The organism is Klebsiella sp. CN_Kp106, assembly GCF_040064575.1.
Taxonomy (GTDB): Bacteria; Pseudomonadota; Gammaproteobacteria; order Enterobacterales; family Enterobacteriaceae; genus Klebsiella; species Klebsiella michiganensis.
In genome coordinates this window covers 1-56,909 of the sequence record NZ_JBEAIG010000068.1, presented here as the reverse complement: position 1 = coordinate 56,909, position 56,909 = coordinate 1, and the positions used below count along the sequence as shown (strand labels likewise).

The window sequence follows — 56,909 nt, the reverse complement described above, 5'->3', positions numbered from 1 at the left end:
AAGAATAATAAAAATTCACAATGTTTGAAGCATTTACAACATTTTTTGAGGAAATAGTTCCTGAATTGTTACCGTCAAAATATTCAAATAAGGCAGCCACTCTTATAAAATTTTCTGACAATTTAGAAAACATGCCTTCAAAAAGAGGGGATTTGTCTTTGTGTTGAATTATAGCGTCTTCAGCCTTTTTCTGGTACTCGGATAAAACAGTCTGAGCTTGTTCTGAAAGTGTATAGTATTCATGTGTAACAGTACCACTGTTACACATTTCTTCAAAACTGGATAGCGCCTCTTCGATTTTTTCATGAAATAACCTAAGGCTATCTCCTCCTGCATTTTGTACTGTCTTGGTGTCCCTACGTCCTTGCATAGAGGTGACTCCGGTAATCATGAATCGAGAGAAAAAACCAGAGCCTACTGCATAATCCCCTTGTTTTTTAACATATTTTTCGAATTCATCTGTCTGGATCATAAGTAAGATGGTGAACATGCAATCATCTACTGTGAAACTGCCTGTTTTGCGTTCTACATCAAATGAAGAGCCATCCCATAGCTGGTTTAAAAAACCTAAATTACTCTTAGCTCTTCCCTTAAAGAATACCCCAGCTTCATCTGACATCAGGCTCGCAGAAGGTATATTGTTGTATAATCCCGACTGTAAAGCTTCAGGGGTAGTATCGTTGTAAATCATCTTAGGCAGAACAGGACTTTTCGGTTTTATTCTGTAATGGAGCTTCAGCCGCTCATTTTCACTTTCAATGCTGACACCTTTCTCCGTTTTCTTGCGGATACTCTTCAATATGGATTGTTCCTGTACCTTCCATGATTGAAGTTCTGCATTGTAATCAACTATTAGCATTTCATGTTTCTTTCGGCAGGCTTTCTCAAATGCAAAGACAGGTTGACCCACCAGGTTATATACAGCAGTTTTCCGCTCTCCTGAGTCTGCAATCACGGTAAGATATAAGGAGATGGGCCTGACTCGCCCGTCAGGATAACGAATTTTTTTTAACCCCTGCAATGCAAGTGATGCAAAACCCAGTATGGCGCTACCCACCAGCTCCGGAGGAGCCTGAACATCCCTTACTATAGATTCAATTGCATTCCGCATTATTTGAGGGAAGTATTCTACTGGGTAAGTAGCCTTTTTGTCTTTTATAACTCCAACACTCATATTCGACCTCTCATATGTTAATTTTTACTGGCAGATATACTGCAGGGCCAAGAATATGATACTCATCTGCTATTTGGAATACTCCGGCAGACCATTGGTCTAAATTGGTTTTATTTGGATTGATATTATTTTAGTCAGGATTGTTTTGCTACCTGATACTGTACAGATATGAGTCATGAACAGCCCTGTGCTGGTCTGTTTTACTCATGGGTAAATAGATGATTTGTGATGCCATTATTTAAAGCTACATCCGAAATTACGTTCACCATCTGTAAAACATTTGCTTTTCTTTTTTGCAAAGTAACTTGTCCGGTAAATCAGCGAGCAATATGACTCACTTTGCTTGCCATCCTTTGCATTCAGGTAATAACAAGGATTCCTGGGTGTGTGGACTAACTCTTTATCGGGGGGATATATGAAACTGACAGCACTCATCCATGACTCACGTATAAGGCGGAGGAGTGTACCTTTTTTACTATCGTACGCTCCCAGTGTATTGAAAGTGTCCCCGTTGAGTAACAGTAATACGTGATAATGTTTTTTATGTGAATCAGGTGCAAACTCTCTGGCCCAGACAACGCGTAATGATGTCTTACGAACTCGCTTTCCCTCTTTCTCCCGCTTGTTAAGATAATGTGAAATTTTTGCTTTCAGAGAATCCGCAAAGCGGGATATTACTGATGAATCTGTCCTTGCGAAATTAGCCTCATCAGGCATGTCATTTAATGGTTTGAGAACAGGAGTATGTAAATCTATTCTTACAGCCAATACTCTTGAGTGTTCACTCAATGCTTTATCAATAGTCTGTTCTATTTTCTTTAAATGGTATTGATTTAATTTTCCGTGAGAGGTGATATATTCGTACATACTATCTGTTTCCTTTTTTATATTTCGAAAGTGTTAGTCGTAGTAGAGCTGATTATTTAATTAAATCACTTGCTCTACGCTTGTATTGTTCATATGCATTATGCATACGGTATATGTTTACTTGCCGAGTTATATGCATGAGCGTTGTTTTATTGGTGATGGAATGTTTGTTGGTTTCAATGTATTGAATTACATGTGTTCTCATGTTTATTAATCTAAAGATGTTAATTTAAATGCATTGATATGTATCAGTAATCTATATACACATCTATATACATACATAGACAAACGCCACTGTTCTTTAGTCTGGGGTTGAAATTGCAATAAAGGAAGGAGTTAACGATATTCATGATTTTTATACCTTTTTAGTCATCGAATTGCTCTGGAGTTATCACATATAATGCTCGGGCTTTTTTTTATTAAGTTATGGATGAATTTGAATCTATATTACTTTGGTGAAAATCCGTTATTCCTCGAAGCATATATCTATTCTTCTGAGGTTAAGCCGTTTGGTGCAAAGAGATAAATTAAGGAACTCATCATGAAACTAGCCAGTCGTTTTGGACGGGTAAATCAGGTACGGCGCGACCGCCCGTTAACCCGTGAAGAATTAATGCAATACGTCCCCAGTGTTTTTAGTGAGAATAAGCACGAATCCCGTTCAGACCGATATACCTGGATACCGACCATCACTATTCTTGAGAATCTGCAGCGGGAAGGTTTTGAACCTTTCTTTGCCTGCCAGACCCGCGTTCGGGACCAGCGCCGACGGGAGCACACCAAACACATGTTACGTCTGCGTCGTGCAGGACAGCTCACCGGCCAGCAGGTGCCCGAAATTATCCTCCTCAACTCACACGATGGCTCATCCAGTTATCAGATGCTGCCGGGATTGTTTCGTGGTGTCTGTACCAACGGACTGGTCTGTGGGCAGTCATTCGGTGAAGTGCGGGTGCCGCATAAAGGGAATGTGGTGGAGAAAGTTATTGAAGGGGCTTATGAGGTACTGGGGATATTCGACCGGGTGGAAGAGAGACGTGATGCCATGCAGTCGGCTCTGTTACCGCCACCAGCGCAGCAGGCGATGGCGAGGGCCGCTCTCCACTATCGTTTTGGTGAAGACCACCAGCCCGTCACTACTGCTCAGATACTGACGCCACGTCGTTACGAAGACCGCAGTGACGACCTCTGGACGGTGTATCAGCGGGTGCAGGAGAACCTGATGAAGGGAGGACTCGCGGGGCGCACCGCACAGGGGCGAAGCAACCGTACCCGTGCTGTGAACGGTATCGATGGCGATGTGAAACTTAATCGTGCGCTGTGGGTGATGGCAGAGAATATGCTTGACCTGCTGGGACAGGCATAACTTCGATGCGGAGGAACATACCCGTGAACACCGAAACCCATCCGCAACTTCCCTCCGGCCCGTTTACCCGTGAGCAGGCTTCAGGCATCGCAGCGCAATATGACAACGTCGCCATTGAAGACGACCAGGGAACGCATTTTCGTCTGGTTATTCGTTGCGAAGGAGTGATGGTCTGGCGGGCATGGAACTTTGAACCTGAAGCCGGGGTTATGCTGAACAGCTACATTGCTCGTTATGGCATCCGCAGGTCCTGACCAACCTTACCAGACTTCAGTCTCAGCCTTTCCCGCCAGCCCTGACCGGCAGGCTTTTTTATTTCCGGAGTCATTAATCATGAACAACGCATTAACGGATAACACCATTCCGACAGACACTCTTTGTGCCACACCTGTTAAAGATGAACAGCGCCTTCGTTTCTGGCCTCAGCATTTTGGTCGTATCCCACAGTGGATAACCCTCGAACCCCGCATCTTTGCCTGGATGGACCGGTTGTGTGCGGATTACAGCGGTGGCGTCTGGACTTTTTACACTCTCAGTAACGGTGGTGCCTTTATGGCTCCGGAAGAGAGTGACGGTCTATGGTATCTGTTTAATGTACTGAATGGTAACAGCGCTGAAATGAGTGCTGAAGCTGCGGGGATTGCGGCCTGTCTGATGGCTTACAGTCACCATGCCTGCCGCACGGAGTGCGATGCCATGACGGAGCATTATTACCGTCTGCGCGACTATGCGCTGAACCATCCTGAACGCAACGCCATTATTTACATCATCGACTGAGGCCCCGCACCATGGAAAAACAGTTACCGTTGTTTGCATATGAACTGACGGCATCAGCACAACAGACCATCCGCGAGGCGCTGGCTCTGCTGGAGCGCCAGTTACGCGAGCCCGGCGCATCGTTTACGTCCAGCAGCTCAGTAAGTGACTGGTTACGGCTCCAGCTGACCATGGAGGAAAGAGAGGCATTTGTTCTGCTGCTTCTGGATAACCAACACCGGCTGATTACGCACGAAACGTTGTTCAAAGGCACCATCAGCCATACCGAAGTCCATCCCCGGGAAGTGGTGAAAGCCTCCCTGAAATACAATGCGGCAGCCGTGATTGTTGCTCACTGCCATCCCTCAGGCCATGCCGAACCCAGCCAGGCTGACAGACGGGTGACAGAGCGACTGAAGAACGCTCTGGACCTTGTGGGTGTGCGTCTCCTGGACCACCTCGTTATCGGCGGAATGGATATCGTCTCGTTTGCTGAACGGGGCTGGTTGTAAGGGAGGAGTATTAATGAAAATTATCAGTAAGCGTCAGGCAATGGCGATATACCGCCAGCATCCACAGTCCCGGTTGTTTCGCTTCTGTACGGGGAAATATAAATGGTCCGGCAGTATCTGCCACTATGCCGGTCGCGAGGTGGACGATATCAGCGGTGTACTGGCCGTATTCGCAGAGCGCCGCCAGGACCGCAATGGCCCGTATGTCGTATTACGCAGCGTAAGCCTGAATTAATTCACGATTAAGGAGGACTACATTTTGTCGAAGAAAACCACGATAGAAACGCATGATATCAGCGAATCCTGGTGGGGGCTCAGACGCAGTGTCTCCGCGTGTTTTGGTGCCCGACTGGTCCAGGAGGGAAACCGCCTGCATTACCTGGCTGACCGCGCGAATTTTAACGGACAGTTCTGCGATGCGGATTTGCGCCATCTTGACCAGTCTTTCCCGGTATTGATGAAACAGCTGGAGTTAATGCTCACCAGCGGTGAACTGAATCCCCGTCATCAGCACTGCGTCACGCTGTATGCAAAAGGTCTGACCTGCGAGGCCGATACGCTCGGTTCGCATGGCTACGTTTATATCGCGATTTATCCCACTCCCGTCACCACAGAATAACACCGTAATACTTCACCCTTCAGCAAACACATCTTCCACTATAGAGATAACGTTTATGCAAACCAAATCACCCCCCTTCATGCGGGCGGCATCGTCACGTCCGTCTCCCGTGGGCGTCTGGCAGACCCTGCTGACCTGCCTGCTGGAACACCACTATGGCCTTACGCTTAACGATACGCCGTTCAGTGATGAACTGGTGATTCAGCAACATATCGAGGCGGGTATCTCGCTGGCCGATGCCCTGAATTTTATTGTTGAAAAGTATGAACTGGTCCGCACTGACCGGCCAGGCTTCAGCATCAGGGAGCAGTCTCCGTTTATTACATCCATTGATATCCTCCGGGCCAGAAAGGCAACGGGGCTGATGAATTGTGGCACGTATAAAGATGTGACGGCCATTACCAGAGGACTGCATAGACAGGTCAGCACCCCCGGTAAACGCTGATATGCCTACAGAATCCCACAAAAATATAAACGCCAGCCCTGACCGGCTGGTGTTTTCTGTTGTATATAAAGGAGAAAGCTAATGAGCAGGAATATCGTGACTGAGCCTGAAGTGTTAACCGGACAAAACGGTATGATTTGCTCCACCAGCATTGAACGTATTGTCACAGGCCGTAATGCTGCGTTGACAAGGATTGAAAGCCTTATTCATGCGCTTGATGATATCTCCATTCTTACTCGTGACATCGGCGGCGGTACAGCACAAGTGTGGGGGATGCGGGAGGGCCATCGCTACGATTGCTGGTTTACGGAAAAACCCGATAAAGCGATGAAAACGATTACCCGCAATATTGATCGCCGTATCTGGCGCGATCTGATGAATAAATCAGGCATGTTGAGCCTGATGGATGCTCAGGCTCGTGACGAGTGGCACAAAAGCCTGGAGAAAGACGATATCCCCGCGATATCTGAAGAAAATATCCTTAGTACCTTTGAGCAACTGAATCACGACAAACAGGCCGTTTTTGAGCGTGGTGTTATCAACGTTTTTAAAGCGTTATCGTGGGATTATAAAACGAACTCACCCTGTAGGTTTGGAAAAAAGATCATCATGGATGGTCTGGTTTCTTACAACCGCTGGGGGTTTAGCTTCACACATGGCTATCGACGCGACCAGATTGTTGATCTGGAACGTATGCTGACACTACTTGATGGTAAGCTGCTTCCGGACAATCGGGCTGACATTGCCTGTCGGCTGAGTGACCATATCGGCCAGAAGCGTACTGCCGCTGTTTATGAGGATGAGCTGTTCAGGATTAATTATTTTCAGAAGGGGAGTGCGCACATTGCGTTCAAGCGCCCTGAGCTGATTGAGCGGCTCAACGATATTATTGCCAGACACTATCCGGGGATGCTAGCTTGATTATGTTGTGGTAATTGGGTTCCCTGTTTGGCAACCAAACTATGTGCAGTTCTGTGAAAATCCAAGCGGAAGAATTACTGTATACGAATGTGTATAGCTATTGATGTAATGGAATAAAAATAATTTAATTACAGTGAGTTAAGTTCTTTGTTCGATTCCCTTCGCCCGCTCCAGATCTCTCCCTTGTGGAGAAGCCTTAAAAGCCTCCTCTATCAGCAACTAAAATCGTTATCTATTTTTTAGCCGCCTGTGGGGTCTACCATTGTGATCCGCCCTTGGTAACTGTCACGCTAAGTTACATGGTGAGATGACAGTATAACTCAGCATTGGCGGCAGTTGCATCCTCACACCGCGACAGTAAAACGTGAAGAAAAAGCCCACCCAGGCATCGTTATGTCATCGACAGACTGATCATACGCATTTTAAGCCCGATGTGCGGCCTTGTGGCTGCGTAAACAGGTGAATAGTGGTAAACGTACCTGCACACGATATGCAGGCTCTGCCAGCGCTTCGCTCACGCTCCTTACGGTACACGAGCACCCTGATAAGGTGTGATCCATCTGACAATCTGATGAAGTCGCTACGCTCCGCTTGTTGCTTGTACCACTAACGGGGCTTTATGGTAGCTATTGTCTTAAATCTGGTTCGCTGTAAAATTGAACATAAAGAACAGGTTAAATAAGAAGAATTTTTATGGCATGGTGGAAAGACCTTAGCAAAGACAGCATATCGGGTGTTATCGTTACACTTGTCACTGGCGGTAGTGGGATTGCCGTTATTGTTTGGCTATGGAACTACATTAAAAAGTTCTTCCATTGGCTGGTAGATATTTTTGTTTACCCTGTAACATTGCCTGTTTGGGCTTTACTTCTCATTTCTATTTCCCTATTAGTTTTATTGCCAACTGTTGGATTCGTATTGCGGCGGAAAGTCACATCAGAAGCGAATAATCATTTAAAGAGTTTTTTGGACTACAAAACCGATACCATTTTTGGGATTTTAGTTTCTTGGCGCTGGGTAAGAAGATTAGGGAGTCAGAATTATTCGTTAGACTCTCTCACAATGAGATGTCCAGTTTGTTCGGGAATGCTGGTTCAGCATGCAAATGATCTCTATAATTTAAATCCGTACCCGCTTATAAAATGTCAAATACATGGTTGTGATTGGAAGATATCGCGTGATTTTGAACGTTTAACTTATGGAGATATGCGTATTAAATTAGAGCAAGAAATTGATCGACGTTGTTTTCAACGGTTTGGTGACTAAAATAGAGAGTATGCAAGAATGAAAGGTATCTGTAAGCTATGCCTTGAAGAGAAAGATTTAATGGAATCGCATAGCATTCCGAGAAGTTATTTCAAGCGGTTGAAGAAAAATGACTCTCAATTGATTATATTTCAAAAAGGAAGCAAACCAAAACGAGAAAATGTAGACCCTAAAGAGCCGCTACTATGTTTCGAATGTGAGCAGTTTATCAGCAATGAGTATGAATCGTATGGAACAAGGTTATTGAGAAACCATCATAATATTCGTAAAAACTCTGACCATATAATCATCAACTCATTTGATTATAAGCGATTCTATCTATTCTTGTTGAGCATACTATGGCGAGCATCCATCTCTAAAAGCGTTAATTATTCAACCGTGAATGGCGTTCCTGAGTTGGATGACTTGATGAGACATTGTATTAAAAACAAGCAAGTTCGTATAAATAAATTAAGTCACTTGAAGGTGGATAATTTCATTCGAATTTGTGTTTTTAGATTGATTGACACCACGAACAACGTTCCTGACCATGTTATTAAATCTATTCTTAGCAATTTTGCATTTATAAGAAAAGATGAAGCAGATAGTGTACTTTGGTATTTTGTAGTAGAAGGGTTTGCTATATTCTATGTGTTCTCCGCTTCAAAAGATTACCATGAAGTTATGAGAATGCGATTAAAATCACAATTGACCTCTGGTAGTCATCAGAAGATCTTTAAAATTGATATTTTTAAAGACGCACTCTTTTCCGAAATTTTTATTGATTTGCTTACTGCTGCTAATGAAAATAAATAATTATTTCATGTTGATCACTCCCAAATGTTTGCAAGGGCAGCGCCCACGCTCTTAACGTCAATCTTCAAATAGTTCATGGTGACTTTAGGATCTGAGTGGTCCAGCGCTTTCATTGCTAAAGCGAGATTTCCGTTAGACTTCTCCCAAACTTGGGTTGCAGAAAATTTTCTGAAAGAATGGCACCCTACAGTTCCTTTGATCCCCACATTCTCAGCAGCCTGTTTGATCTCACGGTTCACCTGTTCACGGCTGACAGGGGCTTTTCCTGATGCACGATTGCTGTGTGACGTGAAAACATATTCGTCTTTCGGGAATGCCTGGCGGCGACGTTCTACAATCTCCCACACCTTCGCAGGGACTATGATTTCCTTCTTCTTGCCCGTCTTACTCTCCAGCACTTCCAGCGTATTTCCCTCCTTGAACTGGCTGAACTTCAAATTCACCGTGTCACTGTAAGCATCCCGGTAAACCGGACCATTCTCTTTTAGAGATCTTCCGACATACTGATTATGTCCCCTGAGGAGATCACCATGCGTAAAGCCCGCGGCAGTTGCATCCTCACTCCCGGATAGGAAACGTTAGGGAAGACTGAATTTCTCCAGCCTTTGGCGGTCTCTGCACTATTCTGACATTCTGATCGTTACTGTCTCCCTATAATTGGTGTTGCCGTAGAGGCATATCAGCGCGTTGTCTCACCTGTCAGGGTTAATATGATACGTCCTGCGTAAGCGAGTAATGTCAGCGATAAGTCTCATGTTATAAACATCCGCATTTATCATTCATTAAGGCGAATTTATCTAAGGGATATCTATGTTACTGATCTTTGGCGGCCTGCCCGGTACCGGGAAATCAACTATCGCTCGCCTGCTGGCCGCCAGGCTGGGGGCCGTCTGGTTACGGATTGATTCAATTGAACAGGCGCTGATTCGCGCCGAAACCGTCACCAGGCACGATATAGGGCCGGCCGGATATCTGGTGGCGTACGCCATTGCTGCGGATAACCTCAGGCAGGGCAACGTGGTGATTGCCGACTCAGTTAACCCTATAGCCATTACCCGCCAGGCCTGGAGAGCGGTCGCGACCGAGAATGCCGCGCCTTATCTGGAGATAGAACTGACCTGCTCCGACCAAATGCAGCATCGGTATCGCGTGGAAAACCGAGTGGCGGATATTCGCGGCCATATTCTGCCGGACTGGCAAAAGGTTATCACCCGTGACTACGAACCCTGGCGCACCGCCAGCCTGACTCTGGATACCTCGGTGCTGACCGCCGAAGAGGCGGTAGAGCGGATCGGTGAGTATATTGCGTCACGCGGCCGCCACGCGCCGGTAGGTTCGTAGAAGCCGCCGGGCCATCGGCGGCAACAATCTACATAAAGAATTTCACGGCCTGCTGGAGGGTGGTGCCGACTCCCCATAACAGCGGCACGCTAACCGCTAACCAGCTTACGGTTAACAGCAGCGTGGACGGGCGGGGCTCCCACGTGAGCTGGGCATCCTTGTTGATGGTGTACAGTCCTTTCGCCTGCTGCTGCTGTTCCGCGGTCATCGCATGCTCTTCCGTCAGCGGACGCACCAGCTGATTACAGATAAAACCCAACACCAGCAGGCCGGTCAGGACCATCAGCGTAATATCGTAGACGCGCTCGGGCGAGACCCCGTGCGTTAGCTGATACTCGCGCAGATAGTTAACCAGAACCGGGCCGCTGATCCCCGCCGCCGACCAGGCGGTTAACAGGCGCCCGTGAATCGCGCCCACCATTTGTGAGCCAAAGACGTCGGCCAGATAGGCGGGAATACTGGCAAAGCCTCCGCCGTACATCGAAATGATAATGCACATTGCGCAGACATACAGCGCGATATAGCCGCCGTGATTCACCAGCGGCAACGTGCCGTACAGCACGGCGCCCAGGCAGAAAATGATCGCAAAGGTCATTTTCCGCCCGCACAGGTCGGATACCGATGCCCAGAAAAAACGTCCCAGGATGTTAAACAGGCTGAGCAGACCGGTAAATCCTGCGGCCATGGTTGCAATGCGTTTCAGCTGCTCGCCGTTCAGCTCATGCCAGCTGAGATCGAGCGACAGCAGTTTGCCGGCAAAGATCTCCTGCAGCATCGGCGAAGCCATACCGAGAATACCGATTCCCGCGGTGACGTTGAGCCACAGCACCATCCACAGCAGCCAGAACTGCGGAGTGCGGCAGGCAACGCGGACGTGCACCTGGATCGTGGGATTATTGCGGATCGTTTTTTGCGCCTTCTCACCCGAAGGATGCCAGCCCATGGGCGGCAGGCGATAGCCAAAGGTACCGGCGAGCATAAACAGCGCATAAATCGCCGCCAGCGCCAGAATGCTTTGCCATACCCCGTTGCCGGCCGGACCAGCGAAGTAATTCATCAGACCGTTTGCCAGCGGCGCGCCCACCAGCGCTCCCCCGCCAAAACCCATAATCGCCATCCCGGCCGCCATTCCGCGCTTGTCAGGAAACCAGCGCAACAGCGTCGAAACCGGTGAAATATAGCCCAGTCCGAGACCGATTCCGCCGATGACCCCGGCCCCCAGCCACAGCAGCCATAGCTGATGGAAATAGATAGCGACGCTGGATAGCAGCAGGCCGCCGCACCAGCACAAGGTGGCAATAAAGCTCACCAGCCGCGGTCCAACCTTCTCAAGCCAGCTGCCCCACAGCGCCGCCGAACAGCCGAGAAAAACAAAAAACAGCGTGTAGGTCCAGCCCAGCATGGAGATTTTCCAGTCGCAATCGCGGGTAAACAGCTGCTGCCAGAACGACATCGTGACGGGGCATTGCAAGGACGCGCTTCCTCCTATGAGCTGCGACATAGGCAGCCAGTAAACGGAAAATCCATAGGCCATACCTATGCAGAGATGAACCGCCAGCGCGGCCGGTGGCACCAGCCAGCGGTTAAAGCCGGGCCTGGCGATGATACGGGGTTTCGCGAAAAAATCGCGGAGGGGAGAGACCGGTGCGGTCGCGATGTTTTCATTCATTTGCGCCATTTTCCTGTCCTTTTTATCGATATTAGCCGACGAATGCTGCGGTCGGGGAACGTAGATAAAAGGCAAGAACGGTGCCATTTGATTAAATTGTGTACAAAAATGGCGACTGAAGCGAGCAAGCTCCGCCGAACGGCTGAGGCGAAAAGCCCGCCACCGGCGACGGAGGCACCGCCTGCGATAAAATCGCCGGGCGCGCTATTATTTTGATAAACGGCGATCTCAGAGTGATACGCGGTGCCGGGTGGCGAGGGCGCGTACCGGCCTGCTAGCCCGCCGCACGTTAGCTTAAGGTATCAATCCATTCGCTCTGGCGCGGGTTCTGCCGACGATAGCAGTGTACCGACACCGCCAGCTGCGTCAGGTCGGTGAAGACCATCGGATCGAGCTGAATATGCTTTTTAATCTGCTGTAGCCGGTAGGTGAGCGTATTGCGATGAATCCCCAACAGTAGCGACGTTTTGCCCGGCTCGGCGTTATTGGCAATAAAGCTGCTGAGGGTATCCAGCAGCACTTCGCCGGAATCATGCTCAAGCAGCTGGCGTACGTTATTGATGAAAAAATTGACCATATAGCTGTCTTCCAGCACCCGGAACAGGCAGAGCATCGCCATTTCGCGAAAGTAGTAGATCTGCCGCTGCGGCTGCACTTTGCTCCCCACCTCAATCACCGACCTGGCGAATCGGATGGCCTCGCGAATATCCGGAGCGCTGTCCGCCTGCACGCCAATACCGATATGGTAATGGCTGATCTGATTGCTGAGGACAAACTCGATGCCCCGCAGCAGCGTTTCCTGGGATTCGCTCAGCGTATTGAGGAGCAATATTTCATTACTGCCCAGCAAAATCACGTCTCTTACCCCGGACAGCTGCGAGAATTCCCGCAGCAGCGTACTCAGTATTTCGCTTAGCTGGTGCTGTTCGACCTGGACGGTTACCACGACCGGCACCAGCGGCGCATCAAAAGCGAAGCCAAGCTCCACCAGGCGATGAAGCGCTTCCTGTCCGGCGGGCGAAGCGCCTTGATCAAGATATTGACCAAACAGGGTATCGCGCAGACGCTGTCGCCAGTTGGTTTCCCGCATCTCTATGGCCTGGCGGACCAGCAGCTCGGCGGTGAGTACCGCCAGTTCAGCATAGCGGCTGATCGCCGCGGGATCGCCGCTGATGCCCACCACCATCACCACGCGATCGTCATAGATAATGGGATGATTAATACCGGGATGCACATTCTGAAAACGCGCGGCTTCCGCAGTGTTATTAATACAAATGCGTTTACCGGTGCGTATCACCTCACGGGCGATCTCATGCTGCTCGCCGATACGATGCCGTTCACCTGAGGCAATGATCTGTCCATGATGGTCAATCACGTTCACGTTATGATGAATTATCGCCATTGCCCGGGCGACAATTTCATTAGCCAGCGCCGTCGTAATAATCATACAGTTATCCGCTTATGTGCCTCTCCGCGCCGCCCGCTCAGAAAGGTTCGTAGAACATTCTCCGCTGCGTCGGCGAGGAGCTGTTCGCATGTGTTCATCGACTCCGCCAGCGGCATAGGGCGCTGGCAGATAGACCACATCGCGTCAATATGGTGTTGATACAATTGCCGACTGCTCTCATCGCGTCCGCCGCAAAGGGCCACAACCGGTACGCCGTGGCGCGCCGCTTTGCCCGCCACGCCCACCGGGGCTTTACCAAAGGCGCTCTGACGATCGAGCCAGCCTTCCCCGACGATGGTCAGTGCGGCATCGCTAAGATGACGGTCGGCGTTAAGCAGTTCGAGCACCAGGTCAATGCCCGGGCGCAGCGTGGCGCCCGCATAGGCGATTAGCGCGGCCCCCATACCGCCCGCGGCCCCGGCGCCGGGCCGTTCGCTGACGTCGTAGCCGAGCGTTTGCGTAAGTTGCCGACTGTAGTGCGCCATACCCGCCTCCAGCTCCCTGAGCTCCGCCTCATCCGCGCCTTTCTGCGCGCCATACACCCAGGTGGCGCCATCTTCCCCAAGCAGAGGATTTGTGACGTCGCAGGAGGCCTGTATTTCGGCCTGTCGTAAGCGCGGATCCATGGCGCTTAAATCGATGCGCTGAATATGCGCTAGATCCTTGCCCGCCGCGGGAACCGGCAGCAGCGTGCCGTCCTCGCGCCAGAAGCGGGCGCCAAGCGCCTGGGCAAAACCGATACCGCCATCGTTGGTCGCGCTGCCCCCCAGCCCGATAATCAAACGCCGACACCCGGCATCCAGCGCCGCTTTTACCTGTTCCCCCAGGCCAAAGCTGCTGGCCAGGCGCACATCCCGCTGCGCTTTCGGCGTGAGCTCCAGCCCACAGCTTTGCGCCATCTCGATAATGGCCCGTTCGCCGGGCAGGATCAGAAACGCGGCCTGTACGGAGAGACCGTAAGGCGAGGCGCAACGCTGCTGCTGCCACCTTGCGCCCTTCAGCTGCGGACTTTCCGCAAGGGCCGAGAGCAGCCCCTCTCCGCCGTCCGACACGGGCATTTCGACCAGCTCCAGCTCCTCGTCAACCCGGCGCAACCCCTGTGCTACCGCTGCGCAAGCGGCCTGCGCGCTACAGCTACCCTTAAACGAATCCAGCGCGATAACAATCTTCATGCGTTCTCCTGCGTTAATGCGCTTTGCGCGGCGTTTTATCGGTGGTCATAAGCTGCAATAACATCCCCAGCAGCGCGCATCCCGCCATGGTAAAGAAGGCGTAGATATAACCCGCCGGATTTTCCCACCCCCCACCGAACTGGATGAGCCAGCCCATAAGCAATGGCGAAATGCCGCCGCCGATAAACATCGCCGTGGTGATAATGCCGTTGGCGGTAGAGGTGGCGCGTTCTTCGGCGGAGTCCGAAGCCATGGCGTAGTAGATAGGCCACACGGCGTTGGCCACCAGGCCAAAAAATAGCTGAATGGCGATAAGGCGCGGCATATTGGTGGCGAAATAGAACAGCGCAATGCCGATACTCATCCACAGACCGCAGACGATCAGAGTACGTTTACGGCCAAAGCTATCGGACAGCCAGGGCCAAATTATCTGGCCCAGGGTACCGGTAAGCGTGAAGATAATACTTAGCCCGGCGGATGCCGCCAGCGACAGGCCGGAGACGTGATAAAGATACGGCGGCAGCACAACGTTAATGCCCATATAGACAATTTGCGTCAGTAGGGTATTGCCCGCCGTTAGCGAAATATTGCGGTTGCGCAGGGTGCGTAAAAAGGTCTTCATCCCTTCGCCTTTGGCAACATGGCTGCTTTCCTGGGTCGCCGGGCGCGTCATCCCCTGGCTATCGATATGCTGATAAAGCGTGTTGATGCGATCGGCGGTGGAATATTTCGCCCAGAAAATCATCAGCGGGATGGCGACGATCAGCGCCAGCAGGAAGCAGTAGCGCCAGCTGCCTTCGCCAAATGCGGAAAGCACCAGACTTGCCACCACGCCGCTCAGCAGCGCGCCAATCGGATAGCCGGTATGATGCACCCCCAGCGCGAAGCCGCGTTTCTCTTTCGGCCACCACTCTGCGGTGTTGCTGACGCCGACGGGCTCGCCCCAGCCGGCCCCGAGGTTGACGCCAACGCGCAGCAGCACAAAGGCCGTCAGCCCGTGGCTGATCGCTTTAATTCCGGAAAGAAAAGAGAGGGCGGTATAGCCCAGCACCAGCGGTACCTGAAAGCGCGCTCGCTTCCAGCCTGAACCGTAGCGATCGCTCCAGATGGAGCCGGGGATATCCAGCACCGCAAGGGCAACCATAATCAGGGCGACGACGTTGCCCCACTGTTCCGGCGAGAGCGAAAACTCTTTAGAGATGACCGGGCCAAGGCGCAGGATCATCTCGCGATCGTAGGCGTTAAGCACCCAGATTAGCCAGCAAACCAGCAGCGAAACCCAGGAGAAACGATGTATCAGCCGCTTTTTTCCACCTTGTTCGCCGGCAGGTGTGTGATTGATTGTTGTCATAGTCGTGTTTACTCCGCGGCGTCGCGACAGCATGATGCGCGCCGCCTGGTGTCAGGGTCAGAGTCAGTTCGCCGGGTATTATTGTTATCGCGGCGAGCCGGAGGTTGGCTTAGCCGGCAAAACGCCGTTCCGCTACGCCGGTCACGCCCAGGTCGTATAGGGCGAACAGGCTGCCGCGCAGCTGATTATCTTCCGGGAAGCGCGGGAGGGGCGGCTGTGCCATTGAGGTGACGTACAGCACGTCGAGGTTTTCGCCGCCGAACATTACGCTGGTCACTTTTTTCACCGGCATCTCAATGATGCGATCGACCTTGCCCTCCGGCGTGTAGCGTACCAGCTTGCCCGCGTAGACCAGCGCGTTCCACAGATAGCCTTCGCTGTCCACGGTGGCGCCATCCGCCGCGCCGCCTTCGCTGCGATCGACACGGCAAAAGACTCGTTCTCCGGAGAGATCGCCGGTCGCGGTGTTGTAGTCCCAGGCGCAGATTTCGCCCGTCCAGGTATCGGCAAAATAGAACGTCTCGCCGGAGGGGCTCCAGCAGGGGGCGTTAGAGACGATGATATTTTTCTTCAGCACGTGCAGTGACAGATCGGCGTCCAGGCGATATAGCGCGCCGCTCGGCTCCTCTTCACGCATATCCATCGATCCGAACAGAAAACGTCCCTGACGATCGACTTTGCCGTCGTTGAGCCGGTTAAAGGGCCGGTCCGCTTCCGGATGGTGCAGTAGCGTCAGCTCGCCGCTGGCGAAGTCGAGCAGATGCACGCCATTCTGTAGCGCCACCACCGCGCCTTCGCCGTTCTGGCGCAGGGCGAAAGAGCCAATTTTCTGCCGCACGTCCCAGCTCTTAATCGCGCCGCCCTGCGCGTTACAGGCGAACAGGCGCCCGTCGAGGCTGTCCACCCACCAAAGACGCTGCTGTTCGACATCCCAGACCGGGCTTTCGCCGAGTCGAGTTTTTAAATCCAGTAAGACTTCGATGCGCATAAGAACCTCCTGATTACGCTTTTTCGCCGTCGGCCTGTTTTGCCGATGCACTGCCGGGGGATGACGAACTTTTGATGAACACAGACACCAGCGCGCCGACGATCAGTAGCGCGACGGCGAACCATAAGCCGGACGTTGCCGCGCCGGTGCGGTCCTCAAACGCGCCGAGAATAAACGGCCCGAGAAAGCCGCCGCACAGCCCGAGGCAGTTAAGCAGGCCGAAGCTGCCCGCCAGCATATGCCCGCTCATGATCGAGGGGAGCCAGTTAAAGATGATGGATTGCATGGCGAAGAACATGAAGGCGGCCAGCGAGAAGCCAAGCAGCGCCACGCCGTGACCGGCAATTGCGCCAATGGCCATGCCGGTCGCCATGACCAGATATCCGGCCATCAGCATGCTGCGCGAACGCTGCTCCGTCCGGGCGAAGCGCGGCAGCAGGATCCCGCCAGCGGCGGCTGCGATCCACGGGATGGCGGTCAGCAGACCGATCTGCAGCGGGGTAAGCTGGCCCCAGCTACCGATGATCCCCGGCAGGAAATAACTCAGGCCGTAAACCGAAAACTGGTGAGTAAAGTAAATCAGCACCAGCAACAAAAATACGCGGGTGGTGAGCGCTGTTTTCAGGGAAAAACGGCTCGGCGTATGGCGCGTCTCCTCGGCTTCTTTCTCCAGTACCGCGTTGATTGCCTGCACGTCGTTGCTGTCCAGCCAGCGGGCGTCAGCCGGTTTATCCGGCAGTCTGCGCCAGACGACGAACGCCAGCGCTATCGCGGGCAGCCCTTCGATAAAGAACATCCACTGCCAGCCGTGCCAGCCGGACATTCCATCAAGGCTTAATAACAATCCGCCCAGCGGCGCGCCGATAATATTGGCCAGGCAGACTCCCAGCAGGAACAGACCGGTGGCTTTAGCGCGCTCTTCGCGGCCAAACCAGAGGGTCAGGTAGTAAATAATGCCCGGATAGAGCCCCGCTTCGGCGGCGCCGAGCAAAAGGCGCATCACGTAAAAGGACGTAGGCCCGGTGACAAACGCCATGCCGCAGGAGATGATCCCCCAGGTGATCATGATGCGGGCGATCCAGCGCCGTGCGCCAATCCGGGTTAAAAACAGGTTGCTGGGGATCTCCAGCACCGCGTAGGTGAGAAAAAACAACCCGGCCCCGAGGCCGAATGCGGTTGCGGAAAGGCCGATATCCACCGACATGGTCGCTTTCGCCATGCCAATATTGGTACGATCAATAAAGCTGATGATGTACGCCACGATAAGCAGCGGCATCAAATGGCGGTAGATCTTTTTATGGGTGCGCTGTAGCTGCGTCCCGTTTACCGCCTTTTCATTTATTGCGGACATGGTTATTATTTCCCCGTATTCGTGGTCAGAAGCCTTGCCGGGATCGCGTCGATCCCGTTCGTCAGCTCACAGGTTGTCGCCGGGTGCTGACCCGAACGACGCCCGGCCCGAAGCCCCACTTCGGGCCGTCTTTTCCTAAGCGCCTTCGCGCTCGAACAGCATAGAAATCCCCTGGCCGCCGCCGATGCACATGGTGACCAGACCGGTGCGCGCGCCGCTGCGCGCCATTTCATACATCAGTTTGACCGGCAGGATCGCACCGCTGGCGCCCACCGGGTGGCCGAGGGCGATCGCGCCGCCGTTGACGTTAACGCGGGCTGGATCGAGACGCAGATCGTTCATCACCGCCAGCGCCTGGGCGGCGAAGGCCTCATTGAGTTCAATTAAATCGATGGCGTGAACATCCATATTGAGACGGTTCATCAGGCGTCGGGTAGCGGGAGAGGGGCCAAACCCCATAATCTCCGCGCCGCAGCCGGCGACCGCCCAGCCGCGAATCCGCATGCGCGGGGTTAAGCCGCGCTGTTCCGCCTGCTGGCGGGTCATCATCACCAGTGCGGCCGCGCCGTCGTTAATGCCGGAGGAGTTGGCCGCCGTCACCACGCCGTCGGCTTTAAATGCCGGACGCAGCGCGGCGAGCTTTTCGCGCGGGGTGTCGCGCGGGTGTTCATCGGTCGCGAACAGGCGGGTCGCTTTTTTGCCGTCTGGCACCTCAAGGGCCAGAATCTGCTCGCGGAAGCGATCCTCAGCGATCGCCTTCAGCGCCTTCTGCTGGCTCGACCAGGCGAAATCGTCCATCGCTTCGCGGGTAATACCGAAGCGTTGCGCGACGTTTTCCGCCGTGATGCCGTTGTGATAAGGCCCTTCTGGCCAGGTAAGGATGGAGATCAGTCCATCTTCCAGCTCGCCGTGGCCCATGCGATAGCCATCGCGCGCTTTGCGCAGGTAGTAGGGCAACTGGGTCATATTTTCCGTTCCGCAGGCGACGACCACCTCGGCCTGGCCGCTTTGCAGCTGCATCATGCCGTCCGCCAGGGCCTGAAGCCCGGAGCCGCACTGGCGGTTAACCGAATACGCGGCGCTCTCCTGCGGGATCCCCGCCCGCAGCTGGCAGATGCGGGCGATAAAACCGCTTTCGGCGATTTGCCCGACGTTGCCGACGATCGTTTCATCGATATCCTGCGGCGCAAGCCCGGCGCGGGCGATCGCTTCGCGAATAACCGCTGCCCCGAGATCGTGCTGGTGGGTATGCTTAAGACTGCCGTTAAACGTGCCAATAGCGGTACGAACGCCGCTGACAACCACAATATCATTAGCCTGTGTCATCGTTTTTCTCCTTACAGCACCATGCCGCCGCCGACGTTAATCACTTCCCCGTTGATATAGCGCGCGCCGTCGGACGCCAGAAACGCCACGCACTCGCCAACGTCTTTCGCCTCCCCCGCGTAGCCCGCAGGGATCTTGTTGATCATGATTTGCCAGACGTTTTCCGGGACGCCGCGCGTCATATCGGTATCGATAAAGCCCGGGCAGATGGCGTTAACCGTGACGCCTTTCTTCGCCAGTTCGCGGCAGGCGGTTTTGGTCATCCCCACCACGCCGGCTTTTGACGCCGAATAGTTGGTTTGCCCGACGTTGCCAAGCCAGCTGGCGGAAGCGATATTGATAATGCGGCCCGCGCCGCGCTCGCGCATGCGGATGGCGGCCTGCTGCATACAGAGAAAAGTGCCCTTCAGATTGACATCGATCACCGTGTCCCAGTCCGCTTCGGAGAGTTTGTGCAGCATGGCGTCGCGGTTGATTCCGGCGTTATTCACCACAATATCCACCGGGCCAAACGCCTCTTCGGCCTGGGAAAACAGCGCTTCGACCTGCGCTTTTTCACCGATATTGCAGCTGATAAACAGCGCCTGTGCGCCCGATTCGCGCAGGGACGCGGCGGCGGCTTCGCCGTGCGTGTCGCGATCGGCGATGATCACTCGCGCGCCTTCCCGCGCAAGCACCTGGGCAATGCCAAAGCCGATACCGCGCGCGGCGCCGGTAACAATGGCGGTTTTACTGGCAAGTTTCATAGCTAATTTCCTTATGAGTCAGAGGATGAATTCCGGGACAGATGTTCCGCGAGGCCGCAGGGCTGCGGGGTGAACAAGCGGCTGTCCATAACCTGAAGATCCGCGGCGATCGCCGGACGAAAATCCATATGCGCCAGGATGTCGCGCTCAAGATCGATACCGGGGGCGATTTCCGTCAGCACCGGCCCCTCCGGGCGCAGTTCGAAAACCGCCCGTTCGGTGACGTAATGCATGGTTTGTCCTTTGGCGCGGGCCAGCTCGCCGTTGTAGGAAACCTGATTCACCCCGGCGACGAATTTGCGTACCTCGCCTTCGCGGCGGATATGCAGGGCCCCTTGTTCACAGGCGATCTCCAGCCCTTTGGCGGTAAAAGAGGAGCAGAACACGACGTGGCGGGCATTCTGGGTGATATCGATAAAACCGCCCGCGCCGGGGCAGGATGCGCCGAGCCGCGTGGCGTTGACGTGGCCGTGCGGGTCCATCTCGCCGGCGCCCATAAAGGTGATATCGACCCCCGCGCCGTTGTAATAGAGCATTTGATCCTGGTGGCTTATCATCGCGCTCAGGTTACGACCGATGCCGAAATCAACGCCGCCCGCCTGCTGCCCGCCGTAGATCCCTGACTCCACGGTGATGGTGACCTGCTCGCCGAGCCGTTCTTCGTGAATGATGGCGCCAATAACATCGTTAGGAATGCCGGTGCCGAGATTGATGACGCAGCCGGGCGTCAGATAGCGGCAGGCAATCCGCCCGATAAGCTTGCGCAGGTCGAGCGGCAGCGGCGCGTTCTGCGCGGCGGGAAGCTGGATATCGCCGCACAGCGCCGGATCGAAGTCCCAGCTGGAGGTCTGGCGGTGATCCGTCTGTGGCTCTTCGCATACCACAATGGCGTCGATTAGGTTGCCGGGAACGGTGATGCTTTTCGGATGCAGCGAGCCTTTCGCCACGCGATATTTCACCTGCGCCAGCACCTTCGCCCCATAGCGTCTGGCGGCGAGAACCGCGTGCAGAACTTCCAGCTTCATCACCTCTTCATCGGTCGTGAGGTTGCCCTCTTCATCAGCATGGGTGCCGCGCACAATGACCACGTCCAGAGGAATGGCCGGGTAGAACAGATATTCGTCGCCGCGAAACGTCACGTGCTCGATCAGATCGGGCCGTTCGCGGGTGCGGGCGTTCATCCGCCCGCCTTCCATGCGCGGATCGACAAAGGTACCGAGCCCGACGGGGGAAAGCCGCCCGGTAAGCCCGGCGGCCATCGCGCTATAGAGATGGACGATCTGCCCCTGCGGCAGGCACCAGGCTTCCACTTCGTTGTTGTTGATCATCGCCATCCAGCGCGGCGCCAGGCCCCAGTGCGAGCCGATAAGCCGCGTTACCATACCCGGGTGGGCGAAGTGCTGGATGCCGCGCTGGCGATCGCTTTGCCCGGCGGCATGCAGCAGCGTCAGGTCGCGCGGTTCGCCCGCGGTCAGAAAGCGCGCTTCGATAGCGCTTAAAATGGACTCCGCCGCGCCGATTAGCGTCATCCCGACGGTGCAGACGGTGTCGCCGCTGGCGACCCGCTGGGCCGCTTGATGGGCGTCGATAAATTTGCTGCTCACTTTTTATCCTCCGTTGATAGCGTGATGATGGATTCCGCGAGGCGCGTTTTGAGCTGTTGTTTGCTCACTTTTCCGTTATGGGTGCGCGGTAAAACGCGGGTGAAAATAATGCGCGCCGGCAGCTTAAAGCGGGCGATTTTGACCTTCAGCCAGCCGAGGATCTCTTCGCTGGTCAGGTGGTGCTGGCCGTCCGGCACGATAAACGCCACCGGCTCTTCGCCATAGATCGGGCTGGGGGTCGGGATGACGGCAACTTCCCGCACTCCCCGATAGGTAGAGAGAATGTTTTCCAGCTCCAGCGAGTAAATCTTCTCTCCGCCGCGATTGATCATGTCCTTGCTGCGGTCTTTTATGTACAACCAGCCTTCATCGTCGAGATAGCCCAGGTCGCCGGTACAAAACCAGCCCTGCGCATCGCAGCTAGGGCGTCGTTCGCTGTGCTGCCAGTACTCGCGGATCACCACGTCGCCTTTTAGCCAGATATGCCCGATTTGCCCGGCGGGGAGGAGCTGCTGGCGATCGTTGCGGATCGTAATGGCGAGGCCGGGGATCGCCTGGCCCGAACTGCCGCATTTATCGCTGCCCCAGACGTCGCCCGGAAAAATCGTCGCGGGTGAGGTCGTTTCGGTGAGCCCGTAGATCGGCTGAATCGCCGTATGCGGGAACAGGGTTTTTAACTCGTTGATCAGTCCATCGCTCAGATGGCCCGCGCCGCAGGCAATCGTGCGTAACGCGGGGAAATCGCCAGGATGACTGGCGCTCTGCTCGCGTGCCGCCTGGCAGAGAAGGATAAAGATGGTTGGCGAGCCGTGCAGAAAGGTAATGTTCTGTTCGCGCAGGGTGCCGATCACCTGCGGGGCGTTGAACCGGTGCTGCAGCCAGATGCTCGCGCCGAGGCTAATAAACAGCGCCAGCAGCGCCGACAGGCCGGTGATGTGATAGATAGGTACCGCCAGAATGGTGCTATCCGCGGCGGTGAGATTCAGTTTTTGCGTATAGGCGTCAATCGCGCAGAGCAGGTTATTGTGCGTGATAATCGCCCCTTTAGGCTCTCCGGTGGTACCGGAGGTGAACATCATCACCGCCGTATCGTCGCGGTTAACCGGGACCGGCTGGCGGGTCAGCGGTTCGGGAAGGGGGAGCGCCTGCCATTCGCTGAGCGAAACCGCGCGCGCGTCGGGGGTGTTTTTCAGCCAGTCCTGCACGGTCGCATCGAACAGCACGACCCGCGGGGCGATATGGCCCACCAGCTCCTCGCTTTCGGCCTGCTTAAGCTTCGTGCTGAAAGGCACCACTTCGATGCCCAGACCAAGCGCGGCAAAAAGGACTTCGCAAAAAGCGGGATGATTCCCCCAGGCCAGCAGGATTCGATCGCCTTTGCGCAGCGACCAGACCTGGTCAAGCTGCGCCATCGCTCGCTGTACCCGCAGGTGAAAATCGCGGTACAGATAGCGCCGATCCTCAAACGCCAGCGCCAGGGCATCCGGGCTGCGGGCGGCGCTGTGGCTCAGGGCCTGGTACAGATTCTGGAAGTCGGCGGAGGTGCTGCTCATTTGTCTCTCCTGATATTACGTATTGACTGGAAGTAGTCTGGGGAAATTCAGGAGAGGAAATTGCCGAATGGCTCACAATAGAAAATCAACAAAACAGAAGCAATTTTGTAACATTGCACAATAGGCAGGAGAGGTCGGGTGGGGGGGCGAAAATCTGGAATCAGGCAGGCTTTTGTAAAGCCTGAGGAAGCCCGCTTTTAGACCCGTGTTAACCGGGCCTAAAAGGGAGAAGGGGATCAGCCCGGCCGTTTAGCGCTTAAAGGCATCGAACTCGAGCCGTTCGCCATCGGGGCCGCGAATAAGCAGGAAGCGCACATTTTCTTCCTCAATCGGCCCTTCATCGAGCGGATAACCGAGCGCCGCCAGCCGCTGCTGCACCGCATCCAGGTCGCTGACTTCCAACGCCAGATGATCGATACCGCAGCGAGGGGCGTCAAAAGGCGTTCCTTCGGGAAGCTGGTACAGCTCGAGGACGGCGCCCGCCATTTCAAGAAACGCGACTTCAATAGCGCCCTGCGGCGACGGTTTGCTAAACCGCTGCTGGCGCTGAAAGCCCAGCGGTTCATAGAAGGCAAGCGAACGCGTTAAGTCGCTGACCTGATAGCCAATATGAGCAATCGTGTTGATCAGTTCGCGCATGTTATACCCCCTTACGCACGCACCAGAAACCGTAGAAAGCGACATACACAAAGCACACAAGTGGGGCGATAAAAGCGATTTGCATATTGCCGCCGTTCATATCCGAGATAATGCCCATTACCAGCGGAATAACGGCCCCGCCGATAATCGACATCACCACGATCGAGCCTGCGGTCTGGGTATCTTTCCCCATCCCTTTGATGACCAGACCAAAGTTTGTCGGCCAGCATGGCGCCATACAGAAGCTGACCAGAATGAGCGCATAGACCGCCAGCATTGAACTGCTGAATACGGCAACCAGTAAAAGGGCGGTGGCGGCCAGGGCAAAGGTACCGAGCAGCAGCGCCGGATTCAGGCGGTTCATCAACCAGGTGGCCACGGTTTTACCCACGGCGTAAATCACCAGAGAAGCCAGCAGCCAGTAAGTCGCGGAGTGCTCGCTGGTGCCCTGCTGCACGAGCTGCACAAAGCGAATCGTGAAGCTCCATACGCCAACCTGGGCGCCGACGTACAAAAACTGCGACAGGATCCCGAGGCGAAAGCGCGGGATGGCAAACAGGCGTTTCAGCGTAGGCCCCATGCTTTCCGTCGGGAGCTGCTGCTGCTGAGAGGGCGTGCCCTTGCACGACGGGAATTTAATAAACACGAACACCAGCGCCAGCACCACCAGCACGGAGCCGATAATCAGATAGGGCCCGACCACCTGGCCGACCATCTGATGGCGCGCGGCGTCCGCGGCGGCGGCGGGCATCGCCAGCAGCTGTTCATGGCTCGGATCGTTTTCGCCGAAGACCATCACCTGGCCAATCAGCACGCCGGAAATCACGCCCAGCGAGTTGAAGATCTGCGAAAAGTTAATGCGCTGGGTGGAGGAGTGGATCGGGCCCAGCAGGCTGGAGTAGGTGTTTGCCGAGGTTTCCAGAAAAGAGAGTCCGCAGGCGATCACCCCCAGGCAGGCGAGGAACGCGCCGTAGGTCATGATCTGCGCGGCCGGGACGAACAGGAAACAGCCGAGGGCGTACAGGCACAGCCCAATAATAATCGCCGCTTTATAGGAATAACGCTTAATCAGCGCCGCCGCAGGCAGGGCGACAAAGAAGTAGCCGAGGAAAAAAATCGACTGCACCAGCGCCGTCTGGGTATCCGTTAAATCGAAGCCCTTTTTAAACTGGGCGATCAAAATATCATTCAGGTTGCCCGCCATCCCCCATAGCGCAAACAGGCAACAGACCAGTAAAAATTGCAGCCAGGGGGTGTGCGGTAAATACGCGCTGGTGTCCAGTTTTTCATTGTGGACCGCCGCTTTATCGACCTTATCCGTGATTAGCGTACTCATTGAGCTATCCTCTTAATGGTTTTTATACAGTAGGGTTTAAGCCATTTCATAATCAGAGGCGGCACGTAAAAGCCGTTCTCGTGCCTCCTGGTAATCCGGTAAAGATGATGCGCCCTGCTTTTCGACGCTGACGGCGGCGTACGCCGCCGCAAATCGGGCCGCGCTATGCAGCGGCTCGCCGCAGGCCAGACGCGCCGCCAGCGCGCCGTTAAAGGCATCGCCCGCGCCGGTGGTATCGCGGGGATGAGAAGGAAAGCACGGAATAGGGAATTTCACGCCCTGCTCGCTCAGCAGGGCGCCCTTTGCGCCTAGGGTGATAATGACGTTGCGCGCGCCCTGAGCATGCAGCGCATCGGCGGCCTCGGCCGCGGCCGCCAGAGAGTCAACCCGGCGCCCGGTCATTAACCCGGCCTCTGTGGCGTTCGGCGTGAGCAAATCCACTTTGCTTAGAAAGGCGTGCTCAACGGGCTGCCAGGGGGCGGGATTGAGCACCACGAAGGCCCCGGCTGCTTTCGCGGCGTCAACGACCTGTTCAATGGCGGAAAGATTATTCTCCAGCTGAACCAGCACCACATCCGCGCAGCCGATAGCGGGAATGCAGCCGGCGATTTCATCATCGGTCACCGTCATATTCGCGCCGGGGTCGACGGCAATCATGTTTTCGGCATCGTTGCCGGCCACATAAATCAGCGCATTGCCAGTGGGGACGTCTTCGGCGACCAGCAGCGTCACGGCGTTAAACCCCACGCCCTTCAGATGACGGCGGGCAAAATGGCCGAAGGTATCATTGCCAATCTTGCCGATATAGTGAACATTCGCCCCCGCTTTTAGCGCGGCGGTGGCCTGGTTCGCCCCTTTTCCGCCGGCGCTGGTCATGCTCCCGCAGGCCACTAACGACTCGCCCGGCACCGGAAAGCGCTCCACTCTGGCCACCATGTCGAAATTGAATGAACCAAAAACACAGACTTTTCCTGACATCATTCGCTCCTTTATACGTGCTCGGGGGAGTGCAGCGCGGCGGACAGATCCCGGGACATTTTTTCCCAGGCCTGCTCGAGCGGCATATCCGGGCGGAATAAACCGCTGCTGCCCATCACCAATACCTGCGCCCCGGCTCCCAGCAGCTCACGGTAGGTGTTGCGGTTACATGAGCCGTCGACTTCCAGCAAGAAGTTGAGGCTGCGGCTCTCTTTTAACTGATGAAGCTGCGCGATTTTGGCGGTCATTTCGGGAATAAACGGCTGACCGGCATAGCCCGGATCGACGGTCATCACCGTGACCTTATCGAGCAGATGCAGATAGTGCTGGATGCTCTCAACCGGCGTGGCGGGATTGAGCACCATCCCCACCTCTTTCCCCGCCTGGCGAAGCATATTGATGACCCGAAAAGCTTCGCGGCAGATGGTTTCCGGATGCAGTGAAATGGCGTCTGCTCCGGCTTCTATCAGCGCCGGGATAAACGGGTCGGGCTCTTCGACCATCAGGTGGACATCAATGGGAAGCGACGTATAGGGCCGAATCTGCGCCACAAAGCTGGCCGATAGCGCCAGGTTTTTCACATAGTGCCCGTCCATCACGTCGACGTGCAGCCTGTCGGCTTTGCCGTTTAAAAAGTGCAGCTGTTCCGCCAGCTTCATCATGTCCATACACATGAGCGAGGGAGAAAGGTAATAACGCATAAGGCCTCTTTTATTCCGGTAGTGGCTGATTTCAGGCAAAGTCTGGCCCTGCCGCGGGAAGCAGCGTTTCGACAATGCGCGTAGTCACCGTCACGTCATGACGGCGTACTCAGGCGATCTGTAGCCCGACGTTATGCCAGGTCATCTCTTTTTCCAGCAGCGGATCGACAAACTTTTCGGTGATTAAACAGTCCAGCTCGCCCAATCCGCCGATCCGCGCGACGCCTGTTCGCCCCAGCTTGCTGCCGTCGACCAATGCCACGGTCTGACGGGCGGCCAGCATCATCTGTTTCAACAGGGCGGCGTGGGCTTCCGTACCCGCATATAAGCCGCTATCGCGCTCCAGCCCCTGGCAGGAGAAAAAGAGCGTATCGACGGCGTACTCCCGCAGCGTTCGTGAGGCGGTTTCACCGAAGAACGCCTCCTCGGTCGGGGAAAAATCGCCCCCCAGTCCCACGAGATGCAACGAGCGTCTGCTCATCAGCGTTTGCAAGATGCGGATAGAGGGCGTGATAACCGTTAGCGCCATCTCCGGCATCTGCCGGGCCAAAAACCAGCTGGTGCTGCTGCCGTCCAGGACAATGGTCTGTCCCGGCTGGAGACATTGCAGCGCTTTGCGGGCAACGCGCATTTTTCCTTCGCTGTGCAGCAGCGTTCTCTGCTGAAAGCTTCCCTGGCTATCTTCGACCGGCAGGGCGGGCGACGCCGCTCGGATCGCCGGCAGCGGGTTCTCCGCCGCCAGCGCTCCGCCATGGCTCCGATTTAAGATCCCTTTCCGTTCCAGCTCGCTCAGATCGCGGCGAATCGTTTCCCTGGAGACCCGAGTCGCTTGCGCAATCTCATTCACCCGCATCACGCCGCGTTGGCCCAGCAGTTCAACAATCAAACGATGACGTTCCAGCGGCAACATAGCTCTCTCCTGAAGTACATAATCAGATTACCTTTCCCTTGCGCAGGGCGTTGAGACCTCCGGAATATCCGGCGAAGGCGACCGTTTTGTCGCCGGTCAATGTGACAGCGTACGCATTTTGGCGTCATATCCGGCAGCGGTTTCGCTCTCTCGCCCGTTATTCAGGCATAAACAAAAACAAACAAAAATAAATGCAATATTGCCTTTGCGCCCGTTTATGCCCGTTTACGCCCGTTCATCAAGGGCATCGCTCATTTTCTGTCTGCTAATTAAAAGCAAATGAAAATAAAAAAATGCTAATTTGATCACGTTATTTTCATTTGATGCGTTTTTAAATGGATTTAAGCCGATTAAGAGCATTAAATGAAAGCAACTAAAAACAAAGAGCAGGATAAAACCATGAATGAAACAACCCGTCGTTTTGCACGTTTAGTCGACCTGAGCGCAGTCCAGGCCACCAGTACCGAAGCGGACGTTCGCGCCTGCGCCGAGCTGGCAGCCCGATACAACATTATTTCCGTCCACGTTCTGCCCTGCTGGACGCGTTTTCTCAGTACGTTGCTGCCGCAGCAGGGGACGGGAGAGGTGATGATTGGCGGGCCGGTCGGCTTTCCCGGCGGCGGGCATGCGACTGACACCAAGGTTCAGGAAGTGCGGCAGCTGATTGCCGATGGCGCCCGCGAAGTGGATATGGTGGTGAATATCGGCAAAGTGTTATCCGGCGATTATGACTATGTGCGCGAAGATTTGCGCCGCGTGGTGGAGGCCGCCGCGCCGGTACCGGCGAAGGTGATCCTCGAAACGCACTATCTCAATGAGGAGCAGATTCGCCGCGTGTGCGATATCGCCGTAGAGGTGGGGATGAAGTGGGTCAAAACCTCCACCGGCTGGGCGCCGACCGGCGCGACGGTGGAAAAAGTCAGCATTATTGCCGACCAGCTTAAAGGACGAATCGATATCAAAGGTGCCGGGGGGATTCGCGATCTGGCAACGGTGCGCGCCCTGTACCAGCTTGGCGTCCGCCGCTTTGGCATGAGCCATGGCGCGGTCACAAAGGTGCTGGCTGAACTGGAGCAGCACCCGGAACGCTTTCCCGAGCTGAACGCCGATTAAACTGAGAGACCGCGGGCCTGATGGCCCGCCTTAAGACGTCACCGGAGTCAGTGATGAAAGATAAAATACTCACGATTGATGTTGGCACTGGCAGTACCCGCGCCGCTCTTTTGCGCGTTGACGGCACGATGGTCGGCTTTGCGCAAAGAGAGTATGAACAGACCACGCCGCGTGCGGGTTGGTCAGAACAGGCCCCGTCTTTATGGTGGCAGGCCGCCTGCGACTGTATACGCGAGGTGCTTTACCGCTATCCTGAAACGGCTGCGCAGATTGCGGTTATTGGCGCCTGCGGGCAGATGCACGGCACCGTCCTGCTGGACGATCGCGGCGAGCTGGTGGAGGACAGGGCGCTGCTGTGGAATGACAAGCGCAGCCAGCCGCAGGTGGAAGCTTTTACCGCGCGCGAAGGGCGGGAAAAGTGGCTGGCGCATTTAAATAATCCACCCGCGGCGGCGTGGCCCGCTTTCAAATTAGCCTGGTGGCGTGAACATCATCCGGAGCGCTGGTCAAAGCTCGCCAAGGTGTTAATGCCGAAGGACTATATTAATTTCATGCTGACCGGCGCCCTGGCGACCGACTATAGCGAGGCGTCCTGCTATTTCCTGATGGACAGCGAAACCCGCGCCTGGTCTTCGCAAGCCTGCGAAACGTTTGGCCTGCGGGTCGATCAGCTACCGGACCTCAAACTTTCCAGCGACATTATCGGCCAGGTAACCCCACGCGCCGCCGGCCTGACGGGCCTGCCTCCAGGGATCCCGGTGGTTGCCGGTACGTCGGACATGGCGGCCTCTCTGCTGGGCTCGGGAGTATATGAGCCGGGGATGGCGTCCGACTCCACCGGCACGTCGACGCTGATCACCGTAGTGTCGCCGCGGCCGTTACGCCACCCGCTGGTCAATAACCTTCATCTGGCTAACGCGGCCTGGGGCGGATTTACGATTCTCGACGCCGGCGGCGATGCCGTCCGCTGGGCGCGGCTGGCGCTTGCCGATAACCAGATTACCCACCCGCAGCTTTTGCAGGAAGCGGCGGCGGTGCCGGCCGGTGCGGAAGGGCTGCTCTTTCTTCCCTATCTGACGGGAGAGCGTCTGGCCGAACACACGAACTCGCGGGCGCAGTTCTTCGGCCTGCAGCGCAAGCATCGCCGCGGTCATTTATTCCGCGCGGTCCTGGAAGGGGTGGCCTTTGCGTCCTGGCGCAATCTGCGCCAGCTGCAGGCGTGCGGGCAATATCCGCAACAAATGATCGCTTCCGGCGGCGGCGCGCGCAGCCCGCTGTGGCTTGAAATCAAAGCCGCGGCGTACAATCTTCCGATATTATCTACGCGCAATCAGGAGAATGGCGTCACCGGATGCGGTATTATCGCCGGGGTTGGCGCGGGGCTGTACGCGGATTTTGCCAGCGGCGTGAGGCAGACGGTGCAGTTCGATAAGCTGATTTCGCCGGATCCCCGTCTGCGGGATTATTACCACGCCTGCAGCGAGCTTTTTGATACGCTCTACCGGCAATCCGCCGCCTTATACGACAGGCTGGATGCCCTGAGCGCAGGACCCGACTGATAAGCAACGGTAAGCCAGCGCCGCGTCGCGCGTAACGTGCCGTAAATAAGAGAGAGGCAGAATGTTTGCAGAAGAAAGACAGGAGAAGTTGCTCAGTATTCTCAGGGAAAAACGCAAAGTGGCTGTTTCTGAGATGTGTGACGTCTTTAATGTATCTGGCGCCACCATTCGTGCCGATCTCCGCCAGCTGGAAGAGGAGGGACTGCTGACCCGTACCCACGGCGGCGCCGTCCTTCGCACGCGGGCGAGCTTTGAACAGGCGTCGGACGCGCGTGAAATTGTCAACCTCAGCGCGAAAGAGCGGATCGGCCAGCGCGCAGCGGCGCTGGTTGAGGATGGCGACATTATCGTGCTGGATACCGGCACGACGACCCTGCATATCGCGCGCAATATTCGCGACCGACAAAACGTCACGGTGGTCACCAACGATTACCAAATCGCCCGCGAGCTGGAAGCCAGCCCCTCGATTCAAACCATTCTGCTGGGCGGGATCGTGAAGAAGGGGTACCACTGCGTGGTGGCGATCAACGGACGCTCCATTCTTGATACCCTGAACGTCGATAAAGCGTTTATGGGCGCCAATTCGCTGTCGCTGAAACACGGCGCCTGCGTGGCCGATATCATGCTGGCAGAAACGAAACGCGGCATGGTTGAACACGCCAGCCAGGTGATTATCGTCTGCGACTATAGCAAGCTGAATAATACCTCGCTTGCCCAGTTTACCGCCGCGGATCGGATTGATACCGTGGTGGTCGATCGTCTGCCCGATGACGTTCAGGCGTATCGTAATGCCGGCATTCAGGTGATCTCCCTGGATGAAGAGGCGCACCTCTAGCGTTCTGTTCCGGCAGAGGCGCACCGATCCGGAGTACTACGGTAAAGGGCTCGGTATTGCGCCGCGTATCAATCCGGCGCTGGAGAAAGTGACGGCTTCTCCCGAATATAGCGCAATTAAAGCGCGCTGGATTAAAGCGTCGTTGATAGTGGCGTACAGGAAAGATACCCCCTGAAGGGTATAGCCCCTCAAACGTTCCTGTATGCCATCGGGAGCATCGGCTTATCCGTCAACGAACAAACGGTTACTGGTTCTCTCCCTTTTTAAAAGTTTTCAATACATTATGCGCGTAGCTAATATAATTCTTAGCGCGCGGACATTTAAAATGTAACGCGAAACTTCTGAAAAACATGTCCAATGAAATAAAAAGTGGATTTTATTTCAATCTTTATGTCAGAATCGCGTTATGGCAGTAAAAACCATATTTTATATATTGTCATTATGCAAGCCATAATGAGCGGATACTAACGAACGCTACAGAAATAACATTCTGAGGCGTTGTCTGATTATTCGCATGGAGAATTATCGTGATGCTATCCTGTCTTAAAAACCTCGCTGGTGATTATATAGGATATAAATCATATGGCAGGAAGAATAAATGAGTTCGATGACAAATAGCCTGGAAAGATTAAGGAAGGAAAAGGAGGAGATAAAGCGACAGCGGCGTGAGTTTAAAATAAAATTCGTGTGCTTATATGTCTCAATATTGTCACATCTAAAAGCAAATCCTGATAATAAAGTTACCAAGGGTTCTTTTGGTGATGCTAAAAAAATCACCGTGGCAAACGATGGTTTCTTTTTTGATATTAGTTTCAAATATGACTACGCAAGAAATAAAGTGCGGATTATTGTATCTGAAGAAAGCCTGTCGCTGAAAGTCAGGCTCACCCTGCGGCTGACGGCATCAAAAGCGAAATGGCGCATTGTAAAAATATCCCATAAAAAGTTTAAGAATATTTTTAGAGTCATGAAGCCACAGCTGATTGAGGAGCTTATCGTCTTTTTGATCCGCTATCTGTAGATATTTCCTCTCCGCCAATGGGCCAATGAGCCGGGATGCTCGCTTCGATCGTTCTTCCGGCTGCAGGTTGGATATTTCCTGCCGCGAGTTCCTCCTGGTTTGAGTCGATGAGAATGTCATTAAACGGCATTACTCAATAAAGCCCCCATTAATGCTGTTTTTTCCCGCTTTTACCCCTTTTATCGCCCGGGTTTTCTGGCGGGATGAAGTTGCCAGGGTGATTTCTTAAATCCTTGTAAGTAAATGAAAAAGTATCATTTTTGTCATGAATGCCTCTGTCAATCACATTTCCTCTGTCGCCAACTTTAAATCTGTAAAAGTAGACGTTTGTCGACTTTTCATCTAAAAAGTTGGGGGAAGGGACTAGACAGGACCATTATTAGGTTATCAAATGGTTAAATTACGTCACATTAAATGTGAATGATTGGCCTTGTGTATAAAAGGCCAACACGCTTTCCGCTGCGTTAAAGCGCTGCGGACATCTTTGGGAGAAGTTATGCATTCCTCTGTTAATAAAAATGAAACTCGGACCTTTTTTGGTCATCCTTACCCCCTCGGTTCGCTGTTTTTCACCGAAATGTGGGAACGGTTCTCGTTTTACGGTATTCGACCATTACTGATCCTGTTTATGGCGGCCACCGTCTATGACGGCGGGATGGGGCTGGCGCGCGAGAACGCGTCGGCCATTGTCGGGATCTTTGCCGGGACCATGTATCTTGCCGCACTGCCCGGCGGCTGGCTGGCGGATAACTGGCTCGGGCAACAAAAGGCGGTCTGGTACGGCTCGATTCTGATCGCCCTCGGCCATCTCTCCATCGCGCTGTCGGCGGTGATGGGGGATAGCCTGTTCTTTATTGGCCTGATGTTTATCGTGCTCGGTTCCGGCCTGTTCAAAACCTGTATTTCGGTGATGGTCGGTACGCTGTACAAGAAAGGCGATGCGCGCCGCGACGGCGGCTTCTCGCTGTTCTATATGGGCATCAACATGGGGTCGTTTATCGCCCCGCTGATCTCCGGCTGGCTGATTAAATCTCACGGCTGGCACTGGGGCTTCGGCATCGGCGGCATCGGGATGCTGGTCGCGCTGATTATCTTCCGCGTCTTTGCCGTTCCGGCGATGAAACGCTACGACAGCGAAGTCGGCCTCGACTCCACCTGGAACAGCCCGGTAGTGAAACGAAACGGCGTCGGCGCATGGCTGCTGGCGCTGACGGTCGGTGTGGCGGTTATCATCGCGTTGATTGCCCAGGGCGTTATCGTGATTAACCCGGTGGCGGTCGCCAGCGTGCTGGTCTACGTGATTGCGGCGTCGGTGGTGCTCTATTTTATCTACCTGTTCGTCTTCGCCGGACTGAGCCGCAAAGAGCGCGCCCGCCTGCTGGTATGCTTTATCCTGCTCATCTCCGCCGCCTTTTTCTGGTCGGCGTTTGAGCAGAAACCGACCTCGTTTAACCTGTTCGCTAACGACTATACCAACCGTATGCTCGGCTCCTTCGAGATCCCGGCGGTGTGGTTCCAGTCGATCAACGCCCTGTTTATTATTTTGCTGGCGCCGGTATTCAGCTGGGCATGGCCTGCGCTGGCGCGCAAAAACGTCCGTCCGAGCAGCATCACTAAGTTTGTTATCGGTATTTTATGCGCGGCGGCGGGCTTTGGCCTGATGATGCTGGCGGCGCAAAACGTCCTGAGCAACAACGGCGCGGGCGTTTCGCCGATGTGGCTGGTGGGCAGTATTCTGATGCTGACGCTGGGGGAGCTGTGCCTTAGCCCGATTGGCCTGGCGACCATGACCCTGCTGGCGCCGGAAAGAATGCGCGGCCAGATGATGGGGCTGTGGTTCTGCGCCAGCGCCCTGGGTAACCTGGCGGCGGGCCTGATTGGCGGGCACGTGAAGGCCGATCAGCTGGATATGCTGCCTGACCTGTTCGCACGCTGCTCCATTGCGCTGCTGATCTGCGCCGCGGTGCTGTGCCTGCTGATTGTTCCGGTTCGCCGGATGCTGGAAAACACCCGCAGCGACAAGCCGCAGGAGCCCGCGGCTAACGCGTAATCCCGCAAAAACCCGGCGCGTTCTGCGCCGGGTTTATCCCTTAACGGTAAACAATACCGCCATCGATCAGAATCGACTGACCGGTAACATAATCGGAGTCCGGGCCTGCCAGATAAGAGACCAGGCTTGCCACATCGTCCGGCGTTTCGGCGCGGCCAAGGGCGATGCCTTCCACGTATTTTTTATAGGTTTCGCCCACCGGCGCACCGGTAATGTCGGCGAAACGCTTATCGATCTCGGTCCACATTCCGGTTCCCACAATCCCCGGACAGTAGGCGTTTACCGTGATGCCGCGGCTGGCGTACTCTTTCGCCGCTGCCTGCGTCAGGGCGCGTACGGCAAATTTGGTGGCGGAATAGACGCCCAGCAGCGCGAAACCATCATGACCGGCGATAGAGCAGGCGTTGATGATTTTCCCTTTCTGCTGACGATCGATGAATTTTTTCGCCGCCGCCTGAATGCCCCACAGGGTACCCTGAACGTTGATGCGCATGATGCGGTCCACTTCTTCAGGCGTCACATCGGCCAGCGCCTGAACCTGGGCGATCCCGGCGTTGTTCACGATAATATCAAAGCCGCCCAGCTGTTTTTCCGCTTCATCAATGGCGGCGTATACCTGCGCGCGGTCGGCGATGTTAGCGACGAAGGTGGCCGCTTTACGCCCCAGCGCTTCCACTTCGGCGGCGACGGCGGCAATCCCTTCCGGGTTCACGTCGACCAGCATCACCGACGCGCCGTCTTTAGCCAGACGCAACGCGATACCGCGACCAATGCCCTGACCGGCGCCGGTCACCAGCGCAACTTTATTTTCGATAGCCATGTCTGTACTCACCTTGTACTGATTAATAAACCAGGGAGGCCCGCGGCCGATGTCGTCGTAGCCGCTGCGGCGAATGGCACTACTCTATCGGGCGCAATAAGCGTGGCCTACCCCCCTGATGGGGGGGATAATGAGCGTACGGACTGGATTTAAGGAGTAATCGCGGTATGGCTTTTTTACCCTCGGAGGATGATTCACTGACAGCGTTTGTTCATCAGGAACCTTTACGTTTCACCGGGACGCTGCCGCTTATTTCCACGCGCTTTACGCCGCCCCGTACGCCGGAAAGCCTGCTGTCGCGGGAGCGCCTGCTGCAGCGCCTCGACGGCGCCGTCTCCCGCCGTTTAACCCTGCTGCGCGCGCCCGCCGGGTTTGGCAAAACCACCCTGCTGGCGCAGTGGTACCGGCACCGCCTTCGACAAGGGGATGCGCTGGCCTGGCTGAGCCTTGAAGAGGACGACAACGCGCCGCTGCTGTTTATGCGCTATGTACAGGAGGCGCTGCGGCCGCTGTGGCAGGGGTGGAGCCCGTCGTTTCTGCATCTGTTACAAGGTGAGCTTCCGGCCGAGCTCCCCCTGTTCTTTGCTGAGCTCGTTAATCAGCTTAATCAGTGCCCGCACCCGCTGTACCTGATCCTCGACGACTATCAGTGCATCAGCGACCCGGCGATTCATCAGGGAATGAGCTGGCTGCTGCACCATGCGCCGCCGGCGCTGCATCTGCTCATCGGTAGCCGTAGTCAGCCGCCTTTAGCCCTGAGCCGTCTGCATATGCAGGACCAGCTGCTGGAGGTCGATGACCCGGAGCTGCGCTTTAACCCCAGCGAAGCCCGCGCTTATTTCGCTGGCGCGTCGGGGCTGGATCCGCAGGCGATCCCCCGGCTTATCGCGCTTACACAAGGGTGGGTCGCGGGAATGAAAATGGCCGCGCTCTCCCCGGACGCGTCTACGGCGATGGGCTTCGGCGCCGGCTCGCGGTCAATCTCCCGCTATCTGGATGAAGTGATTTTCGCGCCGCTGCCGCCCGAAGTATTCGACTTCCTGCTGCATACCTCCGTGCTTAATCGCCTGCATCCGGATCTGTGCGATGCCGTCTGCGGCCGCCATAACGGCGGCGAGATGCTGAGGTGGATAGCGCAGCACAATCTGTTTCTTTCCGCGCTGGACGACAGCGGCCGCTGGTTTCGCTATCACCCGCTGATGCGCGACGCGCTGCTGCATCGCCTGCGCCACGGCGGGGATATTGATATTCGCCAGCTGCACGATCGCGCCAGCGCCTGGTTCGCCGCGCAGCAGCTGTGGGCCGAGGCGATACGCCATGCGCTGGCCGCCGGAAAATCGGCGGCCAGGGATGCGGAAGCGGGCGCGCAGTCTCTGGCGGAGGAGGGGGATATCGATACCCTGGTGCAGTGGATACGCTACCTGCCAGCCAATCTCGACCCGTCGCGCATCGAGCTTCAGCTTAATCTGGCCTGGGCGTTAGCCCACCGCTTCCGGTTTAGCGACGCTCGCCAGCTGCTCGACGCCATTGAGACGCAATCGGCGGCGCATGGTGGGGCGCTGGCCCACAGCTCGTGGGTGAAGCTGCGGGTCGTTCGCGCGATCTGCGAAGCCTTTGCCGACAATATTGCCCGCAGTATCGCTATTGTCGAACCGCTGCTGCGCGAGGTGCCCTGCGGCGATATCTGGGTTGATGGCCTGGTGTGCAACATCCTCAGCTACTGCCATCTGGCGGACTCCCGGCCGCAGCAGGCGCTGGAGGTGCAGCAGCGGGTATCCGGCGTCAGCGTTGCTAACCGCAACCTGTTCGTGACGGTCTACCGGGCCTTTGTCATGGCGCAGAGCTATTTGCGCCAGGGGAATCTCGCCGAAGCGGAACGTCAGGCCGCGGGGGCGCTGCGCTATGCGGAGCAGCATACCGGCGAGAACGCCAGCAGCGGCGCTACCCTGGCGCCCATTCTCGCCGAGATAGCCTGGGAGCAAGGGAAGGGCGAGCAGGCGCAAAGCCTGCTGGTTCCGCGTCTGGAGACCATCGACAACTTCTGTCCGCCCGACGGCCTTAGCCGCGGCTATATCATCCTGGCCCGTCAGGCCCGTGAAATGGGGAGACTGGCGGAAGCCGAATCACTATTACTGCATGCCGAAGGGCTGGCGGCCCAGCGCGGCTGGCTGCGGGCGCAGGCTCCGCTGCTGGCGGAGCGGATTGCCGTTGCCCTTCACGCGGGCGACAAACTGGCCGCCGACGCGCTGCTGCTTCGCCTGCAGACCCTTAGCCAGACGGAGGCTGCCGGCGGATATATCGCGCTCAGCCAGAGCCGTCTCCTTATCGCCGCCGGCGAACCGCAGGCCGCCGCCCGGCTGTTGGATACGCTGGCCGGCGTGCGGGAAACCAGCGGCGAGTGGCTATTCGCCGTGCGTTTGCGGCTCAAACAGGCGCTTGCCCTCTGGCGTGCCGGCGAGCGGGAGCAGGCGATGGCTGTCTGCCGACCGGCGCTTGCGCGCGCGCTGCGTCAGGGGCTGTGGCGCAGCCTGCTGGAGGGGAGGGAAGAGATGGCTGCGCTGCTGGCGGAGATGCACAAGCACGGCGCGGCGGATGATGTGCTGACCGCCGATATCGTCGCTTTGCTGTCCCGCTTCGCCGCCGCCGGTATCGTGATTGATACGGCGCGTCCGCAGCCGCCCGCGCTGCGGCTGACTGAACGGGAGCAGCAGACCCTGCGTTTGATTGCCAACGGCCATTCCAACAAGGGCGTGGCGCGCGAGCTGGGCATTTCGGCGGAAACCGTCAAATGGCACCTTAAGCAGCTGTATGAAAAGCTGCAGGTGAAGGGGCGCATCCAGGCGGTAAACCAGGCGCGCGAATGGCGCCTGTTAAGCTAGCGCGATGGGGCGTTCTCGCTCAGCGCCGGGCCGCGATAATCGCCGCCCAGCGCTTTAATCAAGGTGATATCGGTACTGAGCCGCTGGGCCTGGATATCCAGCAGCAAAAGCTGCTGCGCGATGGCCGGGCGACGCGCCTCCTGCGCCGCATAGTAGCTGACCAGCCCGCGCTGATGGTGCGCGCTGGCGCTGCGGGTGGTCACCATCGCCGCCGTCACTTTCTGCTGCTGCAGGGCGGCCTGCTGGTTCAAATCGTTCAGCTGGCTCGAGCTAATCGCCACGTCGCGCACCGCGTCCAGCACCGCCTGGTTGTACTGCTTAATCAAAATATTGCTCGCCGTACGCGTCGATTTCAGGTTGGCGTTTAAGCGCCCGCCGTCAAACAGCGGTAAATAGAGCCCCGGCAGTATATTGATCTGCTGGAATGAGGACTTAAACAGATCGCCGACGCTCAGCGCGTTGTAGCCCCAGAAGGCCTTGATATCAAAGTGCGGGTAAAAGGCCGCTTTTGCCGCGTCCACCTGGCTCATGGAAGCGCTAACGTAGCCGCGCAGCGCCTGCAGGTCAGGGCGGCGGGCCAGCAGCTCAAACGAGAGCGAGTCCGGGAGCGTTTCCTGCAGCGTCGGCAGCGCCACGGGGTGAATCTCCGGCATGCTATGCGCATCGGCGCCGATCAGCGCCCGCAGGGTTTCCCGGTACTGCGTCAGCGTCCCCTGCGCCGTAATCACCTGCTGCGCCGCCGCCAGCAGCTCCGCCTGGGCATTGGCGACATCGACGCTATCCTCGACGCCGCGCGCGGTACGATGCTCGTGCGCCTGCACCGAGAGGCGGGCGATAGCCTCCAACTGGTTGAGTAATTCGATTTTCTGAAAAGTTGCCTGCATCGCGAAATAGAGCTGAGCCACGCTGCTGGCGAGATCCAGCTCGATACCGGCGGTCTCCGCCTGGCGGGCGTTCTTTTCGCCAATCGCGGCGGCGACGCGGGCGCGGTCGGCGCCCCATAAATCGATATTCAGCGTCGCTCCGACGCCGACCGTGTTCAGCGTGTACCAGGGGCCGTTTTTATCCACCGGCAGGGAGAAGGAGTAGGGCCAGGTAAACTGTTTATTGGTTACCCGCAGGCGGTTTTGCGCCGCCACGGCGGTGGCCTGAACGCCCATTGCCGACTGCGCCAGCTCAACCGTGGACTGCGATTGTGAAATACGCAGCCGCGCCGCCTGCATGGTGGGGGAGTTCTGCAGCGCGCGATTAACCAGCATATTGAGCTGGGGATCCTGATAGCCTTCCCACCACCGCGCCGTCGGCCAGCCGCTGTTCGCCAGGTGGATCACCTGCGCCAGCTCGGCCTGCTGCGGGTTGACCAGCGGTACCTGGCCGGGATCGTCCTGAATTAACGCGCAGCCGGCTAATTGCGTGAGGGCGAAGGCAAGCGCCAGGAAGGGCCAGACGCGCGGAAGAGGAGTGGTTTTCGTCATGATCGGGTTGCCTGTCGCGGAATAACGGAAGACGCAAGCGGCCACGTGGGCAGCGCGGCCAGCGCATTGACCAGCGGCGCGCCGAACGGGTTCGCCGGATCCGGCTGCTGCGCCTGAACGCGCTCAACGGTATTTTGCTGCGCATCGATATCGCTGGCGTAGGCTTCAAGCCGCCGGGCGCAGCGGGCTAAAAAGGTATCTTCCGGCGCGGCGTAGAGGCGATAGCCTTCGCTGAGGCGCAGGATCTCCTCTGCCTGACGAAAGGTTGCCCGCGCCGGCCAGCTTTTGGCTTCCGGCCACGGGTGCGCATAGGTTCCCAGCGGCTCGGCGGCCACCCGGTTGATTAAGGTTTCGCTCTCGGTCAGCGCGGCAAACAGCGGTACCTGCTGAACCTCATCGTCGCGGGCGGCGAGGGTTTGCGCCAGCTGGCGATACAGCTGGGCCAGACGTGCTTTCAGCTGCGGCGCTTCGCTATCGGGCCATAAATAGAGATGAACAATGGAGGAAACCAGTACGCCGAGCAGGATGCCGATAACCCGGTCGCGCAGCTCGGTAAGGTTGCTGAGCGGGCCAAACCAGCTCAGGAATGCCAGTGCGAAGGTAAAGCCTATCTGAATGCCGGCGTAGGCGATGCGCTCCGACCCCGCCGCAATCCACGCCGCCAGCGCGAAGACCGGTAGGGTCATCGCCAGCAGGCCGCTCAGCGAATCGGTCCAGGGCTGCACAAAGACGATCAGAAGCAGCGCAATCAGCGTGGCCAGCAGCGCGCCGCCAATGCGTAGCCACGTTTTCTGCATGGTGGCGCCCAGGCCCGGCTGGGCGACGATCACGCAGCTCAGCATGATGGTGTGGATGCCCTGCCAGTCGGCGGCGGTGTAAAAAACGTAGCACAGCAGCGTCGCCAGCAGCGTTTTCAGGGCAAAGTGCAGATAGGCCGGATTGGACCACGCGTCCGGCAAAAGCAGCGGCGCTTTTTCCACTTCGCCCTGCGGCAGCGGGATGGTTTCGCCGCGCGCCAGCCGCGCCAGAACCTCGGCGATCTCCTGCAAAATGGCGCTGTTGGCGCCGTCGCGCGGGACAATCAGCGGCTGGACCTCCGCCGCCGCGGGCAGATTATCCGCCAGCGCGTTAAGCTGGCTGGCTATCCGCCGACGCGCATCGGGATGGTCGTCGCCCGGCTGGAGCAGCGCCGTCAAATGAGAGCAGCTCAGCGCGGCGGCCATCAGCGACTGCCAGGCCTGCGGGCTGGCGGCAATCTCCGGCGTGGCGCGCGCGGCCTGCTGATACAGGGACCGCAGTTGGTTAAACTGCCCGGCAATCTCGGTAACGGTGGGCGGCGGCGTGCCATCGTCCGGCTGGCTCAGGCGCCGCGCCGTCTGGCGGAGCATCACCACCAGCCGGGCTTTGAACTGATAGCCGGGAAAGGCCTGCTGGAAACAGGCGTTGACCAGCAGGGTCACCAGAATGGCTGTGTTGATCGCCATCCATAGCCACAGCAGCAGGCGCACCAGAATTTCGCTCTGGCTGGTCATCGACGGGAAGGTCTGGGCGTAGATGACCGCCAGCGCCACCACGAAAAACGCCAGCCCGAGCTTGCCGAGCACCCGCATCAGGTAAATGGCGCAGAAGAACAGGATCACCGAGGCGACCAGGCGGATCAGCGGATAGTCATAGGTCCACTTGATAATCAGCAGCACGCCGCCCAGCGCGACGCTGACGGTCACCACGAAAACCACGCTTACCAGTTTGATCATCAGGACGTTCGGCTGGCTGACGTAAAACACCACGATCAGCGCGACGGCGAGGAAGGGAATATGCAGCGTCATAAACAGCACAATCAGCACCGCGCAGCTGAGCGTCAGGCGCAGGGTGTAGTTCGCCCGCCCCGGCGCATCGCGGAGTTCCCGGGTCAGAAAGGGCCACAAGCTCTGCATGCCGTCTCCTTATTGCGGCTGCAGAACGGCGCTGGCGGAGGCGCCCATACGAAACAGGTTCGTGTCGGGGTCTTTAACGGCGATTTTGACCGGGAAGCGCTGGGAGACGTGGACCCAGTTGATACTCTTCTGGATCACCGGCAGGCCTTCAATCACGCTGCCGCCGTCGGGCAGAACGCCGGTACCGACCGAGTCGACTACGCCCTCGAAGGCGCGACTGTGGTTGGTCATCACGGTGATTCTGGCCGGAACGCCGGGCCGCACGTTTTTTAAATCGGTTTCGCGGAAGTTCGCCACCACGTACCAGTGGTCGTCATCAAGCAGGGTAAAGACCGGCTTCAGGGCCGAGGCGTACTGGCCGAACGTGGTTTTCAGCGCCACCACCACGCCGTTAAACGGCGCGCGGACTTCGGTAAATTCGAGGTGCAGCTCGGCCAGCGCAATTTGCGCGAGGATGCCCGCCCGCTGCGCCACCATGGCATCGACGCCGGTCACGGCGGCGGAAGCCTGTTTGGCCTGCAGCAGGGTGGCTTCCAGCTCGGCGCGCGCCGCTTTTTCTGCCGTTCGCGCCTGATCAAGATCCTCCTGGGAGGCAAACCCCTGCGGTACCAGCGGCTCAAGGCGAATGCGTGAAGAGGTGGTTTGCTTAACCAGCGCTTTAGCCCGTTCAACGGCGGCGCTGACCGACTGCGCGTTATATTCCTGCGCTTTAATCGTGCGCTGGGTCAGCACGATCTGCGCATCAAGCGTGGTCAGGCGGGCTTTTGCATCGTCGAGCATCGCCTGATAGGGGCGCGGGTCGATGCGGAACAGCAGGTCGCCTTTTTTTACCCGCTGATTGTCGCGAATCGGCATCTCGACGATCCGCCCGCTCACTTCCGGCACCACGTCGATGGTGTCGGCATAGACATAGGCATCGTTGGTTTCCGGCGAGGTTTGCAGCTGCCAGATAACCAGAATCAGCGCCACGATAGCGGCGAGAACGAGCGCCAGCAGGGGCCATTTTTTGCGGATAACGCTTGAGCGGGATGAGGTCATAGGTATCTAGTTTACGAAGAGCAGGAACCACAGAATCGTGGCGAACAGGAACATCAGCGCCAGATAGCTGAAGACCAGCGGAGAAAATCGCGACTGCCATCCTTTACGCACAATCAGGATATGGCAGGGAATAAGTAACAGCGCGGCGCCTGTTAAGCAGAAAAACCAGCCCGGGAATGCGGCGCCTAATACCGGAATCGCCGGGGATAATGAGCAGCCGGAGAGCGTAAATAGCAAGAATAAGAGCGTAGGGCGCGGCAGCTTTACAATGCGATTCAAGACTGAATACCTGAGTGCTCGGGTTAAGGTGAAATGAGTGTAATCTCCCTACCGGGGAAATAAAAGATAGATATAACCGAAGCGTCTGTATTTCATCGATAAACAGAACATTTTCTTTGGATAACGAGTGCATAGAAAATCATTCATTCTGCATTAATGGCGTGAGGCCGCTGGAATATAAATTTCGCCCGTCGCCGATAGTCAGCGGTTGTTGGCAGGGCTATGCTTAGAGCCAAAGCTAAAAAAATAGTCAGAACTGAGGCAATGTCATGGATAAAGAACTACTGGAAGCGGGCTATCGCGCCTATACCGGCGAGAAAATCGATGTCTACTTTAACACCGATATCTGTCAGCACTCGGGTAACTGCGTGCGCGGTAGCGCGAAGCTTTTCAACCTGAAACGCAAACCGTGGATCGTCCCGGATGAAGTGGACGTGGCCACGGTGGTTAAGGTTATTGATACCTGCCCGAGCGGCGCACTAAAGTATCGTCAAAAATAAGCGAGGAAATGATGGAAATACTGGAAGGTCATAACAAGTTTTACGTCAATGACGCCGACGGGAAGCAGGTGGCGGAAATTGTTTTTGTACCCACGGGCGAGCACCTCAGCATTATTGAACACACCGACGTCGACCCCAGCCTGAAAGGTCAGGGGGTGGGGAAAAAGCTGGTGGCGAAAGTGGTGGAAAAAATGCGCGGCGAGCAGCGTAAAATTATTCCGCTATGCCCGTTTGCCAAACATGAATTTGATAATACTCGCGAGTACGACGATATTCGCGCCTGAATAAATGCGCCAGCATGCTGGCGCAACAATTTGAGTCGAGAGCTGGTCACCACGTACTGCGGTACTTTCTATTATAAGTCATCGGCAACCGGCGTGTTACGAGATTACTCATAGACAAATGTTACCCCAATAATTGATTGTACATTGCCAGCGGTCACCTTGCCGCTGGTGCGCGCGTAGGTAGCGGTCAGACCCAGGTTCACCGATGAGGTGCCTACCTTACCCAGCGAGACGTTACGGTTGGCAGGGATGACGGTACCATTGCGAACCATCTGCACGCCAATTCCCTGCGCTGGTGAGGCGGAAGCAGTGTTGCGGAAAATGGAATTACTCGTGTCCGCCGTTGTCCCCGTCAGGTAATAAGCGATGTTTTGATTTTGTGCGCAGTGAATCGTGACGGGGACAGCCATTGTGCCCGGGTAGTCTGGAAGCGTGACGATGACATCTCGGGTTGACACGTCGCAACCGCCAGTGGGGACGACAACATTATTATTAGCGTAGATATTCCAGGTAAAATCCCTGGGGTTTCCGTCGCTGGCAACTTTATGCATATTAAGTCTCGCTATGAGTTCGCCAGCATTAATCACGACGCCGCTCGCGGTGCCTGTTGCCGTAAGATACATGCGCAACGGCAACCCGCGATAGTCCTTATGGGTGATAGAATACACTGATGAATCATTATTCATTGGTAATGGATAACTATTTTTATCCCAATAAATGCTACCGGTAAACGCTGCCAATGCCCCACCAAATGCAGTACCGCTGGTGAGGTTAACGTAGTCAATAATTGAGTTGCTTAAGTCGTCATTTTTACAGTCTATTGAAGAGGATAAATCGACAATCAAGTTTTGCCCCACGCCAATAGAAGGATTCAGAGCGACGTAAACACTCGCCGAGCCGGCAGGCAGCGTTTGCCCTGAATTGACAACTTTACAGGTGAATGCCGCGGCACCCAGCGACCAGCCTATTAGAAGCAGGGTAGTAAAAAGAACAAGGACATTTTTCATTAACACACTCTCCTGGCTCAGGCGTAGGTATAGGTGACGTTAATCACCGCCTGAATAGTTCCTTGGGTGGCGCCGCCGTTGATTGATAAAGCGCGGACTTGCAGTGGAAAACGCACCGACTGCGAGCTATCGTTAACCTCAACCGACTTCTGTTTTCCGTTATTAAGCGTTGTGCCGCTGTTATCCTGCAATTCGAGCTGGATATTGCCCGCAGTCCCCTGATTTTTGTAATAGCCGGTGCTGTCTGCTGTGCCACTAAAAGTGGCTACCACCCGTGAAGTGCCCTCCGGGCAGTTGCTTAAATCGAGCTCGGTACTGTGCCAGGCCGACGCGGAACCTGCTGATACCAGGCTGAAGGTATAGAGTTCCCCCAGATCGACGCTGGCGTTAGTGGTGGAAACGGTACAGGGTTTGGCCACCACTTTGCCGTTAACGGTAATAGTAATGTCGGTGGCCTGCAGCACCGGGGAAAATGCGGTCAGCGTGATTGCCAGAAGCCACCCGGCATGAATCCATTTCATCAGAGCCTCCGTTTACTGGAATTCGAGCGTGAATGTCGCGGTAGCACTAACGTGCCCGGCGGTGACCGGCACCCGGGTGGTCATCAGCCGGGCGTAAAAGTTCAGCGTGTTGGTCCGGCTGGGGGTCAGAATAGTCCACGGGATTGCAGACGACGCGGCATTAAGCGGCAGCGCCGTCTGCTGCGCGTCAAGGATCTGCACGCCCATCCCCGCCGCCGCTGAAGTGCCGCGATCGAGCTGTAACAGGTCGGTATTGATGCTGTCGGCAACGCCAACAAAGCCGACCTTCACCGAGGTGACCGCGCTGCCGCAGGGCGACAGCACAATGCGAAACGGCACCAAAGGCGTTGTGGCTCCGACCCTGGACAGCTGCTTCGCGGTGCTATCCATCAGATCGACGGTAAAATCTTTCGACTCACCCGCCACGGCGCAGGCGTTATCGCGAACGTAGCCGCTGATGGTGATGGTGCTATCCGCCGCGCTGGCGTTGGTAATCACCAGCGACAGGGCGGCGCTCAGTAGATAAAAAGGTATTCTCATCATCATGACTCCTTAACGGCAGACTGCCAACAGCTGGCTCAATGCCTGGTTCTTACTTTCGGGCGGCAGGCTGTAGTCAGCCTCGCAGCTGGCGTTCGGACCTTCGCCCCATTTCGCCAGGACTTTGCCGGCCAGCGGCATCCCGCTCAGGTAGACCTGGCCGTTATCGGCGACGATGCTGCTGCCCTGGCTACCGGCCGGGGTGACCAGCGCGCCGAAGGGAACCGGCTTTCCGTTATAGATGAGCGACATCAGCAGCTTGAGCCCGACGTGGGCTTTAAACTCCGCACGGGCAATCGCGCCGTGGGTCGGGACGACGCTGACAACCGCATCGTCCAGGTCGACGTTATCGGCCAGGCTGTTGGTGTCCAGCGCCACCCGGTTTTCCCGGTATTCGGTGGCGTAGGGCAGCACGGCGTAGCCGCGCCAGTCGGTCTGAACCCCGGTCTGGTTTTCCACTTTGACGTTGTCTGCGCCGGGGGCTTTGATCAGCACCACCGTGTCGTTCATCGGCTGGCTCAGCGTGACGCCGTCGGCGTGAGCCAGCACGCCGCCGCTCAGGCCGTAGTACAGCTGTTTGATACCGTCGCTGCGGCTGTAGCCGACGTTGGCGTTGCCGTAGCCGCCGCGGTAGTTCAGCGCCGCGTAGCCGGTGCCGCCGCTGTTGCCCTCACCGCCGCCGGCGTAGCCGGTCTGCATGCTGTAGCTCAGGTTGTTGTCCTCCAGCAGCGTGCCGTGCAGGCCCGCCAGAGTGCTCATCCGACCATGCAGATCGTTTGACATGCTGCTACTGGCGCTGGCGTGCCGCCAGGCCGATTTGCTGTCGGAACGCAGCCAGTGGCTGAACGGAATATTGACGTTGACTGCCAGCATCTGGTCGCGCCCCTGCTGCCAGGCGTTTTTGGTCAGGCTGTAGCTGAGCGTCCAGTTGATATCATTGACGGCGGTGTTCAGCCCCGCCTGGAGCTGCTGATCGGCCTTGCCGGTGCCCCAGTAGGTCTGATGACTGCCGTTCAGGTAAAGAGTCGCAGTACGCCCCAGCTGCTGGGTGATGCTGGCCTGTATTTTGCCGCGCTTGTTGTAAGCGAGGTTGTAGTAGTCGGTGAACGTCGGCTTCACTTCAATCACCCCGTCCTGGGTCGCGACGTTGTAGCCGCTCATCCGGCTGTAGGTGGTATCGGCGAAGCTGAAGTAGCCGTGCGTGGAGTAGCGGTAACCCACCAGCTGAATATTGGTGCCGGTATCCGTCAGCGACTTGTTATAGAGGAAGCGGACCGACTGACCCTGGTGATCGCTGTCATCGGGCAGGGTGGCATTGGCCTGGGTGACATCCAGCGACAGCGCCCCCAGCTCCCCCATGTTTTTCCCCACGCCGAGGTTAAAGGCGTGGTAGCGGTCCGCCAGCTGGGTGCCGCCGTACAGCGTCCAGCCCGCCGGGAGTCCTTGCAGCAACGTGCCCTGGAAGAATTTAGGTTTCTCCTGCTGATTGTTGCCGCTGCGGTACTCGCCGGCGGTGACCGTATAGCGGGAGTAGCCTTCGCGCTGGAGCACCGGAACGGAAGAGTAAGGGACGGTGAACACCTGACTGCTGCCGTCGGCCTCTTTGATGGTGACCTGTAGATCGCCGCTATTACCGGCCGCATAGAGATCGTTGATGGTAAACGGGCCGGGCGGTACCGTGCTCTGGTAGATCTCATACCCGTTCTGTTTAATCGAGACCTGGGCCGTGCCGCGGGCAATCCCGTGAATGACCGGGGCGAAACCCTTCTGGCTGTCCGGCAGCATATTATCGTCGGAAGCTAACTGCGCGCCGCGGAAGTTGATGCCGTCAAAGATATCGCCGTTGGTGTAGCTGTCGCCAAGGGTCAGGCGCGAGCGTAATGGCGTAACGTCTCGCTCCAGCCAGGTGTTAATGTGCTGCCATTGATTTTCGTTGTTTGCGGAACCGCTGCTGTAGCTCCAGGTGGTGTTGTCGCGCAGGCGCCAGGCGCCGAGGTTCAGCCCGCTCTGCAGGTTCAGGTACGCGTAGTTGCTGCTGCCGCCGATATCGTTATGCACGGTGTTGCCGGTGAAGCTGTAGTTCAGCAGTAGCGCATTGATACCATCATCCCACAGCTCCGGAGGAATGCTACCGCGGGCGCGGTTGCCCATAAATGCCTGAGGAATGGTGAGGTAAAGACGTTGTTGAGCCACATCGAAACGGATCGTCATATCCTCGATCATCTCAGGTAAGGGGACGCAGCTATCGGCGGGCAGTTCCCCCAGCCCTGCGATTGAAGAGGTGCTGAGGCCCATGCTGGCCAACTGCCCGCGGGTAAGGCAGGGCAGCAATCCTTTACCTTTATCTCCGGCATCAAACGTGACGTCGCGGGTGGTCATATAACCGTCATTGAGGTATATATCCACACGGTAGGTTCCCGGCGGTATCTCTTGTCCATTTTCAAAACCGGACAGATCCGCTACGGCGGTAGGATCGTCTGACAGGAACCGTGGATTGAAATAAAACTCTGCCTGCGCAGAAAAAGCCTGTGAGGTGAGTAAAATAAAAAGGGGAATCCTGGCCAGGATGCGTGTTGAGCGCAGGTTATTGCGTCGAATGCATTGTGAGCCCAAATGGTAAAGTCCATATTTCAAATATGACATAGTCCCTCCGGTCTAAAATCGCCGGCTGTCAGTTCTTTTTATTTCAAGCGATAGCGTTAACTATTGCCTTAAGTTATTGTGTTTTACCCGTCATTTTCGGGGTCAGCGCGCCATAATCATTAATTGTCCGGTAGGTAATTTCGCTACCTGCATCGGACGGTAATTTGACGGAGGTCTCTCCTAAAGGCGGCACCAGCGCATTTTCCAGTACCCGTTTTCCAGCATTAAGCTCGGTGACCGTCTGGTAGTACGGCGTTGGATTGCTAAGCGTGAGAACATTTCCATTACGACGAAATGTTAGTTTTTCTGCAGCCTGATCTGGCGAGAGCGCCAGGTTTGCCGGGCGATAATAGAGCTTGATACGGCTGATAATCGCCAACTGCAGGGTATTATCATTAAGCTTTGATTTATCCATTGAAGGAATAGCTTTAACATTGATCCAGAAAAGCGTTTCCCGATCCTGCGGTAATTGATTGTTAGTGGCATCGATAATTCGCAGAGTATTTTCTTTTTTCCCCTGCATAGAAAATAACGGTGGGGTGATGACAAAATGACCATCTTTACTCCCGTCATTATTCTCGATCCATGACTGAATCAAATAGGTGCTTTTCTCGTCATTATTAGTGACGGCTAGCTGGACCTGTTTGAGTTCAGCTGGATAAATAACTCGGGTTGCCCCTAAAGCCACGCCCGCTTCAGCGGAGGAAGTAAAACTTGCCAGGACAGTCATCATCATGCCTGCCAGCAGGCCACGTGTCATTTTCAGCTTATTTTTCACATATATTCCTTGTGTATTCACCGTTATTTCCCTTTTCGGTAGGTTGGCAGGCCAGTTATTGATAGGTTAAAGAAAATGAGGCCTGCGCATTTGCGACGCCTCCAGTCACCTGTTTTCCTGTGGCCCGATACTTTGCAACGAAATGGAGAGTGGTAGGCCCGGAATAAATTTGCATCCACCTTCTGGGAGGGTGATTGAGCGGTATGAGGCTGTTATCTTTGTCGAATAGCGCGATACCTATACCTGTAGCAATCCCCGGTCCTTCACCAATCGAAAGTACGTCTGGATTCTTACCGTCTGCGACCCCTCTGAACGCTACGCCAACATGCCGGCTAACGGTGGTATTACAGTCCTGCAGATGAATATCGAAAGACACAGGGGCGGTATCCTCGCCGGCTGAGTGAAATCGGTTACTGGAGATCTGTCCCATATTGACGATCATCTGCCTATCCCCGGCTTCTACCCGGCAGGATTCAGCGATAATTTCTCCCTGAAAATGCATATTTCCACCGGGTAAAGTGACGTTCCACCGATTACCCGCCAGGGCGAGTGGCGGTAGCAGAAAAATGAACAAACCTAATCTCATTTTATGCATCGTGATCGCTCCAGTTGTTTAGTGAAAAACGGGCCATCCTGGCCCGAATTGCTTCCTTGCCAACAAATGGATTATTCGTACTGGACTTTAAAGGTCGCGTCAGCGTTAGCGATACCGGCAGTGGCTGCACCGGTTGCGTAGTAGCGAGCCTGGAACGAAATGACGTTAGTGCCGTCGTTCAGGGTAGACGCCTTGCTGAAGGTTGCGCCATCCAGTGCCAGCGGGGTACCGGTGCTGTCGAGGATCTGTACGCCAACGTTGGTTGCGCTGCCCGCAACGGAGTTCTGCAGTGCCAGTACGTTTGTATTGGTGTTATTAACCGCAGTACCAGAGAACGCAACAGACGCTTTAGTTGCAACGGTGGTGTCACATTCATCCAGCTGGATATTGAAACCAACGGAAGAGCTGGTGCTGCCAGCGGTAGCCAGTTTTGCTGAACGCACCTGACCTAACATAACGGTTTGATCGAGAGAACCGGCATCTACCGCACAGGCTGCGTTGACCACTTCCCCTTTAAAATGCACGGTGCCGCCGTTTACGGTGGTGGTTGCGGCCAGAGCAACGGTAGAACTCAGGGAAAGAGCTGACAGAGCAACGATAGCCAGTGTTTTGATTTTCATGTTGTTTTCCTTTAAACATTATCGATATTACGAACCGTTGTTGGCAGTCGTTATGCCTTCCAGGCACTCCATTTTTAGCCGATGGTCCGACTGCCGGTTCTTCAAAGTTTTTACCTGACTGATGTAACAGTTAGGACCATTTTGACTCATTGAAATAAATGCCTTGTTTTATCGCTTTTCATTTTTTTAAGCGGGTTTTTAATCTGTTTTTTGTTGTTTTCTTGGTTCTTTATCGTATGTGGTGAGGTGGGGAAGGAAAACAAACAAGCTGATGATGAGAGTCGATGGAAAAGTGAATATGCTGAAACAGGAGGAGGAATACCATAAATGGTGGAGGGTAATTTATTTATAAATCAGGTGGTTATATTTATTTTGCCAAAAAAGAACATATTTGAGTTGCAGAATGTTTCAAAACTTTTTTATCATACGGACAGTTTGGTCCTAATTGACCCATTCGTTTTTCAAAAAAAAGAAAAAAATCAATAAATTAGCCACAAATTATTGATTGTATAAATTTTCAGCTAATAAGTTTTTTCTCTCCCATAATCCAGCGAATCGAGCAGCGTTACTGGCGGTATATCGTACTGTGTGGCGAATGTTACGATGACCGAGATAATCCTGTATCAGGCGGGTATCCGCTCCTCTCTCTGCCAGTTCGTAACCACAGGCATGGCGTAACATATGCGGATGGGTAGGCGTAGCGGTGCCGGCAGCGATACCTGCGCTTTTAATGATGCGGTAAGCCTGTTGACGGGAAAGTCGGGTGCCGCGGCGCGAGATGAACACCGCATCGCTTTTATCTGCCCTATACCAACTGGCGCGAATCTGGCTCCAGCATTCAAGCGCGTCACGTTCATCAAAACGCAAGGGATGCACCGTGGAGAAGCCGTTCTTCAGCCGACGGATATTGATGCGTCCTTCATTGAGATCAAAATCCCGATAATGCAAATCAAGAAGTTCACTGATGCGCATACCATGGCGAAACGCTAGCAAGATAAGGCAATAATCGCGTTCGCCGGTAGGGCCATGACGTACAGCTAACATCATTGCCTGAACTTCTTTAGCTGTAAGAAAACGACGTCGATTCATAATGTATCACTCCTGATATATGCATGTGGGCGGATGTCGCGGGACAAATCATCAGCATGCGTCAGACGCACCGCAATAAAGCCGAAAATTATCTGCGCATATACCCGTCATACTTCCAGTTGCTTGTGCGTTGGCAATACTCGGCCTCCTCCTTACGCGGCCAGCGCAAGCGCTGTGCAAAACGGTTAACCGTGTTGTCCTGCAACGCGATTTATTTAGGGTATATAAATACGGGTTACTGAAGCTGTGATAAGTTCAAGCTGACAAATTTGTCACCCATAATGTTTATCGATTTTTATTTGATATCACAAGAGACGCGCAGTCCCCCTGCTATCAGGTTATTAAAATTAAAGGAAAAATAATTAAATCTGATGGGTTTGAGAAATATCTTACTTAAATATTTTGCATTACAGCAAATCAGTGCGGAAAGTCATAATTATTTTGCAATGTAGTTATGTGTGTGACTGTTTTGATTTTAATAGTAACGAGTGGGTATGTGTTGGCGCTAAAGATGTATTCGCTGCGTACGGAAGGATTTCGACGCCGTAATCGGCGTCGAAGAGAAGGGTTATAAAATAACTCGCCTTTTTTTATCGCGGGCGCTATCCCAGATACCATAGAAACGACCAGCATTGCTGGCGGTATACCAGACGGTATGGCGAATATTTCGATGACCGAGATAGTCCTGAATCAGACGGGTATCAATGCCCATGTTGGCCAGAGCAAAACCACATGAGTGGCGAAGCATATGCGGATGGATTTCAATTGGCAGGCCGGCATTGCCACCTGCGACTGAGATAACATGATAAAACTGCTGCCGCGATAAAGGATTTCCTTTACGTGACAAAAATAACCATTCGCTGTCTGCCTGCGGATAGGTTTCCCGAACAGTCAGCCAGCTTTTTAATGCCTGAATTTCTTTATTAATTAATGGGTGGGAGGTCGAGAATCCTCTTTTCAGCCGGTGGACGTAGATACATTTTGACTGAAGATCGATATCTGAGACCCGCAGACGGCAGATCTCACTGGCGCGTAGCCCGTGAATAAAGCACAGCAACGTCAAACAGTAGTTACGTGTGGCGTGAGCTCCTGTGTTCGCTGCGGCTAACAGTGCCTCAATTTCGTTTTGCGTTAAGAAATTCCTTTTCGTATTGCCTGTATTGCTCTTCATAATGTCCCTTTTATTACGCGATATGGGGCTAGCATCCAGCTAACAGCCATTTAACTAATGGATACCGGTCATACTTCCACTTGCTTGCGCATTGGCTTCTGAGTGACTCGTCATCATCCATGATGACCTTGCCCTTACGGGCTTTCGCTCACCCCCGTTACTGACTCCAGTAACTCCCGGGGACTCGCCTTTCAGCTTCACCCCGTTGGGCCAGCCTAAGCGCTTTTCAAAACGTTTATTCGCTTTGTTCAGTAATTCGAATTATTTAGGGTATATATTATTACTCCATTTTATTTCTTGAACATGAATGTTTAGATTGATTTTTTTCTGCGTGTGAAATCAATACTATTTCGGATAAGTATATAATGGGCCTGATTTATGTCTCGGAGCGGAAATTGAAGTCCAGCCAGTAAGCGTAAGAGTTGGTGGCATAAAAGAGTTGTAGCCGCTTGAGTTACGTACAATAGATATTCTTTTATTATGCTACTTCACATGCTTCTCATGATTTATTTGTTGTATTCAATTTGCGAGGTGAATTGTATCATTTGTTATGGTGTGCTGTTTGTTTATATCCATTTTTATGATGCTGGCATGTATTTGAGTCTCAATCCCAAAAATGCCGTTGGCTTGCTTTTTGATTTATTAATTGCTGAAAAATCAATAAGTTAAATTGTTTGATGTGAGGGTTTTCCTGGAACCAACTCAGTGCGAAGATAATATATCTTTTTTACTAAAGAGAAACTACAACACATGTTAAACAAAACTAAAAAAGCTGACTGAAGTAAACCAATTTCAACATTTAAGAGAGAGGGGGAATTACGTATAACTACGTAATGGATGAGAAGGATAGTAGAGATGTTACATGTATCAAATAGCTGTACATAATCAAAGATTGGCATATGCATATTCACATATAAGCTTTAGCTTCGGCACAACAACGAATAACACTGAGTGTGAGATCTGATCTCACACTCTGGCTATTTGGTTAAGTCAACTCTCCGTAAATCAGGATGGAGGCGGTCAGAATCATAATAGAGCCGGATAGCATACTAATTAAATACGCCACATGAGGGCGGGTTGTTAGAATAGCGCGTGAACAGTATCCAACGACCAGGTAAACCAGTGTGCAGGTTAACAGATGTAAACTGCTGAGTATCAGCATTTGCTGCGTAACCGACCAGCTTCCCTGGGGGTCGGTAAACTGCGGCAGGAGGGCCAGAAACAGAAGAAAGACTTTTGGATTCAGGCCGCTAATGCATAATCCCTTAATCGCCCAGCGATTCCAGCTGCCCGCGCTGTGCTGCTGGGTATCAGGCATCGGCGGATGGCGTAAAATAGCGATCCCCAACCACATCAGATAGCCTGCGCCCAGCAGCGTGAGCGTCGATAGTGCCAGCGGATGATTGGCGATTAACACGCCGATTCCGGCGATGACGATCAGCGTGGCCAGCAGGTGGCCAGACATGAGTCCGGCGACGGCGGGTATCACGCGCCGTCCGTTGATCCCCGCGCTGATGGTATAGGCCCAGTCAGCGCCCGGCGTAATGATCAGCAGAAAGGAGATCAGCCAAAAGCTGGCGATAAAGCTCATTTCCATGGACGGCTCACCTCTGCGTGCTGACGGCAATTTCTCATCATTTTCCCTCGTTAAGCGGCGGTTATTTGAGGGAAAGAATATCGAGTTTATTGCGCAATGAGCTTTCAATGTTATGCTTTAAGGCGTTCTTCTGAGGGAAAATCTTCCAAATGGATAGCATCGATCGAAAAATTCTTGCTGAGCTACAGGCTGACGGACGGCTGTCGATAACCGAGCTGGCCGAGCGGGTGAATCTCAGCCTTTCGCCCTGTCATCGACGGCTGCGGACGCTGGAGCAAGAAGGGGTGATTACCGGCTATCGGGCTAATCTGGATCCGGCAAAAATGGGCTTTAACTTTTTGGCGATCGTCTTCGCGACGCTAAAAGAGGGCGATAAGAAAGCGGTAAGCGCGTTTGAGGAAGCGGTGGAAGAGATACCGCAAATCGTGCTGGCGCAGCGCCTGTTTGGCGATCCGGACTATCTGATGCACGTGGTAACCCGCGATCTCCCGGCGTTCCAGAAACTGTATGATGACAAACTCTCGGCAATGCCCGGCGTGCAGCACCTGCGGTCGACGCTGGTGATGAAAACGGTTGTGCAGGATCGCCCGTTTCCGCTCGGTAAGGGGTGATTATGCCACTCTGCGATCAGCTCCCGGGGGCGGCGCAAAGCGCCTGCCCGGGCTACAGGTTAACAGCCGTCCGCGGGCCGGTAACCCGGACAGATGCGTAAGCATCGCCTCCGGGAAATTCAGCTACTCTGCGCTCTGCTCCCCGGTCGCGGCTAACGCCTTACCGGGGCTACGGGTTCACCGCCGTCCGCGGGCCGGTAGCCCGGACAGATGCGCAGCATCGCCTCCGGGAAATTCAGCTACTCTGCGCTCTGCTCCCCGGTCGCGGCTAACGCCTTACCGGGGCTACGGGTTCACCGCCGTCTGCGGGCCGGTAGCCCGGACAGATGCGCAGCATCGCCTCCGGGAAATAACGGTGGTGCTTCATCAACCGCCATCCGGCAACAAGGTAAGCGCCTTATTCAAAGCGGGTGGGTATTACTCTTTTTCCAGCAGGCGCATAAAAATCGTCAGCGCTTCATCAAGCTGATGGCGCTGCGCCGCTGAGAGTCCACTTAGCAGCTCCCGCTCATTCTCCACGTGACTTTCCACCGCCCTGTCGATTAACTCTCGCCCCTCTGGCGTCAGCGCGACCAGCATGCTGCGCGCATCGTCCGGGTTTGGCAGACGGCGAATAAACCCCCGTTTTTCCAGCGCTTTCAGACGATGGGTCATGGTGCCGGAGGTGATCATTAACGTTGAAAAGAGCTGGGTGGGCGACAGCACGAACGGTTCGCCCGCCCGCCGCAACGTCGCCAGCATATCAAACTCCCAGCGCACTAAATCATGACGAAGAAAAGCCGCTTCAATGCGCGGCTCCAGCAGCAGCGCGCAGCGTTTCAGGCGGCCAAACGGCCCCATCGGACTGCAATCGAGATCGGGACGTTCCCGTTTCCACTGTTCAAGAATGCGATCCACGGCGTCGGTCTGCGGTGATTTGTCCATTAATGCTCACTTGTCTTGATATCAAGATAAATATCGATACATACTTAGGCCACAATTTACCTTGATGTGAAGATAAAATCATGGCCTTTGTTTCGCGCAATTTGATGGTTGATCTGTTTTTAACCGCGCTGGCCCCCGCCATCTGGGGCAGCACCTATATTGTGACCTCGCAGTTTCTGCCGCCGGATCGGCCGTTTATCGCCGCGCTGCTGCGGGTGCTGCCGGCCGGGATCGCTCTGCTGATCTGGAGCCGCCGTTTCCCGCTGCGCGCCGAGTGGTGGAAGCTGATCGTTACCGGGATCCTGAATATCGGCGCGTTTCAGGCGCTGCTGTTTATTGCCGCCTATCGGCTGCCGGGCGGCCTGGCGGCGGTGATAGGGGCGATCCAGCCGCTGCTGGTGATGCTGTTGGCCTGGTGCGTCGATCGTCAGCGATCGCCCTGGCTGGCGGTGCTCTCGGCATTGATGGGGATCGCGGGAATGGCGATGCTACTGCTGTCGCCGCAAACCACGCTCGAACCGCTGGGGATCGCCGCGGCGTTTCTGGGGGCGATGAGCATGGCGCTGGGAACCTGGCTGTCGCGTCGCTGGGCGATCGCTTTGCCGGTTATCGCACTGACCGGCTGGCAGCTGCTGATTGGCGGTATCGTACTGGCACCAATTGCGTTACTGGTCGATCCGCCGCTGCATCAGGTGACGCCGACTCAGGCGGCGGGCTATCTGTGGCTGTGCGTTGCCGGGGCTATGCTGGCATACGGCCTGTGGTTTCGCGGTATCAGCCGACTTTCCCCGGTGGCGGTGTCGGCGATGAGCCTGCTGAGTCCGGTGACGGCGGTGCTATTAGGCTGGGTTTTCCTCGGGCAAAAGATCGAGGGGCTGGCGCTGGTGGGGCTGGTGATTGTGCTGTTCAGCGTGCTGTCGATTCAGCGTGCGTTATCGAATAAGAGAGCTGTAGCAGGTCGGTAAATCCCGGAGGCGATGCTGCGCATCTGTCCGGGCTACCGGACCGCAGACGGCGGTGAACCTGTAGCCCGGGCAAGGCGCGTCAGGCGCCGCCCCCGGGAGCAGCGCGCAGAGTGGCTGAATTTCCCGGAGGCGATGCTGCGCATCTGTCCGGGCTACCGGCCCGCAGACGGCAATGAACCTGTAGCCCGGGCAAGGCGCGTCAGGCGCCGCCCCCGGGAGCAGCGCGCA

General features: G+C 55.4%; 55 protein-coding genes and 1 pseudogene (1 of these 56 running past the window's edge). 22 read left to right on the top strand and 34 right to left on the bottom strand.

Annotation, left to right across the window (positions count from 1 at the left end; translation table 11 throughout):
- Both ABLU96_RS22380 and ABLU96_RS22375 read right to left on the bottom strand, forming a co-directional pair.
- Positions 1 to 1,174 carry the 5' portion of a YfjI family protein gene (locus ABLU96_RS22380; RefSeq protein WP_064158542.1) on the bottom strand. The gene continues 272 nt to the left of window position 1, outside the view, so only the first 1,174 of its 1,446 coding nucleotides appear in the window; it begins with the start codon at positions 1,172 to 1,174; the stop codon falls past the left edge of the window.
- A gap of 234 nt (positions 1,175 to 1,408) precedes the next feature.
- Entirely contained in the window at positions 1,409 to 2,041 is a 633-nt protein-coding gene (locus tag ABLU96_RS22375) for an inovirus Gp2 family protein (protein WP_072040125.1), read from the bottom strand.
- A gap of 541 nt (positions 2,042 to 2,582) precedes the next feature.
- On the opposite strand from ABLU96_RS22375, the gene ABLU96_RS22370 reads away from it, so the two are divergent.
- From ABLU96_RS22370 to ABLU96_RS22325, 10 genes are all read left to right on the top strand, one after another.
- Entirely contained in the window at positions 2,583 to 3,407 is an 825-nt protein-coding gene (locus ABLU96_RS22370; protein ID WP_040217125.1) for a DUF932 domain-containing protein, read from the top strand.
- A gap of 23 nt (positions 3,408 to 3,430) precedes the next feature.
- The gene (locus tag ABLU96_RS22365; protein WP_014837276.1) at positions 3,431 to 3,661 is read left to right on the top strand and encodes a DUF905 domain-containing protein; all 231 of its coding nucleotides are present in this window, start codon (positions 3,431 to 3,433) and stop codon (positions 3,659 to 3,661) included.
- A 79-nt stretch (positions 3,662 to 3,740) separates the two neighbouring features.
- Positions 3,741 to 4,184, top strand: coding sequence for an antirestriction protein (locus ABLU96_RS22360; protein ID WP_014837277.1), 444 nt, complete (start codon positions 3,741 to 3,743; stop codon positions 4,182 to 4,184).
- Between the two features lie 11 nt (positions 4,185 to 4,195).
- On the top strand, positions 4,196 to 4,675 hold the full coding sequence (radC, locus tag ABLU96_RS22355) for a DNA repair protein RadC (protein ID WP_014837278.1): 480 nt from the start codon (positions 4,196 to 4,198) through the stop codon (positions 4,673 to 4,675).
- 13 nt (positions 4,676 to 4,688) lie between these two features.
- Positions 4,689 to 4,910 carry a DUF987 domain-containing protein gene (locus ABLU96_RS22350; RefSeq protein WP_014837279.1) on the top strand — a complete coding sequence of 74 codons (222 nt, stop codon included), beginning with the start codon at positions 4,689 to 4,691 and terminating at the stop codon, positions 4,908 to 4,910.
- Between the two features lie 24 nt (positions 4,911 to 4,934).
- A complete protein-coding gene (locus tag ABLU96_RS22345; protein ID WP_047683727.1) occupies positions 4,935 to 5,294 on the top strand; it encodes a type IV toxin-antitoxin system YeeU family antitoxin in 360 nt (119 codons plus the stop codon).
- Positions 5,295 to 5,349: 55 nt separating this feature from the next.
- Positions 5,350 to 5,739: a TA system toxin CbtA family protein gene (locus ABLU96_RS22340; protein WP_047683725.1), complete on the top strand. Its 390-nt coding sequence runs from the start codon at positions 5,350 to 5,352 to the stop codon at positions 5,737 to 5,739.
- A gap of 81 nt (positions 5,740 to 5,820) precedes the next feature.
- Positions 5,821 to 6,660, top strand: a complete 840-nt coding sequence (locus tag ABLU96_RS22335; protein WP_047683720.1) for a DUF4942 domain-containing protein — start codon at positions 5,821 to 5,823, stop codon at positions 6,658 to 6,660.
- 693 nt (positions 6,661 to 7,353) lie between these two features.
- Entirely contained in the window at positions 7,354 to 7,926 is a 573-nt protein-coding gene (locus tag ABLU96_RS22330) for a hypothetical protein (RefSeq protein ID WP_139155552.1), read from the top strand.
- Between the two features lie 18 nt (positions 7,927 to 7,944).
- Positions 7,945 to 8,721 (top strand): hypothetical protein, encoded by a 777-nt coding sequence (locus tag ABLU96_RS22325; protein WP_064407268.1) that lies wholly within the window; start codon positions 7,945 to 7,947, stop codon positions 8,719 to 8,721.
- A 14-nt stretch (positions 8,722 to 8,735) separates the two neighbouring features.
- Here the strand turns inward: ABLU96_RS22325 and ABLU96_RS22320 are convergent, their stop codons facing one another.
- Positions 8,736 to 9,164 carry a tyrosine-type recombinase/integrase gene (locus ABLU96_RS22320; protein WP_224243961.1) on the bottom strand — a complete coding sequence of 143 codons (429 nt, stop codon included), beginning with the start codon at positions 9,162 to 9,164 and terminating at the stop codon, positions 8,736 to 8,738.
- A gap of 367 nt (positions 9,165 to 9,531) precedes the next feature.
- Between ABLU96_RS22320 and ABLU96_RS22315 the strand changes: the two genes are divergently transcribed.
- Complete coding sequence (locus ABLU96_RS22315) at positions 9,532 to 10,062, top strand: AAA family ATPase (protein ID WP_057173449.1); 531 nt, start codon at positions 9,532 to 9,534, stop codon at positions 10,060 to 10,062.
- 28 nt (positions 10,063 to 10,090) lie between these two features.
- Here ABLU96_RS22315 and ABLU96_RS22310 read toward each other — a convergent pair whose 3' ends face one another.
- From ABLU96_RS22310 to ABLU96_RS22240, 15 genes are all read right to left on the bottom strand, one after another.
- Entirely contained in the window at positions 10,091 to 11,740 is a 1,650-nt protein-coding gene (locus tag ABLU96_RS22310) for an OFA family MFS transporter (protein ID WP_025106024.1), read from the bottom strand.
- Between the two features lie 280 nt (positions 11,741 to 12,020).
- Positions 12,021 to 13,178, bottom strand: coding sequence for a sugar diacid recognition domain-containing protein (locus ABLU96_RS22305; RefSeq protein WP_014226730.1), 1,158 nt, complete (start codon positions 13,176 to 13,178; stop codon positions 12,021 to 12,023).
- Positions 13,175 to 14,350 carry a glycerate kinase gene (locus ABLU96_RS22300; RefSeq protein ID WP_064404210.1) on the bottom strand — a complete coding sequence of 392 codons (1,176 nt, stop codon included), beginning with the start codon at positions 14,348 to 14,350 and terminating at the stop codon, positions 13,175 to 13,177. Before ABLU96_RS22300 ends, ABLU96_RS22305 begins: the two co-directional genes overlap by 4 nt.
- 13 nt (positions 14,351 to 14,363) lie before the next feature.
- Positions 14,364 to 15,734 carry an MFS transporter gene (locus tag ABLU96_RS22295; RefSeq protein ID WP_004105439.1) on the bottom strand — a complete coding sequence of 457 codons (1,371 nt, stop codon included), beginning with the start codon at positions 15,732 to 15,734 and terminating at the stop codon, positions 14,364 to 14,366.
- A gap of 76 nt (positions 15,735 to 15,810) precedes the next feature.
- The gene (locus ABLU96_RS22290; protein ID WP_025106027.1) at positions 15,811 to 16,689 is read right to left on the bottom strand and encodes an SMP-30/gluconolactonase/LRE family protein; all 879 of its coding nucleotides are present in this window, start codon (positions 16,687 to 16,689) and stop codon (positions 15,811 to 15,813) included.
- Positions 16,690 to 16,702: 13 nt separating this feature from the next.
- Positions 16,703 to 18,040, bottom strand: coding sequence for an MFS transporter (locus ABLU96_RS22285; RefSeq protein WP_025106028.1), 1,338 nt, complete (start codon positions 18,038 to 18,040; stop codon positions 16,703 to 16,705).
- Between the two features lie 135 nt (positions 18,041 to 18,175).
- Positions 18,176 to 19,366, bottom strand: a complete 1,191-nt coding sequence (locus tag ABLU96_RS22280; protein WP_064404209.1) for a thiolase family protein — start codon at positions 19,364 to 19,366, stop codon at positions 18,176 to 18,178.
- An 11-nt stretch (positions 19,367 to 19,377) separates the two neighbouring features.
- Positions 19,378 to 20,112: a 3-oxoacyl-ACP reductase FabG gene (gene fabG, locus ABLU96_RS22275; protein ID WP_014839474.1), complete on the bottom strand. Its 735-nt coding sequence runs from the start codon at positions 20,110 to 20,112 to the stop codon at positions 19,378 to 19,380.
- An 11-nt stretch (positions 20,113 to 20,123) separates the two neighbouring features.
- A complete protein-coding gene (locus ABLU96_RS22270) occupies positions 20,124 to 21,716 on the bottom strand; it encodes a CoA-transferase (RefSeq protein ID WP_064404207.1) in 1,593 nt (530 codons plus the stop codon).
- The gene (locus ABLU96_RS22265) at positions 21,713 to 23,269 is read right to left on the bottom strand and encodes a class I adenylate-forming enzyme family protein (protein WP_064404203.1); all 1,557 of its coding nucleotides are present in this window, start codon (positions 23,267 to 23,269) and stop codon (positions 21,713 to 21,715) included. Before ABLU96_RS22265 ends, ABLU96_RS22270 begins: the two co-directional genes overlap by 4 nt.
- 249 nt (positions 23,270 to 23,518) lie before the next feature.
- Positions 23,519 to 23,908 (bottom strand): VOC family protein, encoded by a 390-nt coding sequence (locus ABLU96_RS22260; RefSeq protein ID WP_032694034.1) that lies wholly within the window; start codon positions 23,906 to 23,908, stop codon positions 23,519 to 23,521.
- A 1-nt stretch (position 23,909) separates the two neighbouring features.
- Positions 23,910 to 25,244 (bottom strand): L-fucose:H+ symporter permease, encoded by a 1,335-nt coding sequence (gene fucP, locus ABLU96_RS22255; RefSeq protein ID WP_032751147.1) that lies wholly within the window; start codon positions 25,242 to 25,244, stop codon positions 23,910 to 23,912.
- A gap of 36 nt (positions 25,245 to 25,280) precedes the next feature.
- Entirely contained in the window at positions 25,281 to 26,222 is a 942-nt protein-coding gene (locus ABLU96_RS22250) for a ribokinase (RefSeq protein ID WP_049084507.1), read from the bottom strand.
- Positions 26,223 to 26,233: 11 nt separating this feature from the next.
- Complete coding sequence (gene alsE / locus ABLU96_RS22245; RefSeq protein ID WP_048260364.1) at positions 26,234 to 26,923, bottom strand: D-allulose 6-phosphate 3-epimerase; 690 nt, start codon at positions 26,921 to 26,923, stop codon at positions 26,234 to 26,236.
- A 109-nt stretch (positions 26,924 to 27,032) separates the two neighbouring features.
- Positions 27,033 to 27,833, bottom strand: coding sequence for a DeoR/GlpR family DNA-binding transcription regulator (locus ABLU96_RS22240; protein ID WP_025106034.1), 801 nt, complete (start codon positions 27,831 to 27,833; stop codon positions 27,033 to 27,035).
- Between the two features lie 363 nt (positions 27,834 to 28,196).
- Here ABLU96_RS22240 and deoC point away from each other — a divergent pair, with 363 nt between their 5' ends.
- The 6 genes and pseudogenes from deoC (at position 28,197) to ABLU96_RS22210 (ending at position 34,411) form a co-directional block, all read left to right on the top strand.
- Positions 28,197 to 28,946, top strand: coding sequence for a deoxyribose-phosphate aldolase (gene deoC / locus ABLU96_RS22235; protein WP_025106035.1), 750 nt, complete (start codon positions 28,197 to 28,199; stop codon positions 28,944 to 28,946).
- A 53-nt stretch (positions 28,947 to 28,999) separates the two neighbouring features.
- Entirely contained in the window at positions 29,000 to 30,505 is a 1,506-nt protein-coding gene (locus ABLU96_RS22230) for an FGGY-family carbohydrate kinase (RefSeq protein WP_032751138.1), read from the top strand.
- Between the two features lie 61 nt (positions 30,506 to 30,566).
- The gene (locus ABLU96_RS22225; protein ID WP_009654966.1) at positions 30,567 to 31,340 is read left to right on the top strand and encodes a DeoR/GlpR family DNA-binding transcription regulator; all 774 of its coding nucleotides are present in this window, start codon (positions 30,567 to 30,569) and stop codon (positions 31,338 to 31,340) included.
- A 13-nt stretch (positions 31,341 to 31,353) separates the two neighbouring features.
- Positions 31,354 to 31,515 (top strand): annotated as a pseudogene (locus ABLU96_RS22220) (hypothetical protein); the annotation flags it as partial.
- Positions 31,516 to 31,938: 423 nt separating this feature from the next.
- Entirely contained in the window at positions 31,939 to 32,361 is a 423-nt protein-coding gene (locus tag ABLU96_RS22215; RefSeq protein WP_064358899.1) for a hypothetical protein, read from the top strand.
- A gap of 496 nt (positions 32,362 to 32,857) precedes the next feature.
- Positions 32,858 to 34,411, top strand: coding sequence for a peptide MFS transporter (locus ABLU96_RS22210; RefSeq protein ID WP_004124798.1), 1,554 nt, complete (start codon positions 32,858 to 32,860; stop codon positions 34,409 to 34,411).
- A gap of 40 nt (positions 34,412 to 34,451) precedes the next feature.
- Here ABLU96_RS22210 and ABLU96_RS22205 read toward each other — a convergent pair whose 3' ends face one another.
- Complete coding sequence (locus tag ABLU96_RS22205; RefSeq protein WP_032751132.1) at positions 34,452 to 35,231, bottom strand: acetoin reductase; 780 nt, start codon at positions 35,229 to 35,231, stop codon at positions 34,452 to 34,454.
- 167 nt (positions 35,232 to 35,398) lie between these two features.
- On the opposite strand from ABLU96_RS22205, the gene ABLU96_RS22200 reads away from it, so the two are divergent.
- Positions 35,399 to 38,110, top strand: a complete 2,712-nt coding sequence (locus ABLU96_RS22200) for a LuxR C-terminal-related transcriptional regulator (protein WP_064404201.1) — start codon at positions 35,399 to 35,401, stop codon at positions 38,108 to 38,110.
- Here the strand turns inward: ABLU96_RS22200 and ABLU96_RS22195 are convergent.
- Genes ABLU96_RS22195 through ABLU96_RS22180 form a run of 4 tightly spaced genes read right to left on the bottom strand, consistent with a single transcriptional unit; the run spans position 38,107 to position 42,836 of the window.
- The gene (locus ABLU96_RS22195; RefSeq protein WP_064375524.1) at positions 38,107 to 39,585 is read right to left on the bottom strand and encodes an MdtP family multidrug efflux transporter outer membrane subunit; all 1,479 of its coding nucleotides are present in this window, start codon (positions 39,583 to 39,585) and stop codon (positions 38,107 to 38,109) included. The two genes, ABLU96_RS22200 and ABLU96_RS22195, sit on opposite strands and share 4 nt — an antisense overlap.
- Positions 39,582 to 41,519, bottom strand: a complete 1,938-nt coding sequence (locus ABLU96_RS22190) for an FUSC family protein (protein ID WP_064404199.1) — start codon at positions 41,517 to 41,519, stop codon at positions 39,582 to 39,584. Before ABLU96_RS22190 ends, ABLU96_RS22195 begins: the two co-directional genes overlap by 4 nt.
- 9 nt (positions 41,520 to 41,528) lie before the next feature.
- The gene (gene mdtN / locus ABLU96_RS22185; RefSeq protein ID WP_064404197.1) at positions 41,529 to 42,557 is read right to left on the bottom strand and encodes a multidrug transporter subunit MdtN; all 1,029 of its coding nucleotides are present in this window, start codon (positions 42,555 to 42,557) and stop codon (positions 41,529 to 41,531) included.
- Between the two features lie 6 nt (positions 42,558 to 42,563).
- A complete protein-coding gene (locus tag ABLU96_RS22180; RefSeq protein ID WP_014226707.1) occupies positions 42,564 to 42,836 on the bottom strand; it encodes a YtcA family lipoprotein in 273 nt (90 codons plus the stop codon).
- A gap of 269 nt (positions 42,837 to 43,105) precedes the next feature.
- Between ABLU96_RS22180 and yjdI the strand changes: the two genes are divergently transcribed.
- Together yjdI and ABLU96_RS22170 are read left to right on the top strand one after the other, a co-directional pair.
- Positions 43,106 to 43,336: a 4Fe-4S mono-cluster protein YjdI gene (yjdI, locus tag ABLU96_RS22175; protein WP_004134525.1), complete on the top strand. Its 231-nt coding sequence runs from the start codon at positions 43,106 to 43,108 to the stop codon at positions 43,334 to 43,336.
- A gap of 11 nt (positions 43,337 to 43,347) precedes the next feature.
- Positions 43,348 to 43,620 (top strand): GNAT family N-acetyltransferase, encoded by a 273-nt coding sequence (locus ABLU96_RS22170; protein ID WP_014226706.1) that lies wholly within the window; start codon positions 43,348 to 43,350, stop codon positions 43,618 to 43,620.
- Positions 43,621 to 43,724: 104 nt separating this feature from the next.
- On the opposite strand, the gene ABLU96_RS22165 is transcribed toward ABLU96_RS22170, so the two are convergent.
- The 10 genes from ABLU96_RS22165 to ABLU96_RS22120 form a co-directional block, all read right to left on the bottom strand.
- Positions 43,725 to 44,627, bottom strand: coding sequence for a fimbrial protein (locus ABLU96_RS22165; protein ID WP_025106042.1), 903 nt, complete (start codon positions 44,625 to 44,627; stop codon positions 43,725 to 43,727).
- Positions 44,628 to 44,644: 17 nt separating this feature from the next.
- Entirely contained in the window at positions 44,645 to 45,148 is a 504-nt protein-coding gene (locus ABLU96_RS22160) for a fimbrial protein (RefSeq protein WP_025106043.1), read from the bottom strand.
- Positions 45,149 to 45,160: 12 nt separating this feature from the next.
- Complete coding sequence (locus ABLU96_RS22155; RefSeq protein WP_086074241.1) at positions 45,161 to 45,691, bottom strand: fimbrial protein; 531 nt, start codon at positions 45,689 to 45,691, stop codon at positions 45,161 to 45,163.
- 9 nt (positions 45,692 to 45,700) lie between these two features.
- Positions 45,701 to 48,331 carry a fimbrial biogenesis usher protein gene (locus ABLU96_RS22150; RefSeq protein ID WP_139512566.1) on the bottom strand — a complete coding sequence of 877 codons (2,631 nt, stop codon included), beginning with the start codon at positions 48,329 to 48,331 and terminating at the stop codon, positions 45,701 to 45,703.
- Positions 48,332 to 48,404: 73 nt separating this feature from the next.
- The gene (locus ABLU96_RS22145) at positions 48,405 to 49,091 is read right to left on the bottom strand and encodes a fimbria/pilus periplasmic chaperone (RefSeq protein WP_064404339.1); all 687 of its coding nucleotides are present in this window, start codon (positions 49,089 to 49,091) and stop codon (positions 48,405 to 48,407) included.
- 73 nt (positions 49,092 to 49,164) lie between these two features.
- On the bottom strand, positions 49,165 to 49,704 hold the full coding sequence (locus ABLU96_RS22140; RefSeq protein ID WP_064404195.1) for a fimbrial protein: 540 nt from the start codon (positions 49,702 to 49,704) through the stop codon (positions 49,165 to 49,167).
- A gap of 71 nt (positions 49,705 to 49,775) precedes the next feature.
- Positions 49,776 to 50,324: a type 1 fimbrial major subunit FimA gene (gene fimA / locus ABLU96_RS22135; RefSeq protein WP_233932978.1), complete on the bottom strand. Its 549-nt coding sequence runs from the start codon at positions 50,322 to 50,324 to the stop codon at positions 49,776 to 49,778.
- Positions 50,325 to 50,822: 498 nt separating this feature from the next.
- Positions 50,823 to 51,413: a tyrosine-type DNA invertase gene (locus tag ABLU96_RS22130; RefSeq protein WP_025106049.1), complete on the bottom strand. Its 591-nt coding sequence runs from the start codon at positions 51,411 to 51,413 to the stop codon at positions 50,823 to 50,825.
- A 568-nt stretch (positions 51,414 to 51,981) separates the two neighbouring features.
- Positions 51,982 to 52,584: a tyrosine-type DNA invertase gene (locus ABLU96_RS22125; RefSeq protein WP_025106050.1), complete on the bottom strand. Its 603-nt coding sequence runs from the start codon at positions 52,582 to 52,584 to the stop codon at positions 51,982 to 51,984.
- Between the two features lie 985 nt (positions 52,585 to 53,569).
- Positions 53,570 to 54,181, bottom strand: a complete 612-nt coding sequence (locus tag ABLU96_RS22120; protein ID WP_064404191.1) for a LysE family translocator — start codon at positions 54,179 to 54,181, stop codon at positions 53,570 to 53,572.
- Between the two features lie 149 nt (positions 54,182 to 54,330).
- Here ABLU96_RS22120 and ABLU96_RS22115 point away from each other — a divergent pair, with 149 nt between their 5' ends.
- Positions 54,331 to 54,792 carry an Lrp/AsnC family transcriptional regulator gene (locus ABLU96_RS22115; protein WP_014226704.1) on the top strand — a complete coding sequence of 154 codons (462 nt, stop codon included), beginning with the start codon at positions 54,331 to 54,333 and terminating at the stop codon, positions 54,790 to 54,792.
- Positions 54,793 to 55,209: 417 nt separating this feature from the next.
- Here the strand turns inward: ABLU96_RS22115 and ABLU96_RS22110 are convergent, their stop codons facing one another.
- Entirely contained in the window at positions 55,210 to 55,716 is a 507-nt protein-coding gene (locus ABLU96_RS22110) for a MarR family transcriptional regulator (RefSeq protein WP_047722953.1), read from the bottom strand.
- 80 nt (positions 55,717 to 55,796) lie between these two features.
- Between ABLU96_RS22110 and ABLU96_RS22105 the strand changes: the two genes are divergently transcribed.
- Entirely contained in the window at positions 55,797 to 56,681 is an 885-nt protein-coding gene (locus tag ABLU96_RS22105) for an EamA family transporter (protein WP_064404189.1), read from the top strand.
- Positions 56,682 to 56,909: the final 228 nt, after the last annotated feature.

Bases quoted from the DNA above. Each gene is read 5' to 3' on its own strand.
- ABLU96_RS22375 (WP_072040125.1), bottom strand. From the start codon at position 2,041: ATGTACGAATATATCACCTCTCACGGAAAATTAAATCAATACCATTTA.
- ABLU96_RS22370 (WP_040217125.1), top strand. From the start codon at position 2,583: ATGAAACTAGCCAGTCGTTTTGGACGGGTAAATCAGGTACGGCGCGAC.
- ABLU96_RS22360 (WP_014837277.1), top strand. From the start codon at position 3,741: ATGAACAACGCATTAACGGATAACACCATTCCGACAGACACTCTTTGT.
- radC (WP_014837278.1), top strand. From the start codon at position 4,196: ATGGAAAAACAGTTACCGTTGTTTGCATATGAACTGACGGCATCAGCA.
- ABLU96_RS22350 (WP_014837279.1), top strand. From the start codon at position 4,689: ATGAAAATTATCAGTAAGCGTCAGGCAATGGCGATATACCGCCAGCAT.
- ABLU96_RS22340 (WP_047683725.1), top strand. From the start codon at position 5,350: ATGCAAACCAAATCACCCCCCTTCATGCGGGCGGCATCGTCACGTCCG.
- ABLU96_RS22335 (WP_047683720.1), top strand. From the start codon at position 5,821: ATGAGCAGGAATATCGTGACTGAGCCTGAAGTGTTAACCGGACAAAAC.
- ABLU96_RS22330 (WP_139155552.1), top strand. From the start codon at position 7,354: ATGGCATGGTGGAAAGACCTTAGCAAAGACAGCATATCGGGTGTTATC.
- ABLU96_RS22325 (WP_064407268.1), top strand. From the start codon at position 7,945: ATGAAAGGTATCTGTAAGCTATGCCTTGAAGAGAAAGATTTAATGGAA.
- ABLU96_RS22315 (WP_057173449.1), top strand. From the start codon at position 9,532: ATGTTACTGATCTTTGGCGGCCTGCCCGGTACCGGGAAATCAACTATC.
- ABLU96_RS22310 (WP_025106024.1), bottom strand. From the start codon at position 11,740: ATGGCGCAAATGAATGAAAACATCGCGACCGCACCGGTCTCTCCCCTC.
- ABLU96_RS22305 (WP_014226730.1), bottom strand. From the start codon at position 13,178: ATGATTATTACGACGGCGCTGGCTAATGAAATTGTCGCCCGGGCAATG.
- ABLU96_RS22300 (WP_064404210.1), bottom strand. From the start codon at position 14,350: ATGAAGATTGTTATCGCGCTGGATTCGTTTAAGGGTAGCTGTAGCGCG.
- ABLU96_RS22295 (WP_004105439.1), bottom strand. From the start codon at position 15,734: ATGCTGTCGCGACGCCGCGGAGTAAACACGACTATGACAACAATCAAT.
- ABLU96_RS22290 (WP_025106027.1), bottom strand. From the start codon at position 16,689: ATGCGCATCGAAGTCTTACTGGATTTAAAAACTCGACTCGGCGAAAGC.
- ABLU96_RS22285 (WP_025106028.1), bottom strand. From the start codon at position 18,040: ATGTCCGCAATAAATGAAAAGGCGGTAAACGGGACGCAGCTACAGCGC.
- ABLU96_RS22280 (WP_064404209.1), bottom strand. From the start codon at position 19,366: ATGACACAGGCTAATGATATTGTGGTTGTCAGCGGCGTTCGTACCGCT.
- fabG (WP_014839474.1), bottom strand. From the start codon at position 20,112: ATGAAACTTGCCAGTAAAACCGCCATTGTTACCGGCGCCGCGCGCGGT.
- ABLU96_RS22265 (WP_064404203.1), bottom strand. From the start codon at position 23,269: ATGAGCAGCACCTCCGCCGACTTCCAGAATCTGTACCAGGCCCTGAGC.
- ABLU96_RS22260 (WP_032694034.1), bottom strand. From the start codon at position 23,908: ATGCGCGAACTGATCAACACGATTGCTCATATTGGCTATCAGGTCAGC.
- fucP (WP_032751147.1), bottom strand. From the start codon at position 25,244: ATGAGTACGCTAATCACGGATAAGGTCGATAAAGCGGCGGTCCACAAT.
- ABLU96_RS22250 (WP_049084507.1), bottom strand. From the start codon at position 26,222: ATGTCAGGAAAAGTCTGTGTTTTTGGTTCATTCAATTTCGACATGGTG.
- alsE (WP_048260364.1), bottom strand. From the start codon at position 26,923: ATGCGTTATTACCTTTCTCCCTCGCTCATGTGTATGGACATGATGAAG.
- ABLU96_RS22240 (WP_025106034.1), bottom strand. From the start codon at position 27,833: ATGTTGCCGCTGGAACGTCATCGTTTGATTGTTGAACTGCTGGGCCAA.
- deoC (WP_025106035.1), top strand. From the start codon at position 28,197: ATGAAAGCAACTAAAAACAAAGAGCAGGATAAAACCATGAATGAAACA.
- ABLU96_RS22230 (WP_032751138.1), top strand. From the start codon at position 29,000: ATGAAAGATAAAATACTCACGATTGATGTTGGCACTGGCAGTACCCGC.
- ABLU96_RS22225 (WP_009654966.1), top strand. From the start codon at position 30,567: ATGTTTGCAGAAGAAAGACAGGAGAAGTTGCTCAGTATTCTCAGGGAA.
- ABLU96_RS22215 (WP_064358899.1), top strand. From the start codon at position 31,939: ATGAGTTCGATGACAAATAGCCTGGAAAGATTAAGGAAGGAAAAGGAG.
- ABLU96_RS22210 (WP_004124798.1), top strand. From the start codon at position 32,858: ATGCATTCCTCTGTTAATAAAAATGAAACTCGGACCTTTTTTGGTCAT.
- ABLU96_RS22205 (WP_032751132.1), bottom strand. From the start codon at position 35,231: ATGGCTATCGAAAATAAAGTTGCGCTGGTGACCGGCGCCGGTCAGGGC.
- ABLU96_RS22200 (WP_064404201.1), top strand. From the start codon at position 35,399: ATGGCTTTTTTACCCTCGGAGGATGATTCACTGACAGCGTTTGTTCAT.
- ABLU96_RS22195 (WP_064375524.1), bottom strand. From the start codon at position 39,585: ATGACGAAAACCACTCCTCTTCCGCGCGTCTGGCCCTTCCTGGCGCTT.
- ABLU96_RS22190 (WP_064404199.1), bottom strand. From the start codon at position 41,519: ATGCAGAGCTTGTGGCCCTTTCTGACCCGGGAACTCCGCGATGCGCCG.
- mdtN (WP_064404197.1), bottom strand. From the start codon at position 42,557: ATGACCTCATCCCGCTCAAGCGTTATCCGCAAAAAATGGCCCCTGCTG.
- yjdI (WP_004134525.1), top strand. From the start codon at position 43,106: ATGGATAAAGAACTACTGGAAGCGGGCTATCGCGCCTATACCGGCGAG.
- ABLU96_RS22170 (WP_014226706.1), top strand. From the start codon at position 43,348: ATGGAAATACTGGAAGGTCATAACAAGTTTTACGTCAATGACGCCGAC.
- ABLU96_RS22165 (WP_025106042.1), bottom strand. From the start codon at position 44,627: ATGAAAAATGTCCTTGTTCTTTTTACTACCCTGCTTCTAATAGGCTGG.
- ABLU96_RS22160 (WP_025106043.1), bottom strand. From the start codon at position 45,148: ATGAAATGGATTCATGCCGGGTGGCTTCTGGCAATCACGCTGACCGCA.
- ABLU96_RS22155 (WP_086074241.1), bottom strand. From the start codon at position 45,691: ATGATGAGAATACCTTTTTATCTACTGAGCGCCGCCCTGTCGCTGGTG.
- ABLU96_RS22150 (WP_139512566.1), bottom strand. From the start codon at position 48,331: ATGTCATATTTGAAATATGGACTTTACCATTTGGGCTCACAATGCATT.
- ABLU96_RS22145 (WP_064404339.1), bottom strand. From the start codon at position 49,091: ATGACACGTGGCCTGCTGGCAGGCATGATGATGACTGTCCTGGCAAGT.
- ABLU96_RS22140 (WP_064404195.1), bottom strand. From the start codon at position 49,704: ATGCATAAAATGAGATTAGGTTTGTTCATTTTTCTGCTACCGCCACTC.
- fimA (WP_233932978.1), bottom strand. From the start codon at position 50,324: ATGAAAATCAAAACACTGGCTATCGTTGCTCTGTCAGCTCTTTCCCTG.
- ABLU96_RS22130 (WP_025106049.1), bottom strand. From the start codon at position 51,413: ATGAATCGACGTCGTTTTCTTACAGCTAAAGAAGTTCAGGCAATGATG.
- ABLU96_RS22125 (WP_025106050.1), bottom strand. From the start codon at position 52,584: ATGAAGAGCAATACAGGCAATACGAAAAGGAATTTCTTAACGCAAAAC.
- ABLU96_RS22120 (WP_064404191.1), bottom strand. From the start codon at position 54,181: ATGGAAATGAGCTTTATCGCCAGCTTTTGGCTGATCTCCTTTCTGCTG.
- ABLU96_RS22115 (WP_014226704.1), top strand. From the start codon at position 54,331: ATGGATAGCATCGATCGAAAAATTCTTGCTGAGCTACAGGCTGACGGA.
- ABLU96_RS22110 (WP_047722953.1), bottom strand. From the start codon at position 55,716: ATGGACAAATCACCGCAGACCGACGCCGTGGATCGCATTCTTGAACAG.
- ABLU96_RS22105 (WP_064404189.1), top strand. From the start codon at position 55,797: ATGGCCTTTGTTTCGCGCAATTTGATGGTTGATCTGTTTTTAACCGCG.